Origin of the sequence: Cyanobium gracile UHCC 0139 (assembly GCF_034931325.1) — a bacterium.
In the GTDB taxonomy this organism is placed as follows: Bacteria; Cyanobacteriota; Cyanobacteriia; order PCC-6307; family Cyanobiaceae; genus Cyanobium; species Cyanobium gracile_B.
Genome location: NZ_JAYGHX010000005.1, coordinates 162,892 through 219,648, shown reverse-complemented (window position 1 = coordinate 219,648; position 56,757 = coordinate 162,892). Strand labels below are relative to the sequence as shown.

The following is a 56,757-nucleotide window of genomic DNA, read 5'->3' as shown; positions in this document are numbered from 1 at the left end:
GTCCAGGACTGGCTGGCCAACCTCGTGCCGGGCCTGCGGGGCGGCGGGCTGGAGGTGACCGTGGCGGTGCCCGACGGGGATCACCACCGCCATGGCCCCTATGCCCGGGCCTACCCGGCCCTGGCGGCCGAGGCGATCGCCAACCCGAGCGGCAGCGCCGAAGGCCGGATCCGTGCCATCGCCGCCCTGCTGGAGCGGTTGGACCCGGAGATCGTGCTCGGTGTGAATCTCGTCGATCTGTACCCGGCGGCCCGGCGGGCCCGGCGCCGGGGTCGCTTCCATGGACGGGTGGCGATGACGCTGCATGCGCTGCAGGCGGAGTACTTCGACGATCTGCGGCTGCACGGCGCCGGCATCGACGCGGTCATCGCCACCAATCGCCTGGCCTGCCGGCTGGCGAGCGGGCGGGCCCGGATCGATCCGGGCCGGGTGCTCTACGCCCCCTACGGCGTGCCGGTGCCGCCCTGGCAACTCCCCGGCGGCGATCCGGCCGCCACCCTGAACCTGGCCTGGGTGGGCCGGCTGGAGCAGGAGCAGAAACGGGTGCACGATCTGCCGCCGCTGCTGGAGGCGCTGGAGGCCCGGGGCATCGCGGTCCGGCTCAGCATCGCCGGCGACGGCGAGGAGCGTCCGGCCCTGGAGCGGTCCCTGGCCCCCTGGATCGGGCGGGGCCACGTGCGGATGCTCGGCCATGTCGACCAGGACCGGCTGGCGGCGGAGATCTACGGCCATCACCATGCCCTGGTGATCACCTCCTCCTGGGAGACCGGCCCGATCGTGGCCTGGCAGGCCATGGCCAGCGGCATGGCGGTGGTCAGCAGCCGCTACGTGGGAGCGGGCCTGGAGGGGGCCCTGGAGCACGGCGCCACGGCCCTGCTGTTCCCCTGCGGCGATACGGAGGCCGCGGCCGGCGAACTGGCGCGGCTGCGGGATCCGGCCCTGCTGGAGCGGCTGTCCAGGGCCGGCCACGCCCTGGTGGCCGGGCGCTACAGCGGGGCAGCCTCCCTGGCTGCCTGGCGGCAGGCGCTCGAGCGGGTGGCGGCCCTGCCCCCCTTGCCGCCGGTTCCGGAGGAGCCAGCGCCGGCCCCGGCCGGACGGCTGGACCGCTGGCTGGGCCGCCGGCGAGGCGAAGACCTGCGCCGGCTGCTGGGGCTTCGCTTCCGCCACGGGAGCGCCGGCAGCGAATGGCCCCATTCCGGCGGCGACGGGGCAGGCCATGCCGCAGGCACCGGGGCGAACGCCGAGGACCTGCTGGCGGCGGCGGCCCGCCTCGACGCCCCCGGTGCCTCCCATGGCTGAGGCGGTGGGGCCCACCCGGCGGGAGCGGCTGGGGGTGTGGCTGAAGGACCGGCTCCGCTACGAGTGGCTGCTGCGCCGTCCGGCACCGGCCCAGCTCGGCATCGCCAATCGCCGCGAGCGGCTGGAGGCCGCCCCCGATGGCCTTGGCCAGGCCTGTCTTTGGCGCTATACCTCCCGCCTGCACGCACCGGCGGTCCAGCCGGAGCTCGGCCGGCGCCTGCTGCGCCGCTGCCTGGCGGCGGCACCGATCCGGCGCCGGCCCACCCCTTGCTGGCCCGATGGGCCGCCGGAGCTGAGCGTGCTGATCGGCCACCGGGGCACCGAGCGGCTGCCCCTGCTGCTGGCCACCCTCGAGTCCCTCGCCGCCCAGGAGGGCGTCCGGCTCGAATGCCTGGTGATCGAGCAGGACAGCGAGCCCCGCATCGGCGACCGGCTGCCGGCCTGGGTGCGCCACATCCACGGGCCCCTGCCGGACTCCACCGCCCCCTACAACCGCTCCCACACCTTCAACCTCGGCGCCCGCGAGGCCCGCGCCCCGGTGCTGCTCCTGCACGACAACGACATGCTCGTGCCCACCGGCTATGCCCGTCGCCTGCTGGAGCGGATCGCCCGCGGCTACGCGGTGGTGAACCCGAAGCGGTTCGTCTTCTACCTCGATGAGACCCACAGCGCGGCGGTGCTGGCCGGCTCGGGTGCCTATGACGCCAGGCCGGCGGAGGCGATCGTGCAGAACCTGGAGGCCGGCGGCTCGATGGCGATCACCGCCGAGGCCTACGCCGCCATCGGTGGGATGGATGAGGGCTTCGTCGGCTGGGGCGGGGAGGACAACGAGTTCTGGGACCGCTGTCTCACCCGGCCCACCTGGATCTGGGGCTACGAGCCGATCGTGCACCTCTGGCACCGGGGCCAGCCCCTCAAGCACCAGAAGGACAACCCCAACCTGGAACGGGCCCGGGCCGTGATGCGGCGCCCCGCCCTCGAACGCATCGCCGCCCTGCGGCCCGCCCCGGTGAGCGGCCTGGTCAGCACGATCATCCCGGTGCACAACCGCGCCGCCCTGCTGCGCGAAGCGGTGGCCAGCGTGCTCGAGCAGGACCACCGGCCGATCGAGATCGTCATCGTCGACGACGGCTCCAGCGACGACACCGCCGCGGTGGCCGACGGGCTGGCCGCCGCCCATCCGCAGAGCATCCGGGTGATCCACCAGCCCAACGGCGGGCCCGGCGCCGCCCGCCAGCGGGGTCTGGACCACAGCCGCGGCGAGTTCGTGCAGTTTCTCGACAGCGACGACCTGCTGCTGCCCGGCAAGTTCAGCGCCCAGGTGGGGGCCCTGCAGCGCTCTCCCGGGGCCGGAATCGCCTACGGCCCCAGCCTGGAAGAGGACCATTCCCGGCGGCCCGTCGAACGGCGCGGCCCGATGCGGGCCACCGGGATCCCCCTGGAGCGGCTGTTCCCCCGCCTGTTGCTGGAGCGCTGGTGGACCACCAGCTGTCCCCTCTACCGGCGCGAGCTGCTCGATCGCATCGGCCCCTGGCAGCCCTGGATCAACGAGGAGGACTGGGAGTACGACGGCCGGGCCGGCGCAACCGGGACGCCCCTGGTGTGGGTGCCTGGCGAGGTGTCGGTGCGGCGGATCCACATGGGCGACGACCACCTCAGCGACCGGGGCCATCTGGACCCCCGCAAGCTGGCGGACCGTGCCCGCGCCCAGGAATCGCTGCTGCGCAGCGCCCTGGCCGCCGGCGTCGACCGCCGCAGCCCAGAGATGGCGCGCTTTTCCCGCTCCGCCTTCCTGCTCAGCCGCCAGTGCGGCGCCGCCGGCGCCGAGCACGCCGCCCGCCGACTGTTCCGGCTCGCCCGCCGCCACGGAGCCCGGCAGCCGCGACGGCAGCTGGAGTTCCTGCTCTACCGCCTGCTGGCCACGGCCCTGGGCTGGGGCCAGGCCGCCCGGCTGAGCATGGGAGTCCGGACACGGCTGCGGCCAGGACCCCGGCGAGGGGGGAACATGACCTGAGGTGATGCAGGAGCCTGTGGCGCACGAATCCGGCACGGCCCCGCTGGTGTCAGTGGTGATGGGGGTTCGCAACGGCGGGGCCAGCCTCGCCGCGACCCTCGATTCCCTGACCGGCCAGGAGGGGGTGGACCTGGAGATCGTGGTCATCAACGACGGCTCCAGCGACAACACCGGCGCCCTGCTCGCGGCCCGGGCCGCCGCCGAGCCGCGTCTGCGGGTGCTGGAGCGGCCGGGACGGGGGCTCACCCGCTCGCTGATCGAGGGCTGCCAGGTGGCCCGTGGCTCCTTCATCGCCCGCCAGGACGTCGGCGACATCTCCCTGCTGGGGCGGCTGCGGCGGCAGGTGCGCTGCCTCCAGGAGCACCCGGAAGCCAGCCTCTGCTCCACCCACGTGCGGTTGGTGGTGCCGGAAGGGGCGACCGTGCGGGTGAATGCGCCGGAGCCCGGGGAGCTGGCCGATGGCCTCACCGGTCCGGCCATCCACGGCTCGGTGATGATGCGGCGCAGCGCCTACGAGCGCGCCGGAGGCTATCGGCCGATGTTCTACTTCGCCCAGGACATCGATCTCTGGAGCCGCCTGGTGGAGCTCGGCAGCCACCTGGTGGTGCCGGAAGTGCTCTACGAGGCCACCCTCTCCCCCGGATCGATCAGCGGCTCCCGGCGCCGGGAACAGGAGGCCTTCCATGCCCTGATCGTGGCCGCCACCCGGGCCCGCCGCGGCGGGCAGCCGGAAGCGCCCGTCCTGGGAGAGGCCGAGGCCCTGAGCGAGCGCTGCCGCGGCCTGCCGGCCCAACCACGCCGGCAGGCCGATGGGGCCTATTTCATCGGTGCCTGCCTCAGCCAGGAGCGTCCGGACCTGGCTCGTCAGTACCTGCGCCAGGCCCTCACCCTCAACCCCTGGCACCTCAAGGCCCGGCTCAAGCTGGCCACCCTGCCATGACCCTCAGCGTCGCCATTCCCACCTTCGGCCGCGATCAGGTATTGATCGACAGCGTCGCCGCCCTGCTGGCGCTGGATCCACCCCCGTTCGAGCTGCTGGTCGTCGACCAGACGCCCCGCCACGACCCGGACAGTGAGGAACGGCTGGCTGCCTGGCAGGCGGAGGGTCGGATCCGCTGGCTGCGGCTGCCGACCCCCTCGATCACCGGCGCCATGAACGTGGCCCTGCAGGAGGCCCGCGGCGAGCGGGTGCTGTTCCTCGACGACGACATCCTGCCGGACCCGGAGCTGCTCAACGCCCACGAATGGGCCGGCAGGGCCGACCCCGACGCCATGCTCGCCGGCCGGGTGCTGCAGCCCTGGCACGGGGGCCAGAGCGATCCGGAAGACGGGCCATTCCTGTTCAACAGCCTGCGGCCCCGCTCCGTGGAGGAATTCATGGGGGGCAACGTGGCGATCCCGCGGCGGCTGGCCCTGGAGCTGGGGGGTTTCGACCAGAACTTCGTGCGGGTGGCCTATCGCTTCGAGGCGGAATTCGCCTTCCGCTGGCGCCAGGCCGGCCATCCGATCCAGTACGTGCCCGGTGCCCTGATCCACCACCTCCGGGCCGAGCGCGGCGGCACCCGCAGTTACGGCAAGCACCTCACCACCGTCAAGCCCGACCATGCGGTGGGGCGCTACTACTTCCAGCTGCGCACCCAGCCGCTGCCGGCGGCCCTGGCGGGGTGCCTGGGCGGCTGGCTGGGGTCGGTGCGCAGCCGCCACCACCTGCGCCATCCCTGGTGGATCCCCCCCACCCTCATCGCCGAAGGCCGCGGCCTGCTCTGGGCCCTGCGCCTGCAGAGGCGCGGGCCGGCCCTGCTGCCCAGCCGCCGGCGGCGGCTGCTGATCGCCGGCAGCCACCCGGTGCAGTACCAGACGCCCCTGTTCCAGGCCCTCGCCGCCGCCCCCGACGTGGCCACGGACGTGCTCTACCTCACCCTTCCGGATGCCCGCACCCAGGGCCTGGGGTTCGGGGTCTCCTTCGAATGGGACGTGCCGCTGCTGGAGGGCTACCCCTGGCACCGGGCCGCCAGTGGCCGGGGTCGCGGCATCACCTCCGGCTACCGGGGCGTCTGGCTGACCCGGCCCCTGGGGGAACTGGGGTTCGGTCCGGCCCGGCAGCGGCCCGATGCCCTGCTGCTCACCGGCTGGCACTTCCTGGGCATGGTGCAGCTGTTCATTGCCGCCCGGCTGCAGGGTCTGCCGGTGCTGCTGCGGATGGACTCCAACGCCTTCCGTCCCAGGCCCTGGCTCCTGAATCTCACCTATTGGATCCTGTTCCGGGGGGTGTCGGTGGGCCTTCCGGTGGGCACGGCCAATGCCCGCTGGTACCGCCAGTTCGGGGTCCCCCAGGAGCGGCTGGTGCCCTCGCCCCACTTCGTCGACAACGCCTACTTCGGCGAGCGGGCCGCGGCCCAGCGCCCCCATAGGACCGAGCTGCGCCAGGGCTGGGCCATCCCCGCGGAGGCCTTCTGCTTCCTGTTCGCCGGCAAGCTCCAGCCCAAGAAACGTCCCCTCGACCTGCTCGAAGCTCTGCGGCTGCTGCTGCTTGAACCCGTGCCCCCCCCGGTGCATCTGCTGATGGTGGGCAGCGGCCCCCTGGAGGAGGCCTGCAGGGCCCTGGTCCACCAGCACGCCCTGCCGGTGAGTTTCGCCGGCTTCGTCAATCAGTCGGGCATGCCTTCGGCCTATGCGGTGGCCGACGCGCTGGTGCTGCCCTCCGACCACGGCGAGACCTGGGGGCTGGTGGTCAACGAGGCCATGGCCTGCGGGCTGCCGGCGATCGTGAGCGATCAGGTGGGGTGCGCCGAGGATCTGGTGTTCGAGGGCCGCACGGGCCTGGTGAGCCCCGTCGGCCAGCCGGCGGCCCTGGCTGCGGCCATGGGTCGGATGGCCGCCGATCCGACCGCCGCCGCCCGGATGGGGGCAACGGCACGGGAGCTCGTCAACAGCCGTTTCAGCGTGCGGAACGCCGCCGAGGGGATCCTGGCGGGGCTGGCCCTGCTGGAGCGCCGCTGAGATGGCCAGGGCCCTGATCCTTTCCCTCCAGCCGCCGGGGGGCGGCGGCGTCCAGGCCCGCCGCTACGCCAAGCTTCTGCCCCATCTGCCGGCGGCCGGCTGGGAATTCCATGTCGTCGGCCCCGACCCCCGGCTCGATGCCGTCACCCCGGAACCCTTCCCCGACCAGGAGCGCTTCTGCCACTACAGCCGGCGGGTGTCCCGCTCCCAGCGCTGCGCCATCCGCAGGAACCGGCGCCGGCCCGGCAACCCGCTCCACCTCTGGTTCGGCCTGCGCCAGCTGATCCACCGTCGCCTGGAGCGGCTGGGCCGCCACGACCCCCAGGCCCATGCGCTCGAGGGCCTCAGGGTCACCGCCATGGAGACAGCGGCGCGGATCCCCTTCGATGTGGTGGCCGGCATCTGCCCGGACTTCCGCGTGCTCGAGGTGGCCCTGGAGGTGGCCGGCCAGCTCGGCAAGCCCTTCATCGCCATCTACGACGATCCCTTCGGCCACCGGGAGAAGGGCAGCTTCCACCCCGCCCACCCCGGGCGCCAGCGGGCCGTGCTGGCCGCCGCCGCCGGTGCCATGTTCGCCTCGCCCCTCACCCTGGAGCGCTACCGGGCGGCGGGGCTGCTGGGAGACACACCGGCCCGGTTCCTGCCGGACTGCTTCGAGACCTGCGAAGCTCCGCCCGCCGTCCCGACCGCTGCCACGGCCCCCTGCCCGACCCTGACGCTGTTCCACCCCGGCAACCTGGGCCCCTGGCGGCCGATTGAGCCGCTGCTGGAGGCCGTGCGGCGCTGGCGGCCCGAGGAACGGGGTGGGCTGCGGATCCTGCTCTATGGCTATCTCTACGGAGCGGCCCAGGCGGCCATCCGCAGCGACCCCCAGCTGCGCCAGTGCGTGCAGGTCCATGCCGCCGTCAGCAACGAACGCTCCCACCAGCTCGCGGCGGCGGCGGATGGCCTGCTGGTGCTGATCGGCCCCCGCCACACCGACAACCTGCCCTCCAAGTTCTTCGAATACCTGCCCCACGCCACACCGGTGCTGGTGGCCGGACCGACGGGCAACCCCCTGCAGGCGATCGTCGAAGACCTGGAGAAGGGGATCTACTGCGACATCGAGAGCAGCACGGCCATCTTCGAGGCCCTGGTGGAGCTGCAAGGCAGGGCCAGCTGGTTCCGGGAGCGCCATCGCCACAACCATGACGCCATCGCCGCCTACGCCGCCCCCTCCGTGGCCGGGGCCTGGGGGGCGGCCTTCGACGACGTCCTGGCGGCTTGCCCGGCGCCATGAGGGTGCTCCACGTCATCCCCTCGATCAGCCCGCTGCGGGGAGGCCCCAGCCGGGCCGTGATCGAGATGGTGGCAGCCCTGCGGCTCCAGGAGGTGGACGCGGCGATCCTCACCACCAACGACCATGGCCCCGGGCTGCACCCCGATCTGGTCACCGGCCGCTGGCGGGAGCACCAGGGGGTGCCGGTGCTGGCCTTTCGCCGCTGGAGTCCGCCCGTCGCCGCCCTGCGGGAGTTCGCCGTCAGTCCCGGGCTCAGCCTCTGGCTGTCCCGCCACCTGAAGGACTACGACCTGCTCCACATCCATGCCCTGTTCTCCTACCCCTCCACCAGCGCCATGGCCCAGGCCCGCTGGGCCGGCGTTCCCTACATCCTGCGCAGCATCGGCCAGCTGAGCCCGTGGAGCCTGTCCCAGAGCAGCGGCCGCAAACGCCTGATGCTGCGCCTGATCGAACGGCGCAACCTTCAGGGGGCGGCCGCCCTGCACTTCACCACCGGCGCCGAACGGGACGAGGCCACCGCCCTCGAGCTGGCGCCCCCCACCCTGGTGCTCCCCCTGGGGGTGCGCGGCCCTGAACCAGCGGCCGGGGCGGCGGGCGGCCGGGACTCCGCCGCGCCGGTCCGCTTCCTGTTCCTATCGCGGCTGCACCCCAAGAAGCGTCTGGAGAACCTGCTGGACGCCCTCGCTCTCCTGCTGCAGCGCCGGCCCGATGCCCCATGGGAGCTGGCCATCGCCGGCGACGGCGAGCCGCGGTACGTTGCCGGCCTGCAGGAGCGCAGTCGCCGGCTGGGGCTCGAAACCCGCTGCCGCTGGCTCGGATTCGTGGAGGGGGAAGCCAAATGGCAGCTGCTGCAGGTGGCCGACTGGTACGTGCTGCCGTCGGCGGCAGAGAACTTCGGCATCGCCGCCGTGGAGGCGCTCGCCGCCGGCACCCCGGTGATCCTGTCCCCCGAGGTGGCCGTGGCCGCCGATGTGGAGCGCTGCGGCGCGGGCCTGGTCAGTGGCAGCGACCCCGAAGCCCTTGCCCTGGCTCTGGGCCAAGCCCTGGAGCGACCGTCCCTGTCAATGCGGACTTCCGCCCTTAACCTGGCTCAGATGGAATTTTCCTGGAGCACGATCGCCCTCCAGCTGCGTGACGCTTACCGCCAGGTGCTGACCTCTTCCGCCGGCCGATGACCATCCTGTTGCTGATCGTGCTCTTCGGTGCCCTGGCCGCCGTGCTGCTCGACGGTGACTGGCGGGCCGGCCTGATGGTCACGCTCCTGATCGGCTTCGTGCAGGATCCCCTGCGCAAGATCACCCCGGGCCAGCCCGGCTACATGGTCGGCCTGGTGCTGGTCGGCTTTGCCCTCTGCGGCGTGGTGCTGCTCGAGAGGGCCGGCCGCTTCAATCTGCGGGCCATGTTCTGGACCGTGCCGCAGTTCGACGGCTGGGTAACGATCTACTTCAGCCTGATCGCGCTGCAGAGCCTCAACAGCTTCGCCCGCTTCTCCGACATCCGCCTCACCGCCATCGGGGCCGCCTTCTACCTGGCGCCGGCCTTCGGACTCTGGGTGGGCTTCCAGGTGGGCTGCTCGCTGCCGTTCCTCAAGCGCCTGCTGACGCTCTACCTGGTCGGCTCGACGGTGATGGCGTTCACGGTCTATCTCAGTTTCCAGGGGGTCGACCATCCCACCCTCCAGGAAGTGGGCGAGGGCCTGCTGATCACCTTCCGCCATGGCTTCTCCGCCCAGGGGGCCTCAGGTTTCTGGCGCACCAGTGAGATCGCCTCGTGGCAGCTTTCGGCGGCGGCCTGCATCGCCGCGTCGATGGGCATCGCCAGCCAGAAACCCACCAACCAGTTCGGACTGCTGCTGCTGGCGGCCGGCTTCGCCTTCCTGACCATCCTGACCGGCCGGCGCAAGGCCCAGGTGCTGATCCTGGCGTTCGTGGCGATCTACCTGCTCCTTTTCAGCCGCCGGGCCAGCCCCGCCTCCAAGGAACGGGTGATTTCAAGTGTGCTCGGGGTGGCAGGGATTGCCTATCCCCTCTACGCCTTCATCCTCTCGGAGAATCTGGGCGAGAACTTCGGCGAGTACACCAACCGCTCCCTGACCATCCAGCAGGACCTGGTCGAGCGTTTCGATTCCCAGGGCATCGGCGCCACCCTGAGGGCCATCGAGATCTCCGACGGCATCGGCATGGGTGTGGGTGCCGGCGCCAGCACGGGCGGCCTGATCAGGAATGCGGCCCGCGATGCCATCCAGAGCGTGGCCTTCGTCTCCGAAGGCGGCGGCGGCCGCCTCATCCTCGAGCTGGGCATTCCGGGCATCGTGGTGCTCGGAGTGATCCTGGTGCTGCTGGGCCTGGTACTGCTTCGAAACTTCCGACTGCTGAAGCAACTGCCCCAGTCCAGCTCCGCCCTGTTGATGGGGCTCATGTCGTTCGCCCTGGCCAACGTGCCGGCGTTCTTCTCGGCGGCCCAGCTCTACGGCGACCCCTTCGTGCTGATCCTGATGAGCCTGACGCTGGGCTCCTTCCTGGCCATTCCCACCCTGGTGTCCCAGCAGCAGGAGCAGTGGGCGCTGTGGCAGCAGCAGCAGCGCCAGCAGCAGATCCTCCTGGAACAGCACTCCCAGGCCCAGACATGAGTCGGATCGAGCCCCCTGCGCCGCTCCTCACCGCCCTGATCCTGACCTACAACGAAGAGGCCAACATCGGCCGCACCCTCGACCACCTGGGCTGGCTGGATTCCATCCTGGTGATCGACAGCGGCAGCAGCGACGCCACGCTCTCGATCCTCGCCGGCCATGCATCGGTGCGGGTGCTGCATCGGCCGTTCGACAGCTTCGCCGACCAGTGCAACTTCGGCCTCGACCGGATCACCTCCCCCTGGGTGCTGAGCCTGGATGCGGACTATCTGATCCCGCCGCCGCTGGCCGCCGAAATCCAGACGGTGATCAGGGATCCGGCCGCCACCGCGATGGCTGGCTTTGCCATCCCGTTCCGCTACTGCATCGGCGGTCGGCCCCTGCGCAGCGGCATGCTGCCCCCGCGCACCAGCCTCTATCGCCATGGCCGGGGCCGCTACCGCAACGACGGCCATGGCCACCGCATCGTCCTGTCGGGACCCGTCGGACGCCTGCGGCAGCCGATCCACCACGACGACCGCAAGCCCCTGCAGCGCTGGCTGGCCTCCCAGGGCTCGTACCTGGCGATCGAGGCGGCCAAGCTGCGAACCACCCCCTCCAGCCAGCTGACCGTGGCGGATCGGCTGCGCAAGCACACCCCCCTGGCCCCCTTCGCGGCCCTGGTGTTCTGCCTGGTCTGGAAGGGCGGGATGCTGGAGGGCTGGCGCGGCTGGGCCTACGCCCAGCAGCGCATGTATGCCGAACTGCTGCTCCATCTGATGCTCCTGGAGGATCGCTTCAGCCTCTCGACGCCCCCTTGAATGCCCACAGGACCCTGCAGGATCTGGAGGTTGCCCTAAGGTCCGCCCTGACCGCCGGTCTGCCCCCTTCGAGTCACCCGTCGATTCCCCCGTCTCGCTCTTCTCGATGCCCTCGATCCTGATCACCGGCGGCGCCGGTTTCATCGGCGTCAACGCCGCCCAGCACTTCGCTTCCCTGGGGTGGGAGGTGGCGATCCTCGACAACCTCTCCCGCCGGGGCACCGAGGACAACCTTCGCTGGCTGCTCGATCAGCATCCCGCCATCGCCTTCCACCGGGTCGACATCCGCCAGGCCGAGGCCCTTGCTGAGGTGGTGGCCGCCGTGCGTCCTTCGATGCTGCTGCATCTGGCCGCCCAGGTGGCAGTCACCACCTCCTACACCAACCCCCGGGAGGATTTCGAGATCAACGCCCTGGGCACGTTCAACGTGATGGAGGCCGTACGGCTCCATTCCCCCGAGAGCTTCGTGCTCTACGCCTCCACCAACAAGGTCTACGGCGGCATGGAATCGGTGCCGGTGGAGATGACCCCCCACGGCTATCGCTTCCGCGATCTCCCCGCCGGCGTGCCGGAAAGCCAGCCCCTCGATTTCCACTCCCCCTACGGCTGCTCCAAGGGGGTGGCCGACCAGTACACGATCGACTACGCCCGCATCTACGACCTGCACACCTGCGCCTTCCGCCAGTCCTGCATCTACGGCACCCGCCAGTTCGGCATCGAGGACCAGGGCTGGGTGGCCTGGTTCAGCATCGCCGCCCTGCTGGAGCGGCCGATCACCCTTTACGGCGACGGCTGGCAGACCCGCGACGTGCTCGACGTGCGCGACCTGGCCCGCGCCTACGAAGCGGCCTGGCACAGCCGCGACCGCATCAGCGGCCAGGCCTTCAACATCGGTGGCGGCCCCGTCAACACCCTCTGCCTGCGGGATCTGCTGCGCTTCCTGGAGGAGGAGCTGGCCATCACCCTCACGCCCCTCAGCGGCCAGTCAAGGCCGGGCGACCAGCCGGTGTTCATCTGCGATGTCACCAAGGCCGCCGAGCAGCTGGGCTGGGCACCCGAGATCAGCGTCGATGCCGGCGTGCGCCATCTCATCCGCTGGGTCCGTGACAACCGCGATCTGTTCGGCTGGCTCAGGCAATGAGGCGGCCCCGGGCCCTGGTCAGCACCATCGAGCCGGTGGATGGGGGGGTGCCCGCCATGACCACCGCCGTCACCCGGATGCTCGAGGAGCTCGACATCGAGCCCGTCTTCGCCTGGTACGCCCCCTGGAGCACCCATCCGCGTCTGTCGGTGCCGCTCCACGCGGTCCCCAGCGGCCGGCGGCCAGGCCGGATCGAGCGCCGCGTCTACGGCGACCATGAGGGCCATGGCCTGGGGGCCTGGCTGCCGGAGCTGGAGTTCACCCACTACCTGCCGCGGCGGGCCTGGCGGGAGCTCGTGGCCGGCTGCGACCTGCACCTGTCGGTGACGGGGAATCCCCTCTGTGCCACCCCCTTCGCCCGCCTGGGGATTCCCTTCCTGGCCTGGGTGGCCACCCCCTGGGAAGAGGATCGCGTCAACCGCGTCCGGGGCTTCTCCCGGCCGCGGCGGCTGCTCGATCGGATGCTCAACGGTCCGGTGCTGCAGCGGCTGGAGCGCCAGGTGCTGCGGGCCCCCCGGGGTCGGATCCTGGCGTTGAGCGGCTACACGGCCCGGGCCCTGGAGGCGCTGGCCCACCGGCCGATGGACGGGGTGATGCGGATGCCGGTGAATCCCGCCGTCTTCCGCCCCGCCCCTGAGCGGCTGGTGCCCTGGCGCGTCGGCTTCGCCGGGCGCTACGGCGATCCCCGTAAGCACATCACCCTGCTGCTGGAGGCCGTGGCCCGCCTCGTCGCCGCCGGCCACCCCGTCGAGCTCGTGCTGGCGGGCGAGCAGGACGTCGCTCGCCTGCGCGGCCCCCTGGTGGCGATGGGACTGGCCGAGCGGGTGCGCTGCCTCCCCTGTCTGGGCCCCGCCGCCCTGGCGGAGGTGCTGCAGACCCTGGATGTGTTCGTGATCCCCTCCCACCAGGAAGGGCTCTGCATCGCGGCCCTGGAGGCGATGGCCTGCGGCGTTCCGGTCGTGAGCACCCGCTGCGGCGGCCCGGAGGACTACGTGATCGACGGCCGCACCGGCCAGCTGGTGGCCAGCGATCCCGCCGCCATGGCGGCGGCCATCGCGGCGATCAGCGCCGATCGGGACTTGCGCGAACGCCTCTCCGCCGGGGCGCTCACGTGGGTGCGGGAGCAGGCGAGCCCCCAGGCGGCCCGGCGCACCTTCCGGGCCCACCTGGAGGCGATCGCCCCCGCGGCCAGGATTCCCTCCCTTCGGGAGGCCTAGGGCCGATGTGCGGCATCGCGGGCCAGCTGGGGAGGGACCCGGGCGCGTTCGCCGCCAGGGTCGGCCCCCGCCTCGCCCACCGCGGCCCGGATGACGCCGGCGTCTGGCAGGACGCCGGGGCCTGCCTGGTGCACCGGCGCCTGGCGATCCTGGATCTCTCCCCCCTGGGCCACCAGCCGATGGCCTCCGCCTGCGGCCGCTGGCAGCTGGTGTTCAACGGAGAGATCTACAACCATGGCGAGCTGCGTCGCCGGCTCGAGGCGGAGGGGCAGCGCTTTCGGGGCAGCGGCGACACGGAGGTGCTGCTGGCCTGGCTGGTGAGCCGGGGCCTGGACGGCCTGGGGGCGCTGCGGGGCATGTTCGCCTTCTGCCTCTACGACACCCTGGAGCGCAGCGCCCTGCTTGCCCGCGATCCCCACGGCATCAAGCCCCTCTACCTGCGCCGCGGGCCGGGGGGCAGCCTTGCCTTCGCCTCGGAACTGCGGGCGCTGCTGGCCGCCGACGGCGAGGCGCCCAGCCTGAACCGCCAGGCCCTGGGGCGCTACCTGGCCACCGGGTCGGTGCCGGAGCCCGACACCCTGGTGGAAGGGGTGCAGCGCCTTCCCTGCGGGCACGCCGCCAGCTGGCGCCAGGGTCGGCTGACGCTTCAGCCCTGGGGGGCCCTGCCGGAGAGCCTGGTGGGCGCCGCCGGCGTTGGCGCCATGCCTGCGGCCGAGGCGGTGGCCCTGGCCCGCTCGGCCCTTGAGGATTCGGTGGCGGCCCACATGGTCAGCGATGTGCCGGTGGGGCTGTTCCTCAGCGCCGGGCTCGATTCCGCCTCCCTGCTGGCGCTCGCCCCCCGGGGCCTGCACACCTTCACCATCGGCTTCCAGACCCCGGGAGCCGGCGGTTTCGATGAATCCGGGCCGGCGGCCCGCATCGCCGCCCACTTCGGGGCCCATCACACGCCCCTGAACCTCACGGCCGACCAGGCCCGCCAGTGGCTGCCGGCGTTTCTGGCCAGCCAGGACCAGCCCTCCATCGACGGCTACAACACCTGGTGCGTGGCCCGGCTGGCCACGGAACACGGGCTGAAGGTGGCCCTCTCCGGACTCGGCGGCGATGAGCTCTTCGGTGGCTATCCCAGCTTCCGGATGGTGCCGAAGCTGCGGCACTGGCGGCGCCTGATCGGTCCCGCCGGTCCGCCGGCGGCGTGGCTGTTGCAGCGGCTGCCCCAGGGGCGTCGCGCCAGGCTGCAGCGGATCACCGGACTCCTGGAGGCACCCCCCTCCCTGGCTGGGGCCTACGGCTGCTTCCGGGGCCTGTTCTCCCCCGCCGAGACCGGGCGCCTGCTGGCGCACTGGGGGCTCCGGCCCGATCCCGCTGCCGCAGCAACGGCGACGGATCGCGGCGGGGGTGACCATGGCGGCGACGGCGAAGCGCCGGGGGGCCGCGAAGGGGTGGCCTGGCTGGAGGGCACCCGCTACCTGCGCAACCAGCTGCTGCCGGACAGCGACGTGATGGCGATGGCCGCCGGGCTGGAGCTGCGCCTGCCCCTGGTGGATGCCCGGCTGCAGCGCCGGCTGGCCCCGATCCCCGCCGCCCTGCGGCTGGCGGAAGGCAAGCAGCTGCTGGCCCGCAGCGTGCCGGAACTGCCCGACTGGTTCCTGAACCGCCCCAAGCAGGGGTTCCGCTTCCCGTTCCAGCTGTGGCTGGACGACCCGGCCTCGCCCCTGGCCCTGCGGCTGCCCTCCACACCCCGGGGAATCGACCTGACGCCCTGGTACCGGCGCTGGAGCCTGATGGTGCTGCAGCACTGGCTCGAGGTGCACATCGGGCTCAGCCTCTCGCCGGCACCTCGCCCGTGAGCCGGTTCACGGCGTGGCCGACGACGATTGCCGGGGTGGCTCAGGAAAGGTCGCCTAGAATCCCGCCGCCGGCGGACGTCGTCTGCGCGGTGTCATCCGCTGCCCATCTCCATCTCTTGATCCGGTCCATCCCTTGATCCGGCCGTCCGACCGGGGATGTCGAGGCCGTCCGGATGGTGGGGACCATCGGAACAGCCCCAGCGCCTCTGGTCCGGACAGGGTTCCACTGCCCCCCCATCGCGGGACCGCTCCCCTCCAGACCGTCCTCCACCCGCCATCCGGTTCCGCAGCTCCATGACGCTCATCCTGGGGATCAATGCCTTCCACGCCGATGCGGCCGCCGCCCTGGTGCGAGACGGGGTGATCGTCGCCGCCGCCGAGGAGGAGCGGTTCCGCCGCATCAAGCACTGGGCCGGCTTTCCCAGCGAGGCCATCGCCTGGTGCCTGGCCGATGCCGGCGTCGGGCCGGCCGACCTCGACCACATCGCCATCAATTCCCAGCCGGGGGCCCACCGCTGGCGCAAGGTGGCCTACACCCTGGGGCACCGCCCGGATCCCCGTTTCCTGATCGCCCGCTGGCGCAACAAGCGGGAACGGGCCGATCTGGGCCAGCAGCTGGCCCAGGCGTTCCCCGGGGCGCCGATCCGGGCGCAGCTGCATTTCGTGGAGCACCACCGGGCCCACCTGGCCTCGGCCTTCTTCGCCTCGTCGTTCGAGGAAGCGGCGGTGATCTCGGTGGATGGCTTCGGCGACTTCGCCAGCGGTGCCTGGGGCCATGGCCAGGGCAACCGGCTCAGCCTCGATGGCCAGATCTGGTTCCCCCACTCGCTCGGCGCCTTCTACACGGCGATCACCCAGTACCTGGGCTTCCCCAACTACGGCGACGAGTACAAGGTGATGGGGCTGGCGCCCTACGGCCAGCCCACCCGGATGGAGGCGATGCGCCGCATCGTCCGGCTGCAGGATGACGGCACCTACCGCCTCGATCTGCGCTACTTCCTCCACGCCACCCAGAAGCTGCCGCACCAGTGGAGCAACGGCGCTCCTGTGGTGGGGAGCCACTGGAGTGCGGAGCTGGAAGCCCTGCTCGGGCCCGCCCGTCGGGCGGATCAGCCCCTCGAGCAGCAGCACATGGACATCGCCCGCTCGGCCCAGGCGATGTACGAGGAGGCCTTCTTCCACCTGCTGCAGGCCCTGCACCGCAGCCACCCCAGCGACCAGCTCTGCATCGCCGGGGGCTGTGGCGCCAACTCGGTGGCCAACGGCAAGGTGACCCTGGCCACCCCCTTCCGCCGCGTCTACGTCCAGGCGGCCGCGGGCGATGCGGGGGGCGCCCTCGGCGCCGCCCTCGAGGTCTGGCACGGCCTGGGCGGGCCCCGCTCCATGCCGATGCGCCATGCCTACCTGGGCAGCCAGCCGGCCCCCGGCGAGGTGGAGGATCTGCTGGCCAGAGCGGACACCCGCACGGCCCTGGAGCAGGCCGGATGCAGTCTGCAGCGGCCGGAGGAGGGGGACCTGTGCGAGCAGGTGGCGTTGGCGATCGCCGACGGCCTGGTGATCGGCTGGTTCGACGGCCGCATGGAATGGGGCCCCAGGGCCCTGGGCCACCGCTCGATCCTCGGCGACCCCCGACGCGCCGACATGAAGGACATCCTCAACCTCAAGATCAAGCGCCGGGAATCGTTCCGCCCCTTCGCCCCTTCGGTGCTCGCCGAGGCCGTGGGCGAGTGGTTCAGCCTCGACGGGGAGGTCCCCTTCATGATGCAGGTGTACCCGATCCGCGAGGAGCAGCGGTCCCGCATCCCGGCCGTCACCCACGTGGACGGCAGCGGCCGGCTCCAGACCGTCAATGCCGCCGACAACGGCCGCTACTACCGCCTGATCCGCGCCTTCGCCGACCTCACCGGGGTGCCGATGGTGCTGAACACCTCGTTCAACGAGAACGAACCGATCGTCTGCACCCCCGCCCAGGCCCTCGACTGCTTCCTGCGCACCCGCATGGACCTGCTCGTGCTCGGCGACGTGCTGATCCGCCGGCAGGGGTGAACGCCACGCCGCCACCCGGCCCCGCCAGCGGCGTCCCCGGGCTCAGCCTGATCGTTCCCACCCTCGATTCCCACCACCTGCTGCCGCGGCTGGTGAACTCCCTGCAGCGCCAGAGCTGGCCCCACTGGAAGGTGCTGTTCATCGACGGGCCCAGCGGAGCGGAGCACCGGGCCTGGCTGGAAGCCCTCTGTCACCGGGACCATCGCTTCCGCTGGCAACCCCAGGACCCGGCCCTTCCCGGCATCTTCGGGGCGATGAACCATGGCTTCCGCGCCGCACCCCCGGAGGACTGGCTGCTGTTCTGGGGCAGCGACGACTGGGCGCCCTCCCGCACCGTGTTCGAAGAGGCCATGGAGGCGACGCAGCGGGGACTCCGTGGGGGCCCGCCTCCGGATCTGGTGGTCTGCAGCGGTCGCTATGCGGGCAAGGGGCCGGACGGGGCCACGCGGCTGGGACGGCGCACCGCCTTCTCCAGCTGCAGGGCCTTCCGCCTCAGCCTGTTCCTGGGGTCCACCCCCCCTCACCAGGCCACCCTGATCGGCCCCGGGGCCCGGCGGCGACTCGATCAGTACGCCGAACCGTTCCGGCTCTCCGCCGACCTCGACTACTTCCTGCGCCTCAGCACCAGCCGGGACCTGGCGGCCCGGGGCCTGGATCTGGAGCTGGTCCACATGGGGGAAGATGGGGCCAGTGGCCAGCAGACCGGCCGGCGCCTGAAGGAGGTCGTCCTGGCCTATCGCCGGGCCTTCGGGTGGCTCTGGGGCCTCCCCTTCGGCCTTCGCTACGTCCGGCGGCTCTGGAGTCGGCGGCCCTGGGCTGAGCAGGGGCGGAAGCCCGCCAGACGGGACCGATAAGCTTGTCCAGGCCTGCGCAGCGATTCCCTTGCCCGAGGAGGAAAGGCCGCCTGGGGCCGAGCGGGAACCGCGGCGGCAACGGGTCCGAAAGAAAAAAAACCGGCAGCGGGAAGGGAGCCTGCTGCAGCGGCTCTGGTGGAACCGGAAGACCCGGCTGGGGATCCTGGCCCTGGGGGTCGGCGGCGGCCTCGCCTGGTTCTTCGCACCCGCGTGGCAGGGGACGCGGGGCACCTCGCCCCGGCCCTCGCGGCAGGCCGTGACGAACGTCCCGAGGGGCCCCACCACGGGCCCGGACGTCATCTCCGTCTTCATCGAGGATCCCTGGCGCAGCCAGTCCGCCCTGCTGCTCTGGCGCGACCGGCCCGGGGCCTATCTGGTGCTGCAGGGCAACGCCGAGTACCAGGCCATCACCACCAACCATCTCAGGAACCGCCAGCTCTGGCCCCGGGACACCTCCAGGGTCGTGCGGCTGCTGCCGGGCTGCGACACGGTGGGACAGGTCACCCACCTGGCCAGACTGCTGCAGACATGGCCCCAGCAGGGCCGCATCACGATCGTGACCGCCCCGACCCACCTCGATCGAACCCTGGCGATCTCCCGGATCGTCTACGCGGGCACCGGCTGGCAGGTGGATGGCTCCGACGCCGAGACCGGCGATCTGCGGCCCGAATCCCAGCTGCGCCTCTGGCGCGATCAGCTGCGCGCCTCCCTCTGGCGTCTGACCGGATGGGACGGGCGCCTCGACGGCAACGACTGCGTCTGATCCCCTTGGCCATGCCCGCGCCCGCTCCGATCACGCTCTTCGGGGCCACCAGCCCGAGCGGTCAGGCCCTGATCGCTCTCGCCGCAGGGCGGGAGCTGGTCGTGGCGGGCCGACGGGCGCCGCTGCCGTCGGCCGGAAGCGGCGAGGCACCGCCGTTCCTGCGCTGCGACCTGGAGGACACCGGCGCCGGGGCTGAGGTGCCGGCAGGGTTGCTGGTGAGCTTTGCCCCGATCTGGTCGTTCGCCCCCTGGCTGGACCGCTGGGCCCGCCGCGATCCGGCCGGCTTCGCCCGGCTGCAGGGGGTGGTCGCCTGCTCCTCGTCCTCGGTGATCACCAAGCGCTTCGCCACCAATCGCTTCGACCGGGATCTGGTGCAGCGGCTGCGGCAGGCGGAGGAATCGCTGGCCCAGACGTGCGCTGCCCACGCCCGGCCCCTGCGGATCCTGGCCCCCACCCTCATCTACGGCCAGGCCGGCCCCCTGGGCGATCGCAACCTCAGCCGGCTGCGCCAGCTGCTGCGCCGCCTGCCCCTGCTGCCCCTGCCCGGCCAGGGGGGCCTGCGGCAGCCCATCCACTGCCGCCAGCTGGCCGCCGTGGCCCTGCACCTGGCCGACCGCCTGGCCGAGGACGGCTTCCACCCGTCCCAGCCGGTGCACCTCCCCCTCGGCGGCGACGACACCCTGACCTACGCCGCCATGCTCCGGCGCCTGCAGGAGGCGACCGACCCGGGGGATCGGGCCCGCCACTGCCGCCTGCTGGCCCTGCCGCCGCGCCTGTTCCTGGCCCTCGCCTCGCCGCTGCTGCTGCTCTCCCCGAAGCGCTTCGAGGCGGTGCTGCGCATGGGCGCCGACCTGGCCGGCTTCACGCCGGCCCACCGCCTCCTGGGGGCCTCTCCGGAACCCTTCCCCGTGCTCCCCCTGGTGCCATGAACGTCCTGCACGGCCCGGCCTTCCTGCTGCTGGGCGCCGGCCTCGGGGCGCTGCTGCTGCTCCGGCTGCTGCCCCTGCTGCGGCACCGGCTGGTGGATCAGCCCAACGCCCGCAGCTCCCACCAGCGGCCCACCCCCAGGGGCGGGGGGGTGGCCTTCGTGGTCGTCGGCAGCGCACTGGCTCCCCTGGCGGGGGAGGGCTGGCCGGCCTGGGTTCCCCTGATCTGTCTGCCGCTGGCCCTGGTGGGCCTGCTGGACGACCGCTTCAACCTGCCGGCCGCCTGGCGCTACGGCGTGCAGATCGCCACGGCCCTGGCCCTGGTGGCGATCACCCCCCTGGCCCTGCCCTGGTGGCTGGTGCCGCCGGCGGTGTTCGCCGCCACGGCGGTGATCAACTTCGTCAACTTCAGCGACGGGCTCGACGGGCTCGTCGCCGGCTGCGCCGCGGTGCTGCTGGTGGTGGCCGCTCTGGCCATGCCCCCCGATGGTGGTCACGCCCTGCTGCCGCTGATCGGGGCCCTGCTGAGCTTCCTGGCCTGGAACTGGAGCCCGGCACGGGTGTTCATGGGGGATGTGGGCAGCACCTTTCTGGGGGCGGTGATCGCCGGGATGGTGCTGCAGCAGGCCACGCCGGCCCTGGCCCTGGGCCTGTTGCTGGCGGGCTTCCCGCTGCTGGGGGACGCCTGCCTCTGCGTGCTGCGCCGGCTGGCCGCCGGCCAGCCGATCTTCCAGGCCCATCGCCTGCACCTCTACCAGCGCCTGCATCAGGCCGGGTGGCCCCATGCCCGGGTGGCCCTGCTCTACATCGGCGCCACCACCCTGCTGGGGGCGGCCCTGCTCCTTGGGGGCCTGCCCCTGGAGCTCGGCCTGCTGCTGCTGGAGCTGGCCGTTGGCCTGTGGCTCGATCGGCACCAGGCGGTCCCCTTCTCACCTTGAACGGGCAGTAACCTCGAAGGGAGCAGGGATTGCCAGGGCCATGATCCATTCCGCCATCACACTATTGCTGTGTGAGAACGACAATCTCCAGCGGATTGCCTAGTCGCGGTCGGTCCAGCCGGCGGCAATCCCTCCGGCCGTTCCTACCCCGGGCTGTCCTTCCACGGACCCGAAACCGCATCCAGCCCCTTCATTGATGCCTGAGGACTCCGCTCGCCGTCATCCAGACGTCGGTTCCTTCCCCTTTCTCCACCTGACTTTTCGCACGTTCATCTCCTGATTCGTCGATCACCGCCGAACTGAACGATTGATCCCCCAGCTCTCATTTCTTCGTTACGTGCAGAAGCAGCTGCTGGCCCGCAGGCTGCTGCTGGTGGTCTTCGATGGCCTGATGATCATCACGGCCTATCTCGGGGCCTTCATCCTGCGCCTGCCGGACGCCACCTCCCTGAGAGGATTTCTGCCCTCCACGATCCTGCTGCTGCCCCTGGCCGTGATCACTGGCCTGCCGGTGCTGGTGGTCTCGGGCTGGTACCGCGGGCTCACCCGCTACGCCGGCAGCCATTCCCTCTACGGCCTGGTGCCCCGCTCCGGCGCGATGGTGCTGATCCTGCTGCTGATCAGCACCCTCATCGGCGGTGCCCAGCCACCACGCTCCTTCTGGATTCTCTACTGGCTGCTGTTCACTGGCGGGGCCATCGCCAGCCGCATCGTGTTGCGCGACGTCCTGGTCCATCACCTCGACCAACGGGAGAACCACTCTCCCGGGGGCTTCCAGGGTGACGGCACCTTGATCTACGGCGCCGGTGCCTCCGGCATGGGTCTGCTGCTGGCCCTGCGCAACGATCCCCGCTTCCGCATCGTCGGCTTCCTCGATGACGATGAGGCCCTCCAGGGCCGCACCCTCCAGAACATGGCGATCCACTCGCCCCTTCGACTGCCGCGTCTGATCGAGCGCCACGGCGTGCGCAAGGTCCTGCTTGCCATGCCGACCATGTCGCGGCGTCGCAAACGGCTGCTGGTGGATCAGCTCACCCACCGGGGCCTGGAGGTGCTTTCGATCCCTTCCCTGGCCCAGATGGCCACGGGCCAGAGGATCGTCTCCGACCTGCAGCCGGTGGCGATCGAGGATCTCCTCGGCCGTGAACCCTCCAACCCCGACCCGGTGCTTCTCAAGGCCGGCGTCGAGGGAAAGGTGGTGATGGTGACGGGCGCCGGTGGCTCGATCGGCAGCGAGCTGTGCCGGCAGGTCGTGGGCCTGGGCGCCTCCCGGCTGCTGCTCGTCGAGCGCAATGAATTCGCCCTCTACGCCATCGAGCGGGAGCTGGGCTCCCATCCCTGTGGCGTCGAACTCCATGCCGTCCTGGGCGATGCCTGTGACGCGGCCCGCCTCACCCTCATCTGCCGTCAGCATGGGGTCGACACGATCTTCCATGCCGCCGCTTATAAGCACGTTCCCCTCGTTGAGGCCAACCTCTGCGCCGGCATCGCCAACAACATCGGCGCCACCGAGGCCGTGATCGCCGCCACCCGGGCCTCGGGCGTGAGCCGGCTCACCCTGATCTCCACCGACAAAGCCGTTCGCCCCACCAATGTCATGGGGGCCAGCAAGCGCATCTGTGAACTGCTGATCCAGGCCGCAGCCGCCGAGATCGGGTCGGGTGGTCCGATCCTTTCGATGGTCCGGTTCGGCAACGTCCTGGGCTCCTCCGGCTCTGTGATCCCCCTGTTCCACCAGCAGATCTCCAGGGGCGGGCCGGTGACCGTCACCCATCCGGCCATCACCCGCTACTTCATGACCATCCCGGAGGCCGTCCAGCTGGTCCTCCAATCCACGGGGATGGCCATCGGCGGCGATCTCTTCCTGCTCGACATGGGCGAGCCGGTCAGGATCGCCGACCTGGCCCGCCAGATGATCGAGCTCTCCGGCCTGCGGGTGCGCGACGAGCACAACAGCGACGGGGACATCGCCATCCAGTACACCGGTCTGAGGCCGGGTGAAAAGCTCTACGAGGAGCTCCTGATCAGCGCCGCCGACCAGCCCACCCAGCATCCGCTGATCCGCAGGGCCACCGAACCCCATCGGGACAGCGAACAGCTCAGCCCATTGATCCAGCAGCTGCATGAGGCGCTCGCCCACTGGGACGAAGCCACCAGCAGCGAGCTGCTGCGCCGCCTCGTCCCGGAATACGATCCTGAAGAGGGTGCTCCGGTGCCCCCCCTGGTCGACGCCCTGGCCCGATGAGCAACACCATCGAGCGACTGTCCAGCGGCCTCCTTCAGCGGATTCCCCCGGCCTGGCGGGCCGCGATCCCTGCCGTTCCCCCGCCCACGCCCCGCAACCTCTGGCTGGCCCTGGCCGCCGCCGTGGCGATCCAGAACATCGCCGTCTTCCAGAGCAGCCAGAGCGAGCACATCACCGTGTTCTCCGTGCTCGTGTGGGGGGGGGCAGTGATCTGCATGGAGGACCAGTTCGAGGACCTCCGGCCCAGGCCGGCCGCCTGGGGACTGGTCATCGGCAGCCTGCTGCTGATCTGGGTTCTGGCCCGCTCGGCGCTGATCCTCCATTGGGACGGTCTGCTGTTCGCCCTGGCGCCGATCGGCGGCCTCGGCCTTGGTCTGATGGCCGAAAAACCCGCCAGCCTGGGGCGCTTCCGTGATCCCCTGCTCTGCTTGATGCTGCTTCCCGGATTCGCCCTGCTGATGCGCACCCTGCCGGAAGAGCCCATCAGCCTCCTCACCGCGAGCCTGTCGGGGCTCTGGCTGAGCGTGCTGGGACTCGACGTGACCGTGAACGCCCGCAGCGTGCTGCTGCCCGGCGGCGGGGTACGGGTGCTGGGCCCGTGCAACGGGGTGGACCTGATGGCCCAGATCCTCTGCGTGGGCGTCATCTTTCTGCTGGCCTTCCCGATCCGCTCCCGGAGCAGTCGGACCGTGGTGCTGCTGGCAGCGCCGGTGATCGGGCTGGTCTGCAACACCTTCCGCATCGCGCTGCTGGCCGTGTTCGCGGGCAACGGCCACTCCAAGGGCAGCTGGCTGTTCGATTTCTTCCACGAGAGCACCGGCTCCCTCGTCTTTTCCGGGGTGGCGGTCCTGATCTTCGGCATGGTCTACATGCGGCTGCTGGAACGGGAGCTTCCCCCCCTGCCCGCACCACCGCAACCGGGGGAGGGAGCATGATCACTCCTCCCCTTCTGGTGCGTTGGTACGGCACCCTCGCCACCGTCGCCGCCCTTCTGGCGGCCCAGGCCATCGTCCTGCCACGCTGGCCCGCCGCTCCTCGCCCCCTGCCGGCTGAGCAGCTGGAGGAGGCGCTGCGCGGGGCCGAGTTGCTGCCGGAGGCGGGCCGGCCCAGCCTCACATCCCCCTGGCCGGCAAAGCGCAGCTACGAGCTGGCAACCTCGGCACCGGTGGTCCTGCCCCTGCGGGAGGGGTTTGAGCTGACCATGATGGCCGGCGCGGTGCGGCAGCGGTTCAACTTCCAGGCCGGGACCATCGGCCGGAATCACGCCAGCCTGAAACTCCGCCAGCGTCGCCTGATCGGCACGCCGGTTCCGACCGCACGGGGCCTGGCCCAGGATCGTCCCACCCTCCAGACGTGTCTGGTGGCTGTCCCAGGCCTGCATCGGCCTTTCGGTGTCACCCGGGAGCAGCTCAGCACCATCGCCGATCGTCGGGCGGTCGGCAGGCAGGCTGCCGTTGAGCGCGTGATCGGGCTCCAGCCCAATCGCACCTACGCCTGCACCCTGATCAGCCTGCGCGGGCCCAGAGGGGAGCCCCCTTCCGAGCGCCTATGGCAGCAGGTGCTGGCCCTGGTGGAGCCGGTGTTGCGAACCCACACGTGAGCGGAGTCGACGTCCGCCACCCGTGGAGGACACGCTGATGGTGGGCCCCCTGCGGCGGCTGTTCCAGGGCCTGAGGCCGGTCGATCGACCCCTGCCGCCCATGGCGGAGCGCTCCTTGCCCTGCAGCTGGGTGCTGACGGGTCAGCTGGCGATCGGGCCCATGCCCCGCAGCGACAGGCACTGGCAGCAGCTGGAAGACGCCGGGATCCACAGCCGCTTCAGCTGCTGCTATCCGGACGAGGAAAGCGCCCTGGTCCTTCCCCCCGGCTGGACGAGCGACCGTGTCTCCCTGCCCGACCACAGGCAGCAGGAACCGCTGCAGCAGGAGAGACTGGCCCTGGCGCTGGCGAGGGCGGAAACGCTGGTCAACCAGGCCGCTCCCATCTATCTGCACTGCATGGCGGGGTACGAACGCTCCCCCCTTCTGGCCGTTGGCCTGACGGCCCGACTACGGGGAATCGACCCGTTGGCCGCCCTGGCCTGGGTGCGCCGCTGCCACCCGATGGCCATGCCGATCTATGACCACCTGGTGATCCTCGAGACCCTGCTTTCCAGCCAACCAGCGCCAGTCGACGGTCAGGGGGCTGGGCGCGTGGAACCCTTTCTGGGCGGTGGAAAACGCCCCTGAGCCAGGGCCTCAGCCCCTGTTGCCGAAACGCCGGCGCAGCCAGCCCATGGGGCCGCCACCGCCTGCACTGGAGGAGCGGTGGCGGCGGGAGGGAACTTTCTCGGCGGGAGGAAGGGAGCCGGGGGAACCGGCGCTGGGGCCGATGCCGCCATTGTTGGCGACGGGCACGGAAGCATGGCCCTCATCCTCCCGGAAGTAGGTCTTCACATCGGATTCACCCTCGTTGTAACGGGCAGTGATGTAGGAATTGGTGGCGGCACCCTTCATGTAGCTGTCGCGATAACGTTGCACATAACTGCCGAATCCGCCCGTGGAGGGCTCGCTGGCACTCTTGGCGTAACCCGACGCCGAGGCGTAGGCGTAGTGGTAGTAGTAGCCGTATTCATAGCCGTAATCGTTGAGGCGGCTGGGGAAGTTGACCTGGTTGCAGATGATGCCCAGCACGTCCACGCCGGATGCTCTGATCCGACGGCTGGCCTGGGGAGCCAGCTCGCGACTCACCTTGCCGAGACCCACGAGGAAGAGGATGCCGTCAAGCTTTTCTCCCAGAAGAATCGGATCGGCCAGCATCAGGCAGGGAGGCGCATCCACGACGATGATGTCGTAGCCGGGGAGGGCACGGATCTCGTCCATGATTTCCTTGCAACGGCTGGAGTTCAGCAATTTCGCCGGATCGGGAGGCTTTGGACCGGCCGGGAGAACATCCATGTTCTCGGCGATGGAGTGGATGAAATCCGTCGGTTTGCGCGTCGAATCCGACAACAGCGTGGAGAGGCCATCGCCCTGCTCGACACCCAGGTAACGGGCCTGCATCGGCAGACGCATGTCGGAGTCGATGACCAGCACCTTGAGGCCAAGGTCCGCGAGGGTGCGGGAAAACACCGCGACCGCGGTGGATTTGCCCTCCCCCTGGGTGGAGGAGGTGATCCCCACCATGCGGATGTTGCTGTCGGCACGGAGCAGACGGAACGTGGTGAAGAGGCTGCGCAGCGACTCCTTGATGGCGAAGCGCTCGCTGGAGGACATCTTGGAGATGCTGGTGGCGATGTCGACACCCGGCTCCAGGGGCAGGTAGGGGATCAGACCCAGGACCGGGAGCTGAAGGTCCTTCTCCACCTCCATCGGGGTGTGGAAGACGTTGTCGGTCCGCTCGCGAAGAATGGCGGCGCCGAGACCGGCCAGCAGGCCGATCATGATGGCTCTCAGCAGGTTGCGCTGAATGTCGGGCTCCACCGGGCTGCTGCCGAAATCCGGTGGTCCGATCACTTCCCAGGGGGAGATGGAGCGGGCCATCTCAAGCCGGTAGCGCTCCCTGGCCTGGATGTAGGAGGAGTACTGCTCCCTGGCGATCGAGAGACGTTGGTTGATGTTCTCGAACTCCGACATCTTCTGAGGATTGTTCCGGAAGTTCTCGCTCAGCAGAAGGATCTGGCGGTTGATCTCGTCCTGCTGGGCCACGTTGGCGAGCAGACGGGCCTTGACGGCATCGGCGGCCTGCCGCTGCACAACAGGCAGCAGCTGGTTGCGCCGGGCCAGCAGGGACTGAACGATCGGAGAGTTCTCCTTGAAGGTGCCCTTGGCGGTGGCCAGCTCCTGCTCGAACTGGTTGAGAAGGTCGAGGGGCGTTTTGGTGCCGCTGGCGGCCTCGGCTCCGGATGACTCCCTACCGGGCACCAGAACACTGTTACGACCCAGCTGCTCAAGGGCGGTGGGGGCCCCGCTGGGGGTGAACTGCAGCTTGCCGGTCTGGATGGATTTCAGTTGGCTGTCCAGCTGAACCTGCTCGTTCTGGAGGGTGCGGAGTTGGTTGACGAGCCCTTCGCGGGCCCCGAGGATCTGGCCAGCGGCCGTGGCCGGGTCGACGAAATTGTTGCGTTCGCGGAACTTGAGCATCTCCTGGGAGAGCTTGCGAACCCGTTCCTCGATCGCGGGGGCCTGCTCATCCAGGAAGCGGACACCGGAGTTGACGGCGGCCTGGCGCTGGGTGAGGGAGAAGGCGGTGTAGTCCTTGGCAAGCTGGCGCAGGATGGCCTTGCCCTTGGCAGGATCGGGCCAGCGCAGGGACACATTGAGAACGTTGTCGACCCGGGCCGACTCCTGGTTGATCGACAGGTTGCTCTCGAGGGCCCGCAGTGGCACGCCCTGACGCTGGGCGACCGGACCCAGCAAAAGTGGGCTCCTCATCAGAACGATGAGGCTGGGCACATCGGTCTTGATCTCGCTGCGGGCGATTCGTTCCACAGATCCCCCGCCGCCGCCGCCACCCGGGTTGTCGAAGGGGTTGCTGATCTGCATCTGGAACCCCCCCCGGTAGACGGGGGAGAAGATGCGCTGCCGGAGGGTGTTGATCGCCAGCGCACCGGTCACGACAGCGAAGGTGATCAGGAAGATGGACTGGCGTCGCTTGACCGTCCGCACGAGTCCCCCCAGGCCTCCGCCGCCGGACTGGGCCTCACCCATGGGGCTGAGGGGGCTCTGGGGCGACGCATCGAACGCGGTCGGACCGGGACCACCCGCGGCGGGAAGCGACAGGGGGCGCGCCGTTCCACCCGAAAAGGTCTCAGGAGGAGCACCCGTCGTTGTCACGTTATGAACCGCAGGGAGAGATAGGTGGATGATAATGGCACTTGGCAAAGAATGCCCCCTTGACTCGGGCGTCTATGGTGGTAATCCGATTTATGTCCTTCGGTGGCTTCTCCTCCAAGAACATCTGTACGCCAGGGATCTACTCGCCAATTGGCACGCCCGGACTGTGCGGCGGCGGGTCCGGGATCTGCACCATCTGACGAAGCCTCCGGTCGGAACAGCCCTCGGCGCTCGATCCGTCGCCGCCTTTCCGACATGGGCATGCTGGCCCTGGCCGGTGTGATGGTGGCCCCGACGGGTCTGAAGGCCTCGGTGCCCCAGGGGGTCGCCCCCCATTCACCCTGGCGGGGGGCTGCGGCCGTGAGTGCCGCCCCCCTCGCCGGCCCCCCCTCCTCGGCGCCGCTTCCCCTCACCGTCACCGAGGTCTACAACGATCTATACGTTCTCGGCCCCGGGGATGGTCTCCAGCTGACCTTCACCGACCCTTCCGCCTCCGCCATCGGCGGAGCGGTCGTCATCCTTCCCGATGGCACCTCGACCCTGTCGCTCCTGGGATCGGTGCAGCTCACGGGCCTCACGATCGGCCAGGCCACGCGCTGGCTCACCTCCCTCTACGCCAAGCAGCTGGTGCGCCCGGAGCTGATCCTCAGCCTCACCTCGCCCCGCCCTGTCAAGGTGACCCTCATCGGCGAGGTGGGCCGTCCCGGCCTCTATCCCCTGCCCTCCTTTTCCACACCGGTCTCCGCCATCCAGACGGCGGGCGGTGTCACCCTCAACGCCGACATCCGCAAGGTGCTGCTGCGGCGTCTGGCCGGGCCCGACGGCAGCCAGAAGCAGACCGTGCTTGACCTGGCCCAGGTCTTCCAGGTCGGCAACCAACGCCAGAACCCGATCCTGTTCGACGGCGACACGATCGTCGTCGCCCGCACGGAGGATCTGATCCCTGAGGAAATCCTCCAGATCGGAGCCAGCAACCTGGCCCCGGCCACCATCACCGTGTCGGTGATCGGTGAGGTCCGCAGCCCCGGCACCCTCAGCCTGCCCGCCAACACCCCCCTGGCCGAAGCCATCTTCCGGGCCGGCGGGGCGGAGAACTGGCGGGCCAACAAGAACGACATCGAACTCGTCCGCCTCAACCGCAACGGCACCACCACCCGTGAGGTTTACAGCTATCGGGATGGGATCGGCGTCTCCAAGGGTCTGAACCCCCCGCTCCGGGACAGGGACACGATCATCGTCAACCGCACCTTCTACGCCGAGGCCCTCGACGTCATCAATCAGGTCATCGTTCCCCTCAGTCAGGCCGCCAGCTCCTATTATTTCTTCCGAGATACATTCAACGGCAACAGAAACAACAACTTCCGCTGACAACCGCTTCTTCAGGTCTCCCATGTACCGCGAACCCACCATCAGCCCCAAAGCCATCGCCTGGGCCCTGCTGAGCCAGTCCATCTGGCTGCCTCTGCTGGCCATTGATGCCCACGACCGCTGGCAGTCGCGGGTCAAGGACATGACGATCCCCCAGCCGGCCGATCCGAAGGGCACCGACGAAGCGATCGCCTCCGTGCCGGAAGCACCGGCCGCCACCCCGGCCCCCGAGACGTCCTCGCCCCTCAACGACCTGGGCACCACCACCGGCCACGTGCTGAGTTCGGCCTCCGACAAGATCGGTTCGCTGCTGGACGCTCCACTGGCGCGCAGTCTCGATCTCAGCGGCCCTTCCAACTCCTCGCGAGCCCGCCCCGATCCTGGTCGGCGTCCGGCGGTCGCCCTCCGGAGCACCCCCCCGGCCCGGGTGGCCAAGGCCCCTGCGCGCCCGGCGTCCTTCCGCATCGATGGCCCTCCCCTGGGTACCACTGGCCTGGGCAGTGCCCAGACCCTGCTGCAGCGCAACTTCTCCAACTCCGAACTGCTCGGCGGGGTGCTCACCATCCAGGACCTTGGTGCCCCCACCATGCCCACGGTGGCCCGGGCGGAGCGGGCCCGGTGGGCCAGCAGCGGGGACCCGATGGCCCCCCTGCCCCAGAACCTCAGGGAACCGATGCGCCAGGCGATCCGCACCCTGCCGGCCCCCACTGCCACCAAGACCGCCAAGCTCCAACAGGCCCGGGTCATCCACGTCCCCTCGACCAGGGTCAGCAGGCCCACCCAGGTGCCCCTCGCCGTTCAGGCGGACGGCAGCGTCGATGTGCTGAGCCAGCCGGATGATCCCGCTGTGATCGAGGACATCAAGGAGTGGTCCAGCCGCCAGCCGGCCCAAGCCCCCGGCACCGTCACCCCTACGGTCGTCAACCTGCAGCCACTCCCGGATGAGGTCAGGTCGACTCCCGCCCCCGTCCGGGTCTCGCCGGTGGCCAGCAGCGCCCCGGTCGCTCCGCCGCCGGTGCCGGCAGCCGTCACGGTGGCCCCTGTGGCGGAAGCACCTGCCGCCACCCCGGCTCCGGCCGGTTCCACCGGCGCGGCGGTGTCCCCCCAGTGACGCGGACCCGGCTCCACCGCCGCACCATCCCCCTGGTCGGTCTGGCCTGCCTGGCTTTCGCTGCCGATCCGGGCCAGGCCCAGTCGCTTCCGGCACCGCCGGCTCCCTGGGTTCCGGTCGCGCCGGAACCTGCGGCGGCCGGCTGGGAGCCCGTCACTGACGCGGCCACCCTGCCGCCGGACTACCTGCCGCCTCCGGCCAACCGTGATCCCGCCGAGCTGGCGATCGTGCCGCGTCAGGGCAAACCGATCGAGAATGTCGGCATCTACGGCATCGGCGGTGGTGTCAACTTCGGCAGCGATCTTCCCAACAGCGGCGTGTTCACCGGTCGTATCGGGTACAAACTCAACGAAACCCTCGCGGTTTCCCTGCGTCCCAGTGTGATCTTCGGGAACCGGGATGTGCTGGGCCGCTACAACGGCCAGACCTCCTTCCAGCTTCCCCTCACCCTGGATCTGTTCCGCCGCTCCGTGGTCTCCCCCTACCTGGGGGGTGGTATTGCCACGAACACCTATTCCACCGGCCAGACCAACGCCATGCTCACCGGAGGTGTGGATCTGAACATCACCCAGAACGTGACCCTGGGGTTCAACGTCAACTATGTCTTCCTGCCCGATGGCGTCACCTTCGATGCCCTTCAGGCCATGACCCTGCTCTACCTGAAGTTTTGAGGCCTCAGCGGATGTTTTGGGTTGGGTGGGTGGTGGCTCAGTCGGCCACCGACTCAATCGCGGCAGCGATGGCCTGACGCTGTTCGGCGTCGTATCCCCAGCGGTCGAGGAAGGCTCTGTCTTCCGCCCCAGCCCCGTCGGTTCCGCCGTCGGTCCCCGCAGCCCCAGCCGCCACCGCAGCCGCCAGCAGGGTTTCCAGCCGCTTCTTCACGGCCACGGGCTCCAGCTGGCGCAGCAGCTCGGTGCTGCGCAGCTGCACCCGCTCCGAACCCGCCTGGTGCTCAAGATCCCCCGCACGCCGATGGTGCAGCACCATGGCCGTGCTCATGGCCAGGTTGCGGGCGGTGAGATCCACCACCCCCGGACCCGCCTGGCGCAGGGCGGCCACCAGGGGTTCCGGCAGCCGGTCGAGCAGGGGCGCCTCACCGGTGAGGCCGACCACGAAGAACCCGCGGGCCCCGTCCCGGCTCGCCACCAGCTCCCCCACCCGATCGGCCAGCACCTCATCGCTGAGTTCCCCGGCTTCCCAGAGGCCGATCCACTGGGCCGCGATCTCCATGGCCTGGGGGAAGCTCGGCGCCAGCGGGGTCCCGTTCAGGGGGGTCTCGGTCAGCGGGGCGTCATCGGTCATGGCGGCGGACGGGCGGCGGGGCCCACGGACTGGCAGTGTTGAGGCTATGGACCCGAGCGCCCCGACCGCCAGCCCCGGCGATGCCCAACCCGACGAGGGCAGCCCCGAAGCGCCTGTCTTCCGCTCCGGCTTCGTGGCCCTGATCGGACGGCCGAACGTGGGCAAATCCACCCTGCTGAATCAGCTGGTGGGCCAGAAGGTGGCGATCACCTCCCCCGTGGCCCAGACCACCCGCAACCGGCTGCGGGCCATCCTCACCACCCCCGCCGCCCAGCTGATCCTGCTGGACACGCCCGGGATCCACAAACCCCACCACCTGCTGGGGGAACGCCTCGTCCAGAGTGCCCGGGGGGCCATCGGCGAGGTGGATGTGGTGCTGTTGCTGGTGGATGCCAGCCAGCCGGCCGGCCGTGGGGACGGCTTCATCGTCGACCTGCTGCGCCACAGCCGGGTGCCGGTGCATGTGGCCCTCAACAAGAGCGACCGGGTCGGCGCCGACGCCGAGGATCTGGCCGCCACCTACCGGGAGTTGCTGGCGGACGGTGGCGATCCCCCCGTGGCCTGGCCCCTGCACCCCTGCAGCGCCCTCAACGGCGATGGCTGCCAGGAGCTGGTGGAGGCCCTGGCCGCCGACCTGCCGCCGGGTCCCCTGCTCTACCCGGCCGACACGGTCAGCGACCAGCCCGAGCAGCTGCTACTGGCGGAGCTGATCCGGGAGCAGGTGCTGAGCCTCACCCGGGAGGAGGTGCCCCACTCGGTGGCGGTGCGGATCGAGCGGATCGTGGAGGAGGAGGCGAAGGGCAAGGTGCGCACGGCCGTGCTCGCCACCGTGCTGGTGGAGCGCAGCAGCCAGAAGGGCATCCTGATCGGCAAGGGGGGCCAGATGCTCAAGGCGATCGGCCAGGGGGCGCGGCTGCAGATGCAGAAGGTGTTCGACGGTCCGGTGTACCTGGAGCTGTTCGTCAAGGTGGTGCCCAACTGGCGCAGCCATCCTGGCCGGCTGGCTGAGCTGGGCTACCGGGGCGACTGAGACCGCCGGCACCCCGCAGCCCCCACGCCGCTCCCCTGCAGCGGGGGGTTTGCGAGGATCCCAACCGGGGTTCATCCGCCCCGATCTCCCGCCACCCCCGCCGTGACCAGCGCGACCGAGCCGCCCAGCGCCGCCCCCTTCCCGCCCGAGACGATCGCGGCGTTTCTGGCCTTCTGCGCCGGCGACTGGCTCTCCCTGCGCAGCCGCTTCAGCCTCGAGGAGGCGACCGAAGCGGCCCGGGAGGCCGAGGCGGACGGGGTCAGCTGGCACAGCTCCGAGCGGGGGGAGCTGACGGTGACCTACCTGGACCCTGAGCAGAACGGCGAGCCCGGAGGACTGGAGATCACCCCACCCGGCGGCGGGCGCCACCGCCTCCTGTTCGACCCCGAGGGCGGCTTCCAGGGCAGCGGCCCGGACGGGGCCGCCAGCACGGGGCGCTGGCAGCTCTGGCCGGACGGCAGCCTGGAGCTGACCAGCGAGCGGGCCGGGGCGTCGGTGCGCGAAAGGATCTGGTTCACCAAGGCCAACCTGCGCCTGCGCAGCAGCGTGGAGCACCACCCCGACGGCCGCCCGGGCCGGGCCAGCTTCAGCTCCGAGATCCGGCGGGTCAGCCGGCCCTCCGGCTGAGGCCCCCATGCGCTTCGACGTGGTGAGCCTGGTGCCGGATGCCTTCACGCCCCTGCTGGGGCTGGGGGTGATCGGCCGTGCCTTCGCCGCCGGCATCGCCGAGGTTCACACCCACAACCCCCGCGACCACGCCACGGACCGCTACCGCAAGGTGGACGACGTGCCCTACGGGGGCGGTGCCGGCATGGTGCTCAAGCCCGAGCCGGTCTACGCCGCCTTCGAGGCGATCCCGGTGCTGCCGCGGCGCCGCGTGCTGCTGATGAGCCCCCAGGGCCAGCCCCTGCACCAGCGCGACCTGCGCCGCTGGGCGACGGAGCACGACCAGCTGGTGCTGCTCTGCGGCCACTACGAGGGCTTCGATGAACGCATCCGGCCCCTGGCGGACGAGGAGGTGTCCCTGGGGGATTTCGTGCTCACCGGCGGCGAGCTGCCGGCCCTGGTGGTGATCAGCGGCGTGGTGCGGCTGCTGCCCGGCACCGTGGGTTCACCGGACTGCCTCGAGGCCGAAAGCCACAGCGGTCTGCTGCTGGAGCACCCCCACTACACCCGGCCGGCGGAGTTCCGCGGCATGGCGGTGCCGGAGGTGCTGCGCAGCGGCGACCACGGCGCCATCGCCCGCTGGCGGCTGGAACAGCAGGTGGTCCGCACCCGCGAGCGCCGCGCCGACCTGCTGGCCCTGTGGCAGGCGCAGCAGGGGACCTGAAGCGCTCCCCCTGAAGCGCGCCATCGCCCCGCACCGGCGACACTGGAACCGCCCCCAACGCCCCCCATGCAGCTGCGCATCGGCAACGGCTACGACATCCACCGGCTCGTGCCGGGCCGTCCCCTGATCCTGGGCGGTGTGCGCCTGGAGCACCCCGACGGCCTGGGGCTGGACGGCCACAGCGACGCCGACGTGCTCGTCCATGCCCTGATGGATGCCCTGCTGGGGGCCCTCAGCCTCGGGGACATCGGCACCCATTTCCCGCCGGAGGACGAGCGCTGGCGCGGCGCCGACAGCCTGGTGCTGCTGGAGCAGGTGGTGGCGCTGGTGGCGGAGAGGGGCTGGCAGGTGCTCAACATCGACACGGTGGTGGTGGCGGAACGGCCCCGTCTCAAGCCCCACATCGCCGCCATGCGGGACGCGATCGCCAGCCGCATGGGCCTGGCCCCCGAGCAGGTGGGGGTCAAGGCCACCACCAATGAGGGTCTCGGCCCCACGGGCCGCCAGGAGGGCATCGCCTGCCATGCGGTGGCGCTGCTGCATCGCCCGTGAGCCGTCGATCGTCGCGGAGACCGGCTACCTTGCTCGCCGCCCTCTGTCTGATCTGTCTGGTGCTGGTCGGCCTGCCCTCCATGGCCCTGGGCGCCACCGTGCTGCCCCAGGGGCCGGTGGTGGAGCACCTCAGGGTGAAGGTGCCCGCGGACGCCCGGAGGGCCTGGCTGCAGGCGGAAGAGGCGAGCTGGGGGCCCTGGCTGCGGCGCCAGGACGGCTTTCTGGGCCGGGACCTGCTCTGGGATGCGGAGCGGGAGGAGGGCCTGCTGCTGATCCGCTGGCGCAGCCGCCGCCAGTGGCTGGCCATCCCGGCCAGCGAGATCGAGACGGTACAGGGCCGATTCGAGGCCGCGGCCCGGCGGGCCCTAGCCCACGACCCAGAGGCCCGGGGGCCGGCCGGGGCCGCCAACCCCTTTCCCCTGGTCCACGCCGGCGAACTGGAGTGGCTGGCACTGACACCACCGGTGGAGGAGGAGGGGCGTTGAGCGAGGACGCCCGGCTCGACCTGGGCCGCCGCGGGCGGCTCGGCATGGTGGAGGCGGTCTGGGGCGAGCACAAGAGCGTCGAGCAGATCGCCGCCGTGATGCTGGAGATGCGCCGGGCCGGGGAACTGGCCCTGGTGACCCGGGTGTCGGCGGAGAAGGCCGCGGCGGTGGAGCGGCAGCTGGCGGACCCCATCGGCGCCCCCGGGGCCGAGGACGAACCCGTCCACCATCCCCTGGCCCGCTGCCTCACCTGGCCCGCGCCGCCGCCGGCCGACCCGGCCCTCGGGCGGGTGGCGGTGCTCGGCGGCGGCAGCAGCGACCTCACGGTGGCGTCCGAGGCGCGCCTGGCCCTGGCCTGCCACGGGGTGGCCAGCGACCTGGTGCTCGATGTGGGCGTGGCCGGTCTGCACCGGCTCCTGGGGCAGCTGGAGGGTCTGCGCCAGGCCCGGGTGCTGATCGCCTGCGCCGGCATGGAGGGGGCCCTGCCGACCGTGCTGGCCGGCCTGCTGCCCCAGCCGGTGATCGGCGTGCCGGTGGCCGTGGGCTACGGGGTGAGCGCCGGCGGCCAGGCAGCCCTGATGGGCATGCTGGCCAGCTGCGCCCCCGGGCTCACGGTGGTGAACATCGACAACGGCTACGGGGCCGCCATGGCGGCCCTGCGGATCCTGCAGCTGGGAAGGGCCGGCTGATCAGCCGCCGGGCAGCAGGGGACCCGCCGGAGGGGCCTCGATCTCCAGCACGGTCTGGAGCCAGAGGGCCAGGGGACGCGCCAGCCGGCCCTGCTCATAGCGCTCGATGGCCTCGAGCAGGACCGGGGAGTTGATCCAGCTGATCCGATGGGGAGGCATCGGCGCCTGCGGCTTCTGAGGCGCAGTGTGGGGGAGCGCAGGCCAGCCGGCAAGGCCGCCGGCTCAGAGATGCTGGAGGTCGGGGTAGGCCGTGATCACCTGCTCGGTGCTGAGCACCTCGCCGGCCCCTTCCGGCTGCCAGATCACCTCGATGGCCAGCAGATCATCCGCACCGACGGCACCGAGCTTCTGGAGTGAATCGCGCAGGTCGTCGGCAGTGCCGGCCCCCTTGATCGCCAGGTTGCGACGGCTGGCCACCAGCAGGGTGACGACGATGAAGTCACTGGCGGCGTCGCTGGCACCGGGGGCCACGGGGGCGGGCTCGCTGAAGCGGCGGCCGGACACGTTGGCGGTGAGTTCGCGCTCCAGCTTGCTGCGCTCCTGCATGGAGAGCCGATTGAAGGTGGATTCGGCGCTGGCGAAGGGCACCTGGCCCACCTCGCCGTTGGCATACACCCAGAGATCGGGATGGCGCAGCAGGGAGAGGCTGGTTTCCTGCAGCACCCGCTGCAGGCCGCTGCTGCTGGAGGTGTCCGAAGAACCGGCCAGTCGCCGCAGATCGTCCTGGAGATCGCGGGCGGACGCCAGCAGACCCACCTGGACCTGGGCGATCGAGACCGGCCCGTCCGGGCGTGGCCTGTAGGCCAGGTCGGAGCCGGAACCGGCCAGGGCCGGACCGCCGCCGCCGCCGCGCAGAGCGTTGACCACCACGCCGGCCACGGCCATCAGGATCAGGAAACCGAACAGGCCACCGCCCCCGAAACCGAAGATCGGCACGATGAAGGGGAAGCCGATGCCCCCGCCCCGGTAACCGCCGCCGCTGAAGCCACCCCCGTAGCCACCACCACCGCCATAACTGCGGGGCATGGAGGGGGCCGAGCGGAAGCTGCCCCCCCCGATGCGGCCGCCGCTGGCGGCCTGGGCCGGCGGCGGGGACGCGATCAGGAGGCCCGCCACCAGCACGGGCACGACCATCAGACCGGCCAGTCGCCGGAGCAAGCGGGAACCCATGGCGTATGACGTTGCGATGGCAGGAATCTAGGAACCGCCCCCCACGATGGTGACCACTTCCAGCACATCGGATTCCACCACAGGCTGGTCGGGCCAGCGATCCCTGGGCAGGATCTCACCGTTGAACTCCACCACCACCAGGCGCGGCTGGTAGCCGAGTACCACGAGCACGGCATCGAGGCACAGGCCCGCCGGGCAGCGGAGCGCTTCCCCGTTGACCCGCAGCAGCAGGTCTGCCGTCCTGCCACCGGTCATGCCTCCGCCTCCAGCCCCGCCAGCAGGGCGGCAACCGCGGCGCCGGGGTCGGCGGCGGCCGTGATGGCCCGCACCACCGCCACCCGATCGGCGCCGGCGCTGCGCACGGCCGCCAGGTTGCCCGCATCGATGCCACCGATGGCGAAGAAGGGCAGGGGACATTCCGCCGTCGCCTGGGTCACGTAGGCCAGGCCCACCGGCTCGCGGCCGGGCTTGGTGGGGGTGGCGTTGACAGGCCCCACCCCGACATAGTCGCAGCCGTCGGCGACCGCCTGGCGCAGGTCCTCGATCCGGTGGGTGCTGCGGCCGATCAGGCGATCGGGCCCCAGCAGGCGGCGGGCCACGGCCGGCGGCAGGTCGCCCTGGCCGAGGTGGACGCCGTCGGCCCCCACCGCCAGGGCCAGGTCGATGCGGTCATTGACCAGGAACAGGGCGCCATGGCGGTGGCAGAGCTGGCGCAGGGCGCTCGCCTGCTCGAAGCGGTGTCGGTCCTCCAGGTCGGGGTCGGGTTTGGCGCGGTACTGCACCAGCCGTACCCCCGCCGCCAGGGCCGCGGCCACCACCGCCTCCAGGCCGTTCACCGGACTGGTGACCAGGTACAGATGGCAGCGGCGCAGCAGGGCACGGCGCCCGTCGCCGTCGCGGCCGGCCTGGAGCAGGTCCACCTCCAGGTCGTAGAGGGCGTAGCGGATCGTCGCCGCCTCGGCCGCCAGCTCCGGGTCCTCAAGCCGGCCGAACTCCTCCAGCACCCGCAGGGCCTCCTGCACCCGGCCGGCGTTGGCGGCCAGGACGGCGGCGGCGTCGTGGCGTTCGGCCTGGGCCGGATGGGCCAGGCCCGCCGCCGGGTCGCTGGCGGTGTGCCGCGCCAGCTTGTAGGAACTGCGGTGCAGCCGCCCCAGACGCTGGCGCAGGTCCTTGGTGCGGGCCACCAGGTCGGGCCGGTCCAGGGCGAAGCGGGCCCAGTCCTCCAGCACCCGCAGCCCCTCCCGGGCCCGATCGAGGTTGGCATCGAGCAGCCGCTCGATGGCGGCCCGCTCGACGGCACCCTGGCCTGGGCCGGACAGCGACGGGGGCGCAACGGGAGGCTGCGACGGGACGGAAGACAGCGGCGTCACCGGACCGGGGCGGGTGAGCCCTCCAGGGTATGGGAGGGTGACCTCAGGCGGATGGCGGGGCAGCGGCGGGGTCCGGCCCCAGGGCCAGGGCCACCAGGGCCAGCAGCACCTCGACCAGCAGATAGACGACGCGGTGCACGGCCACCACCACCAGGGAGGTGTCAGCCGCGATGAAGGGGTCCAGGGCCAGGGCCAGCACCACCTCCCGCACCCCCAGCCCCGCCGGGGCGAAGGGCACCAGGTAGCCGGCCACCCAGGCAAGGCAGTAGACGCCGATCACCGCCGGCCAGGCCGGGCCCCCAGCCAGGAACGGCCGAAGACACAGCCAGAAGGAGGCCCCGAGCGCGAACCAGCCCAGCAGCAGGCTGAAACTGGCCGCCCCGGGGGGGCGCAGCCGGATCAGCCAGCTCACCAGGCGGGAGGAGCGGCGGCGCAGCCGCGGCAGGGCCACCGTCAGGGCCCCTGCCAGGGCCAGCAGCACCGCCCCCAGCGGCACCGCCAGGGCGGGCGGGACCCGGCGCACGGCCTCCAGGAGCCTCAGGTAGAAGGCGGGCTGGGCCAGCCCCAGCAGAACGACGCCGATCACCAGGGCCGATCCGACCACCCAGGCGTTTTCGGCCAGGATCGAATCGCGGATGGCAACGGCCGGGGCCTGGCGGGCCCGAAGCATGGCGATGCGACTCACGAACTGCCAGATGGACCCCGGCACGTACTTGGCCAGCTGGGCCAGGTTGTACATGTAGAAGCCATCGCGGCGGCTCACCGGGATGGCGCAGTGGCGCGTCGCCAGCAGCATGGCGACGTTCATCCCCAGCTTGCCGAGCAGCAGCAGGACCGCCACGGCGGCCAGCTCCGGGGGGGAGAACCGGGCCAGGTCCTGGACGATCACCTGCCGCCGAGTGATGGCGAAGGCGACCACGGCGACCACGACCAGGCCGATCCAGATCCACTTCACCAGGACACCCAGGGGGCTGGAGGGCCACTTCAAGGGGTGAGCAGCGGCAGCACCGCATCGAACTGACGGGAGGCCAGAGCCTGCACCTCCGGCAGCGCGGCGACGATGCGGTCGCGGCGCGCCGCCCGCTCACTGATCAGCCGTTGGATCAGGGCCACCGAGCGGGGCCGGTCAAGGTCGGCGCCATCGAACACCATGTCGGCCTGTCCGAAGCGCTCCATCACCTCCAGATACTTGTGGCTCCAGCCCATCACCAGCACCGGCACGCCCACCACCAGGGCGCCCACCATGGCGTGGAAGCGGGACACCGCATGGACATCACAGGCCGCAAGGATGCGATGGATCTGGGCGGCGTTCCAGCCGTCCTCGAACCCCACCACGGAGCCGGCCACGGCCGGGTCGAGGTGGGACAGCGTGGCCCGCAGCAGGGGCAGATCGTTGTTGTGGAGACGGGTTTCCTCCGGGCCCCGGGTGGCGTTGGGATAGAGGGCGACCCCATGGCCCAGGCCCACCAGGTCGGTGATCAGACCCGCCAGCCAGCGGGGGTAGTCGTGGCCCGCCGCCTCCGCCCGGCGGGCGATCACGGCGCTGGGGCAGACGCCGACGATCAGGCGGCCCCGTTCCCGCAGCGCCTGCAGGGCCGCCAGCCGCCCGTTGAGGCCGGGGGCGGGGGTGCTCAGGCAGAAGCGGCCCTCGAACAGAAAGGCCACATCGTCGCTGCGGCCATAGCGGCCGCCGGTTCCCAGCAGGCCGGCCACCTGTCGCTGGGTCACCTCACCGCGGGTGTGGAGGCGGTGGCAGCGGGACAGGAACCATTGGGCCAGCGGGCGGTTGGGCCAGGTGCGGAACGGCCCCATCGCCTGGGACAGCTTCACGACGGGGACCCCGAGGATCATCGCCGGCCAGATGGTGGCGATGTTGAAGGGCAGGAACTTGGCCCGGCCATCGATGAAGGACACCCCGGCGAGGCAGAGCAGGGCCCGCGAGCGGGCCAGCGCCCGCACCGACGGCGGCAGCAGCCCCTGGAGGCGATGGAGCCGCAGGCCGCCAAGGAGCCGGTGCAGCGCGGCCCCCGGCAGCAGCACCAGCACCAGATGGGCGGGGGTGGAGGAGAAGATCCGCACCCGGGGGTCGTTGACCAGCTGGCGGTCGACCGTCGGGTAATAGCTGAACACCTCAAAGCGGAGCTGGGGCCCGCCGCGCTCCGAAAGCACCCCGATGGCGGTGCTCAGCATCGCCTCCGCACCGCGGTTGCCGTGGAAGGTGGCCGCGATGATCGCCACGGAGCTCATCGGATCCCCCGCGTCATTTCACCGACTCCAGACCCTTCTTGAGATACAGCAGCCCCCGGATCACGGGTCGGGGCAGGGCGAAGATCAGACGGCGGCCCCAGGCGGACTCACTCAGGCGCACGTTGGCCAGGGTCCAGAAAGCATTGAGCTGGTCGTGCCAGGTGACCTCCGCCTGGACGCGATCGGGAATCCTCAGCCCCAGCCAGCGACCGGCCCGGGCCCGGGCCGTGACGTTGTAGTGGGCCGGACCGATGCGGGCCTGGCCGTCCATGATGTCGCGGATGTCGAGGGCGGAGGCCGCCACGGCACCGGATCGGGTGGCGGCGTCGAAGAGGGCCTGGCCCACCGCGGTGCGGGTGATCACGGCGGTGTGCTTGATCGGGTCGTCCTTGAGCCGGAACAGCCAGATGTCCCCCATCGTGAGATCGGCGGCATAGCCGTAGTGGTCATGGCAGGAGAGACATTTCCGCTCGCAGAAGAAGAACATGTTCTGGTAATCGTTGAATGTCTTCGTGGGCCGGCGCAGCAGGGAACCGTCGGCGAATTCCGCCTCCAGATGGCCGCGCCAGTGGCCGATGCGGAACCGGTAGGCGCGCAACGGCTGGCCGGCCTGCTTCTCCAGCCGGCGTGTGACGGCATCGATGAGGGCGGTGCGGGAGTTGTGGCCGCAGACCAGGGCGATGGTCAGCGCCAGCTTGGCCGCCAGTCCGGGGTCCGTCCCGCACCGCTGCCGCAGGGCGGCGATGTCGCAGGGAAGGCCCACCACCGCCACCCGCCCCTCGAAGCTGCGCAGCAGGGGCAGCACCGACGGCAGGAAGCGGGATTCCACGTACTTGCTGCCCCGGGCCGCCAGGATCTGATCGGGATCGGTGGCGATCCGGAAGCGGGGTCGCACCTTGCCCTCCTCCACCACCGCCTCGCAGACCACGGCGCCCTCGAACAGGCCCTGGCGCAGCCCCTCGATCAGCACGGCGCTGGTGGTGCCCCCCGAGGCGGCCCGCTCCCGGATGGCGCCGTCGGTGGCATGGGTGAGCCACGCCTCCCGGTAGGTGCCCACATAGCGATCGATATCCGCCGGGCTCCAGCGCTTCTTGAGAAAGCGATCGAGAACGCTGCCGAAGGTGCGCTGCTCCGCCATGGTCAGGAGCGGCTGCGGCGGGACTCGAAGCGCAGATCCTCGAGCAGCTTGCGATTGGCCGCGATCACATCGGTGACGAAGGCGATCAGCAGGGACTGGAAGCCACCGACCAGCAGCACGGCCGCCAGGATCAGCGACTGGATGTGGCCGCCACCGCGGCCGATCGACACCATGAAGAGATAGCGGAAGCCGATCACCGTGCCGATGCCGAAGAGCAGGGTTCCCAGCAGCGCAAAGAACCGAAACGGCCGGTAGATCACAAAGATCCGCACGATCGTGACGATGCTGCGCTGGATGTAGGAGGGAATGCTCTTGACCAGGCGGGACGGCCGCTGGTAACCATTCACTCGCACCGGCACCGAAGTGATGCCGATGTTCTTCTGGCCCGCCTGGATGATCGTCTCAAGGGTGTAGGTGTAATCGCTGAACACCATCAGCTGCTGGGCCGCCCGGCGGCTCATGGCACGGAATCCGCTCGGGGCATCGGGAATCTCCGCACCGCTCAGGCTGCGCACCACCCCGCTGCCGAGTTTCTGGAGCAGTTTCTTGGTGGGGGAGAAGTGCTGGATCTGGCTGATGGGACGCTCCCCCACCACGATCTCGGCCTGCTGATCGAGAATCGGGGCCACCAGCCTGGGGATGTCACGGGCGTCGTACTGGTTGTCGGCGTCGGTGTTGACGATCACGTCCGCACCCCTAGCCAGGCAGGCATCCAGGCCGGTCATGAAGCCACGGGCCAGGCCGCGGTTGTGGAAATGACGCACCACATGGTCGACACCATGGGCGAGGGCAACCCCAGCCGTGTCGTCGTGGCTGCCGTCATCGATGACCAGCCATTCCACCTGGTCAAAACCCTCGACGTGTCGAGGCAACGCCGCCAGCGCCACCGGAAGGGTGGCGGCCTCGTTGAAGCAGGGGATCTGGATGATGAGCTTCATGGGCCCACCCCCAGCCATGGGGTACCACCCCAGAACGGTCGCCGGGGGGACGACCTCGCGCCGGTCGTGAACCGATGGCGGCGCCAGGGCATGGCCCTCATGGACGGGAACGCCATGATCACATGCCGGCTCCGGACTCGGGCCCCGTCCGCTCGTGGGGGCCAGCAACCTCGGGAGAAGGACGGCCCACGAGCATCACCAGGGAAAGGATCATCAGGGGGATCGCCGGTGCCGAATAGCGCGGAATGTTGTGGCTGAGCAGCCCGTAGGCCAGCAGCATGCCAACCGGCAGCACGGTGACGGCCAGAAAGGCCCCATTCCTGCGGATCACGCCCAGCAGGAACACCACCACCAGGGCCCCATACGAAAGCAGCGCCAGCAGATCCTTGGCGACGACGTAGAGCGAACTGGCCTTGAAGTTGACACCCTCATTGGGCCAGGACCAGAGGCCCCGCCAGAGGAACAGGGGCGTCATCATCAGATGGCGGCCGGGATCGGCAAGAATCATCCGTTTCGCTTGTTCACCCACCTGTTTCTCGGCCTTTCGATTCGCATCGGGCACCCCCTGCGCCGCCGCCACGAAGATCAACCGGTTCACTTCCGCCCCCACCCTGCGGTGATAGCTGATCACATCCTGCGGGCGACCCGCCATCGCGGCCCGAAGATCGGCCTGCTGGAAGTCGGAGCCATAGCGGTTGATCCGCTGGTACCGGCCGCCGGCCTGGAAATCGGCGGGGGTGGCAGCGAAGCCCAGCAGGCGGGAGCCGTGCTGATAGAAGGACGGACCCCAGAAGTGGAGGGCCCCCTGCACCTCGGAGGCCGTCATCCCATTCTTGATGGCCCGGGCGTACAGCACACGGCCACCCCTCTGGGTGAGCTGAAAGGTGCCCAGCTGCACCTGGTTGCGGATCATCCACGGCAGCACGGCTGCGATGAACCCCAGCAGCAGCGCCGCCCCCGCCGCCAGGGGCCTCCGCCGGGGGCCCCTGGCGGCGGCCCAGAGCGCTTGCAGCAGCAGGCCGATGATGACCAGCAGGCAGACATAGAAGAAGATCGCCTTGGTCAGGCTCAGCAGGCCGAAGCACAGTCCCGCGGCCAGATACCAGCGGCACCGAGAGGTGCGGACGGCCAGCAGCAGGAACAGACTCGACCAGAGCAGCATCACACTGGCCTGCAGCTCCGTGTAGAGCGTGTCGACGAATATCGGCACAGCAAAGAAGAAATACCCCACCAGCACCGTGGCGATCACAACCAGCAGAAGCCGGCCCGTCAGGGCCTGGCAAAGCAGGGCTGTGGCCACCAGACCCAGCAATGCCCAGTAGAGATTGGCCACCTTCACAGCGCGGGCGCCAGGCCCCTCCACCAGCTCCCGATAGGAAGGCACTTGACCGGTGATGGCCATCAGCTTCAGGTGGCCGGCGGTGACCAGATTCGGGACCGGCTCCCTCGCATTGGAGGCGGAAAAGGGTGCCCGTTCGGCCGTGGAAAGCACACCATGGCCGGCAAGATTATGGGCCAGGCGCAGATTCACCAGGGCGTCCTTCTGACTGCCGGCCTCGGTGATCTGCGTGGCGCCGAGGGCCAGCATCGCCAGGATGGTCAGCCCGACGATCAGCACCCTGATGCGGCCGGCACGACATCCAAACCGTCGCGACTGGCTGTCGATCCATCCATCGAATCGAGCCGAGCACGTTGTGACGAAGCTGGAAAAGATTCCGCCCATCACCCGACGCCTGTCCAGCCCAGACAGTATCAGCAGTGAACCGGAACCGCCACGGCGACACTTCAGCCGTCGGCGCGCAACTGGATGTCCCCACCGGCGCTGCGACACGCCTGAAGCGCCAGATCGGCATCCAGCTGGATCTGCCGGCTGAGGGCCTCGAGGCTGGCGAACGTCTGCTGGCGGCGCAGCAGCCGCAGGGGCTGCACGGTCAGCCGGGCCCCCGCCAGCTCCAGCCGGCGCTCCAGCAGGTGCACCTCCACCGCCGACGGGGCCAGGGGATCCACCGTGGGCTGGGGCCCCAGGTTCATGACGGCCGCCATCGGCCCCTCACCACCCTCCCCCTCGCGCCAGGCCAGGGCCGCATAGACCCCTTCCTGCGGCAGGAACTTGCGGCCGTCCACCGCCAGGTTGGCGGTGGGCCAACCCAACTGGCGCCCCAGGCCCCGGCCACTCACCACCTGGCCGCTGAAGCGGTAGGGGCGCTCCAGCAAGCGGGCCGCCTCGTCGATGTCACCGGCCGCCAGGGCCCGCCGGATGCGGCTGCTGCTCACCCGTTCGGCCCCATCCCACAGCATCGGCACCACCTGCACATCGATGCCGAGGCTGGCGCCGATGCGGGCCAGGTCGTCCACGTCCCCGCGGCGGTCGACCCCGAAACGGAAGTTGGTGCCCACCGCGATCCGGCGGGCCTGGAGCCGTTCGGCCAGCACCTGGCGCACGAAGGGCTCCGGGGTCAGCGCCGCCAGCTCGCGGGTGAAGGGCACCAGCACCAGCTGCGCGATGCCGAGGGGTTCGAGCAGCTCCAGCTTCTCCTCCGGCAGATCGAGCCGCAGCCGCGTCTCGCCATGGAGCACCTCGCGGGGATGGGGCCAGAAACTGACCACCGTGGGAACGACCCGCCCCAGGGCGACGGGCATAGGCGCGGTGACGGCGGCGATCACGCGGCGGTGGCCCCGATGCAGACCATCGAAGCTGCCCAGGGCGACGGCGGTGGGGCGCTGGGCGCTGGGGGGGTCGTGAAGCGGGATCAACGGCCTCGGCCCTCGCCGGCTGGATCCTCCCATGCCAAGTTTGGGAGCACCGATCCCGTCTCCATGGCCGACCAGCTGGACCTGCAGCGCATGGCCGACGCCCTACGCCGCACGGGCTGGGTGCGCTTCTGGATCCAGCTGGCCCTCGGGGTGGTGGTGGTGGTGGTCCTGATGTTCAACAACATCGGCGGCCGGCTGGCGGCCAACTCCTCCCGTGCCCTGGGGCTGGGCCCCGGCCTTTCGCTCACCACCCTTTCGTTCCTGGTTCTGCTCTGGAGTCTGTGGCAATCCTGGCTGGTGGTGCGCTGCGGCCGGGCCCTGGCCAGCCCGGTGCGTCCCACTCGTGGGGAGACCTCCAGACTGGTGAAGCGGGGCCTGGTGGCCGATGTGGCCGGTCTGACCCTGGCCTCCGTGGGCTACCAGGCCCTGGCCGGCAGCCTGTTCGTGCAGGCCTCCCAGCAGGTGCCCGGCTTCCTCGGGGCCCAGCTGCAGGCGACGCCGGGAAGCGGCGGCCGGGTGGTGGGGCTGCCGATCACCTCGATCGAGATGCTCTCGGTGCTCAGCAACACCCAGGTGCTGTTCGCCCACGTTCTCGCCCTGATCCTCAGCCTCTGGCTGCTGCAGCGGATCTACCGCAGGAGCTGATCCAGGCGCCCCAGCGCCTCCACCGACGGCAGCGACGCCACCGGACCGCGCCAGAACAGCTCGGGCTGCAGGGGCGTCAGGGACGATCCGCCCTGCTGCACCCAGGCCACATCGGTGGGCCAATCGGCCGGGCCGGCGCCGGTGCCCTCCAGATCGTCGACCACCTCGCCGGCCAGCCAGTAGTAGGTGCGACCGCGGGGGTCGGTGCGTTTCTCGAACTGATCGATGTAACGCCGCACGGCCGTGCGGCACCAGCGCAGTGGCGCGAGCGACTCGGCGGGCCGCGGCGGCACGTTGAGATTGAGCAACAGCCCCTCGGGCCAGCCGGCGGCGTGCATGCGCTCGGCCACATCGAGGGCGAGGACCGCCGCCACCTCGAAGCGACGCCAGTGGAAGTCGGCGCTGCTCACCGCCAGGGCCGGCAGGCCCTCGATCGTGCCCTCCATCGCCGCCGAGACGGTGCCCGAATAGAGCACGTCAGTGCCGAGGTTGGGGCCGTGGTTGATGCCGGAGAGCACCAGGTCCGGCGCCTGCTCCAGCAGTCGGAACAGGGCCAGCTTGACGCAGTCGGAGGGGGTACCGCTGCAGGCCCAGGCGGTGACCCCGTCGGCGAAGAGTTCGTCGGCCCGCTCCGCCCGCAGCGGGGTCTGGAGGGTGAGTCCGTGGCCGGTGGCGGAGCGCTCCCGGTCCGGGCAGACCACGGTGACCGCGTGACCGCGGCCGGCCGCCTCGGCCGCCAGGGCCTGGATGCCGTCGGCGAAGACCCCGTCGTCGTTGCTGATCAGGATCCGGAGCGGTGCCATCGACCCTGAACAGGGGACTGCCGGCAAGCTAGACGCTGCTGCCTACAGTCGCTTCCTCCCCCCGATCCGTGCCGTGAGCGCCACCGTCAGCCTGCAGCAGCTCACCGACCAGCTGGAGAGCCTGGAGGCGGAGGCCGCCGCCGCCATCGCCGCCGCCGAGGACGCCGCGGCCCTCGAGGACCTGCGGGTGGGCCTGCTGGGCAAGAAAGGGCGCCTCTCCGGGGTGCTCGGCGCCATGGGCCGGCTCCCCGGCGACGAGCGCCCCCTGGTGGGCCAGCGGGCCAACCGCCTCAAGGACCAGGTGCAGCAGCTGCTGGGCGCCCGGCTCGAGGCCGTGCGCAGCGCCGCCATGGCGGAGCGGCTGGAGCGGGAGCGGATCGACGTGACGGCGGCCTGCAGCTACGTGCCGCCGGGCCACCGCCATCCGCTGCAGAGCACGATCGAGGAGATCGTCGACATCTTCGCCGGCCTCGGCTACCGGGTCTCGGAGGGGCCGGAGATCGAGACCGACCACTACAACTTCAGCGCCCTCAACATCCCGGAACACCATCCGGCCCGGGACATGCAGGACACCTTCTACCTGGGGGGGGATCGGCTGCTGCGCACCCACACCTCGCCGGTGCAGATCCGCCACCTCGAGGCCAACCCGCCGCCGGTGCGGGTGATCGCCCCCGGCCGGGTGTATCGCCGCGATGCGGTGGATGCCACCCACTCGCCGGTGTTCCACCAGGTGGAGGTGCTCGCCCTCGACGAGGGGCTGGATTTCAGTCACCTGCGCGGCACGGTCACCACCTTCCTGCAGCAGTTCTTCGGCGACCTGCCGGTGCGCTTCCGGGCCAGCTACTTCCCCTTCACCGAGCCCTCCGCCGAGGTGGACGTGCAGTGGCGGGGCCGCTGGCTGGAGGTGATGGGCTGCGGCATGGTGGATCCGGCGGTGCTCGAGGGGCTGGGCATCGATCCGGAGCGCTGGAGCGGTTTCGCCGCCGGTCTGGGGGTGGAGCGCTTCTGCATGGTGCGCCACGGCATCGACGACATCCGCCGGCTGTTCCACAGCGATCTGCGCTTCCTGGAGCAGTTCTGATCTCCCCCCATAAACTCGATGGACCCCCACGAGAGCGATCGGTGCCCCGGGTCGGACTGATCGTCAACGACGGAAAGGATCTGGCGATCAGCACCGCCGACCTGATCGAGCACCGGCTGACCGCCGCCGGACTGGAGGTGATGCGGGTGAGCAGCTCCGGTGGCGTGGTGGGCTTCGCCAATCCCGACCAGCACCTGCGCTCCCGCGGTTACGCCGCCTGCGTGCCCGCCAGCTTCGACGAGGAGATGGCCCTGGCACTGGTGCTGGGGGGGGACGGCACCGTCCTCTCCGCCGCCCGCCAGACCGCCCCGATCGGGGTGCCGATCCTGACGATCAACACCGGGCACCTGGGCTTCCTGGCCGAGGCCTACCTCAAGGACCTGGACCAGGCCCTGGCCCAGGTGGTGGCCGGGGAATGGACCGTGGAGGAGCGCTCCATGCTCGTGGTGAGCGTGATGCGGGGGGAGCAGCGCCGCTGGGAGGTGCTCTGTCTCAACGAGATGGCCCTGCACCGGGAGCCGCTCACCAGCATGTGCCACTTCGAGATCGCCATCGGCCGCCACGCCCCCGTCGATATCGCCGCCGATGGAGTGATCCTCTCCTCTCCCACCGGCTCCACCGCCTACGCCCTCAGCGCCGGCGGGCCGGTGATCACCCCCGACTGTCCGGTGCTGCAGCTGACGCCGATCGCCGCCCATTCCCTCGCGTCCCGGGCCCTGGTGTTCAGCGACCAGGAGCCGGTGACCGTGTTCCCCGCCACCCCGGAACGGCTGATGATGGTGGTGGACGGAAGCGCCGGCTGCTACGTCTGGCCCGAGGACCGGGTGCTGGTGCGGCGCAGCGAGCATCCGGTGCGCTTCGTGCGGCTGGCCGACCACGAATTCTTCCAGGTGCTGCGCAACAAGCTGGGCTGGGGCCTGCCCCACGTGGCCAAGCCCTCCAGCAGTCACGCCGACGCCCCCCTGTGACCAGGCCCTTGCCGACCTCGCCCCTGCCCCCGACCGTGGTGCTGCTGGTGGGCCCGGAGGCCGCCGGCCTCGCCCCGCGGCTGGAGGTCTCCGGCTACCGGACCGTGCTGGAGGAGTCCGGGGAGGACCTGCCGGCGGCGGTGGTCCTCTCGCCCGGCAGCGAAGAGCGGATTCCGGAGCTGCGCCGCCGGCTGGGGGCCCGCCCGCTGCTGCTCGGCATCACCAGCGACAGCGTCGAGAGCCGCAGCCGCTGCCTGGAGTGGGGCGCGGATGACTTCTGGCTGCCCAGCCAGGGCACGAGCGATCTGCTCACCCGGCTGCGGCTGCACCTGGGCTTCGCCCGGCGCCAGGCCCCCACGCCGGTGTCCACGCTGCTGAAGGTGGCGGATCTGCGCGTCGACCCGGTGGCCTGCCAGGGGTGGCGAGGCCAGCGCCAGCTCAGCCTGACCGCCCGGGAATACCAGCTGCTGCTGCTGCTGCTGCACCACAGGGGCACGGTGGTGAGCCGGGAGCTGATCCTCGAGCAGATCTGGGCCGACCAGGGCGGGGGCGCCAGCAACGTGATCGAGGTGTACGTGCGCTACCTGCGCCAGAAACTGGAGCAGGGCGGGGAACCGCGGCTGATCCACACCGTGCGGGGGCGGGGCTATTGCCTCAGCGATGGCCGGCCGCCGGCGGGGACGGGGCCATGAACCGTTCGATGCTGCCGCGCTGGGCTCCCGCCCTTGCGGTCGGGCTGCTGGGCTGCGGACCTGGCCTGAGTCAGGGCCCACCGCAGTTCCTGCCGATCACGGCCCAATGGTGCCTGGAGGGCTCGCCGCCGGAGCGCTGCATCCAGCTGGAGGTGCCCCGGGGCGAGCGCCAGTACGCCTTGGGGCTGCAGCTGCGGCCGCCCCTGCCCCACCTTCGCGGCATGTGGTTCCCCTACGCCCCCCCCGCGGTGGCCCGGTTCTGGATGCATCGCACGCCCGAACCCCTGGACATGCTGTTCATCCGCGACGGTCGCGTGGCCGCCCTGGAGACGGACGTGCCCCCCTGCATGAACCTGCCCTGCCGCAGCTACGGCCCCGACACGCCGGTGGATGGGGTGCTGGAACTGGCCGCCGGCCAGGCCGCCGTCCTCGGCATCACCGTGGGCACCCCGGTGCGGATCACCCCGCTGCCGGGCGCGCCCCCTTCAGGACCAGCACCGGATTGAGGGGCGCCAGGCGGGTGCCCTCCGCCAGGGGGGCACCGCGCCAGGCCTGGATCTGGCTGACCGTCACCCCCAGACCGGCCTGCTCCAGCTGGGGCCTGAGCTGGGCCAGGGCTTCGACCGTAGCCAGGGGCAGAACCACCACCCCGCCGGGCCGCAGCCGGCCCAGCACCGCCTCCAGCACCTCGCGCCGGTCCCGGCCGCCGCCGCCGATCAGCACCCGGTCGGGATCGGGCAGCGACCCCAGGGCCGCCGGGGCCTGCCCCTCGAGCACCGCCGCCGGCCGCACCCCCAGCCGGTCCGCATTGGCACCGATCAGGGCGGTCGCCCCGGGCCGACGCTCCACGGCCCACAGCTCCAGGGCGGGCCGCAGCCGCAGGGCCTCCAGCCCCACCGATCCCACGCCGGCGCCGATGTCCCACAACACCCCGTGCTCGGGGAGCTCCAGATCGGCCAGCAGCTGGATCCGCACCTCCCGTTTGGTCATCAGCCCGGGCTGATCGGGGTGCTGCAGCCAGAGCCCGTCAGGCAGGCCGAACAGGGGCAGGGCCTGGGGCGAGACAGCGGCCGGCTCGGCGGCGATCAGCAGCACGATGTGCAAGGGATCGAGATCCGGCGGCAGGGGGTCGGCGGGGGCCAGCCGCTGCAGCCGCTCCGCCGGATGGCCCAGGCGCTCCCCCAGCCAGAGCTCGTAGGCGGCCTCCAGCCCCGACGCCCGCAGGATCCGGCGCACGGCGTCGGCGCCGCCGCGGGCCGGATCGGTGAGCACCGCCAGGGCGGCGGGGCGCTGCTGCAGCCGCGCCGCCAGCGGCTCGGGATCGCGCCCGTGCAGGCTGATCCAGGAGGCGTCCTGCCAGGGCCGGCCCAGACGGGCGAAGGCCAGCTGCAGGGAGGTGGGGGCCGGATGAAAACGGAGCCGTTCGGCGGGAAGGTGCTGGAGCAGCAGGCGGCCGATGCCGAACCAGAGGGGGTCGCCGCTGGCCAGCAGCACCACCCGCTGACCGGCGGCGAGGGCCCGCTCCAGCCGCGGCAGCAGGTCGGCGGGCTTGTCGCTGGCGATCAGATCCGGTGCGGGGGCGTCGCCGCGCCAGGCCTCGAGGTCGGCCAGGAGCCGCCGCGGGGCCGCCACCAGATCGGCCTGCCGGATCCGGTCCTGCCAGGGGCGGGAGAGACCCGCCAGGCCGGCGGCATCGGTGCCGAGCACCTCCAGCAGCGAACCCTCCAGCCGTGCCCCTGAACCACTTCTGGCCATGATGCTCCCGACTGTGCCGGTCCCACCCCTGACCATGAGCGATCGACGCCAGAGGATCCACACCCTGGTGCTGGCCCTGCTGGCCCACCAGAGTGACCTTGAGCTGCTCGATGACGACCGCTCCGGTCCCGGCGGCCATCCCCTGGGGGGCGGCGGGGACGCCGGCAGCTGGCTGGAGCGCAACCGTCGTGTGGTGCAGCGCTACCAGTCGCTGGTGCGCAGCGCGGTGACCCTCGATGCCCTGATCGAGCAGGAACTGGGCAGTGATCAGCTGGGTGGCGGCGACACCCCCGGCTGAGTCTCGAGAAAAGCCATCAGACGCGGATAGAGCAGCAGGGCGCCCGCGTTGGTGAGGTGGGTCTCGTCGCTGTAGAGCAGGGTGCCGGCGCGGACGCTGGAGCAGACCGCCTGCGACGGCGGGCAGATGCTGTCGAAGGGGCTGAACAGGCGCGCGCCGGCCAGATCGCGGATGGTGCGCTCCTGCAGCCGCTGGGCCGGGGCGATGGCGGCCAGCTCCTGCCGGCGGGACCGCAGCACCGGCTGGCACTGGGGACCCAGGGACCAGGCGGGACGGAACCATTCCGCCTGGCAGAGGGTGAGCGGGCCGCCGATCTTCTCCTGGGGGAAGGTGGGCAGGGGGCCGAACACCACCAGTTCCCCGCCGCGGCGGCTCACCTCGGCATCGAAGCGGCGCAGGGCGGCGGCATAGGAGGCCTCGGCGCTGGGAAGGGCCGCCCCCCGGGCGCCCTGGAGGTAGCCGGCCAGATTCGACACCAGCACGATTCGGTCCCCGGGCCGCAGGCGGGCCAGCACCCGGCGCTCCTCGTTGTCGGCGTAGGGCCGGCAGCGGCGGTAGCGGGCCGGCACCGGGGCACCCGCCCCCCAGCGGGAGAAGAAGGGCACCGGGCAGCCTCCGCGGGCCATGAAGGCCACGTTGAAACGGCCGCTGGCGAGCAGCTTCTCCCCCAGGGGAATCAGCACATGGGTGTGGCTGTCCCCCAGGAAGAAGAGGGTGGGGAGGTCCTCCCTCGCGAGGGCCAGGCAGGGGTCGGGCCCATCGCCCCCGGCGACCGGATCGTTGGGCTCCTGGAAGCAGTGGACCGTGTCGACGGTCGTGCCGCCGATGCGCTTCATGTTGGCCGTGGTGCCGACGGTGTGGCGGCGCTCACCGAGGAAGAGCCGTCCCAGCAGGGGCCCCTGCAGGCCCGCACTGAAGGCGGCGACCAGCACAGTCATGGCCGGGTAGGCGAGGCCGGGGCGAGTCAGGCCGGCGAAGGAGGGATGGCCGTAGCGGAACAGACACTCCAGCCGGTAGGAGAGGGCCGTGCACAGGGTGATGAGCACGAGCACCGGAGCCAGGGTGACGGCGTTGAACCCCACCGTCCAGCGGGCCAGCACGATCACGGGCCAGTGCCACAGATAGAGCGAGTAGGACACCATGCCGATGGCCAGGCCAACGGGATGGCACAGCCAGCGGCCGACGCCCCCGGAGGGCCGGAGCAGAAGCAGCAGCAGCGCCGTCAGTGCCGTGATGCCCAGGGTGGTGCCCAGTCGCCAGGCCTCCGGCAGCAGCAGCAGGGCCAGCAACGCCACCAGGGCCACGGTGGCCAGGGGCTGGCGCCAGCGGGGCAGCGCCAGCCGCTGGCCCAGATCGCGGGCACTGCCGCTGCCGCGATGGAGCAGGTAGGCCGCGCAGCCCGCCGTCAGTTCCCAGAACCGGGCGGTGGTGAGGAAGAAGGCCCGCTCGGCGTTACCGCCGAGGCTCAGGCCCAGATAGAGCGCCAGGGACAGGGCCAGCAGCAGCAGGCTGCCGACCTTGAGCCGCCGCAGGGCGCCGCCACCGGCGCCCACCACCCCCAGACCGCAGAGCAGCAGCACCGCCGGCCAGACCAGATAGAACTGCTCCTCCACCCCCAGCGACCAGGTGTGCATGAAGGCGTTGAAATGGTTGTCGGTGGCGAAGTAGTTCGAGCCCTGCCGGAGCAGGTAGAGATTGGAGACCCCGAACAGGGCGGCCAGGCCGGTCCGCATCACCGGCGCGAAGAAATCATCGAGCGGCGAAACCAGCATCGAGAACAGGGCCGAGACGACGGCGATGTTCACCACCAGCGCCGGCATCAGGCGCCGGATGCGGCGTCCGTAGAAACGGCGCAGGAACTGCCAGCGGCTGCCGTCCCGCCGCGCCAGCAGCGAGGACGTCACCACGTAGCCCGAGATCACGAAGAAGATGTCCACCCCGAGGAAGCCCCCCGGCAGCCAGCGGGGATCGAGGTGGTTGACCAGCACCGCGATCACGGCCACGGCCCGCAGGCCGTCGATCTCAGGCCGGTAGGCCCTTGAGCGCTGCGGCGGCAGAATGCCCGCACCGAAAAGCCCCACCAGCGCTTTCACGCCATCCCGACGATTGCAGGCAGGGTAATGGCGTTCTGGCCGGGCCCTCGCCAAGCGGCCAGCTCTGACAAGCTGGGCCCACCTCGTCAGGCCCCATGGCGCCCTTCGGCCTCTCCGCTCTCCACAACCTGCGGCGCGGCAGGAGTCCCTGGCAGCCCCCCGAGGCCAGCTGGTCGCGGCCCTTCGGCCAGGGCTGGGACAAGCCCTACACGGTGCGCTACGCCAGCAACCTCGACGACGGCCCCAACCACGGCATGCCCCTGGGGGGCTTCGGCGCCGGCTGCCTGGGGCGGGGCACCGATGGCGCCTTCAACCTCTGGCACCTCGACGGAGGGGAGCACTGGTTCGGCGTGCTGCCCGACTGCCAGTTCGCCCTCTTCGAGCGGGACGGCGAGGGGCGGCGGGCCCATGCCCTGGCGACCACACCTGAGGCCGACGCTTCCCGTCCAGACTCAGGCACACCGCTGGCCGCCTGGAGCTGGTATCCCGCCGCCACGCCGGAGCAGCCGAGCGGCACCGTGGCGGTGCGCTACCCGATCAGCTCCCACCACTACGCCGCGGTGTACAGCGCCGACGTGCGCTGCGAAGCCTTCAGTCCGATCCTCCCGGGCGACTACCGGCGCACCAGCTACCCCGTCGCCGTGTTCGCCTGGACGTTCACCAATCCAACGAATCAGCCGCTGGAGCTGTCGCTGCTGCTGAGCTGGCGCAACACCGTCGGCTGGTTCACCAACACCGACCCGGCGGCGGAGGTCCACTTCCGCGACGACGGCAGCCCCGAGCACAACTACGTGCCGGCGATCGGCCGCGGCAAGGGGCAGCGCAACCGCTGGGTCGATGCCGCCGGCCTCAAGGGCCTGCTGCTGGAGGGGGAGCGCTCCCAGCCCCTGGCCGAAGGGGAGGGCCAGTGGTGTCTGGCGGTGCCCGACGAGGCGGCGCTGAACCACCCCGGGGCGCAGGTGTTCCGCTGCAGCCGCTGGGATTCCAGCGGCGACGGGGCGGAACTCTGGGAGCCCTTCAGCCGCGACGGCACGATCCCCGACAGTGACAACGACCGCCGCAGCACCGGCGACGATGCCCTCAGTGCCGCCCTGGCGGTGCGCTTCCGCCTGGAGCCCGGGGCCTCGCTCGAGATCCCTGTGGTGATCAGCTGGGACCTGCCGGTGACGGCCTTCGCCACCGGCACCCGAGCCCTGCGCCGCTACACCGACTTCTTCGGCACCGATGGCGAGAGCGCCGCCGCCATCGCCGGCGAAGCCCTGGCCGAATGGCGCGACTGGCACGCCGCGATCGAGGCCTGGCAGGCGCCGGTGGTGCAACGGCACGATCTGGCGGAGCCCCTGCGCATGGCGCTGCTCAACGAGCTCTACGACCTGGCCAGCGGCGGCAGCCTCTGGACGGCCGCCAGCCCCGGCGATCCGGTGGGCCGCTTCGGGGTGCTCGAGTGCCTCGACTACGCCTGGTACGAAAGCCTCGACGTACGGCTGTACGGCTCCTTCGCCCTGCTGCAGCTCTGGCCCGAACTGGACAAGGCCGTGCTGCGCAGCTTCGCCCGCGCCATCCCCGCCGCCGATGCGACCCCGCGGCCGATCGGCTGGTACTTCACCCAGGGGCGGGGCCGGGTGGAGGCCCCCCGCAAGGTGGCCGGCGCCACCCCCCACGACCTCGGGGCCCCCAACGAACGCCCCTTCGACGCCACCAACTACACCGCTTACCAGGACTGCAACCTCTGGAAGGACCTGGCCAGCGATTTCGTGCTGCAGGTCTGGCGCACCTACCGCATGGCCCCCAGCGGCCCCGACATCGGCTTCCTGGCGGACTGCTGGCCGGCGGCGGTGATCGCCCTTGACTACCTCAAGCAGTTCGACGTCAACGACGACGGGCTGCCCGACAACGGCGGCGCCCCGGACCAGACCTTCGACGACTGGCCCCTGCAGGGGGTGAGCGCCTACTGCGGTGCCCTCTGGATCGCCGCCCTGGAGGCGGCCCTGGCCATCGGCCAGCGGCTGCAGCTGGAGCTGGGGCTCGACACCGCCGAGGAGCAGCGGCGCTTCGGCGGCTGGCTGGAGCAGTCCCGAAGCCACTTCGATGCCCTGCTCTGGAATGGCGAGTACTACGCCATCGATGCCGGTAGCGGCACCCCGGTGGTGATGGCCGACCAGCTCTGCGGCGACTTCTACGCCCGCCTGCTGGGGCTGCCGCCGGTGGTGACCGACGAACGGGCCCGCTCGGCCCTGAACGCGATCCGCCAGGCCTGCTTCGAGTCCTTTGAGGGGGGACGCCTCGGGGTGGCCAACGGCCTGCGCCGCGACGGCACCCCCCTCGACCCAAACGGCACCCACCCGCTGGAGGTGTGGACCGGCATCAACTTCGGTCTGGCCGCCTATTACCGGCTGATGGGCCAGAGCGGCACCGCCTTCGCCATCACCGGCGCCGTCGTGCGCCAGGTGTACGAGGGGGGTCTGCAGTTCCGCACCCCGGAGGCGATCACCGCCGCCGGCACCTTCCGCGCCTGCCACTACCTGCGGGCCATGGCGATCTGGGCCCTGTGGGCCACCCACACGGGCTGGCAGACGATCCCCGGCGCGGACAGCCAGCCATGAGCCTGCAGATCTGCGGGCGGATCGGGGTTCTGCTGCTCGCGCCCCTGCTGGCCCTGATCCTGGCCATCGCCCCGGCACCGGCCCTGGCCCAGGTCCATGCCCACCCGGATGCCGAAGGCACCCCGGTGGTGCGCAGCCTCGAGAGCCTGCGCGACCTCGACGATCAGAGCTGGCAGGTGGTGGCCTACCGGGAGGGACCGCCGGGGGGGCCGCTGCGGCTGCGGATCGTGGGCTACCCCGGCAAGGTGCGCCTCGACCATCCCACCGCCCTGGAGGTGCGCAGCGGCCGTCAGCGCTGGGCCCTCGAGGATGTGACCCTCAGCAGCGCCGCCCTGGCCGGCGACACGCGTTCGGCCGCGGCCGAGTTCGATCTGGCACCGCTGCTGGCCGATCTGGAGCAGAACCGCCCCCTGCGGCTGCGGCTGCCGCAGGTGTTCAGTGAACTGGCGGTGCCCCCCTACGTGGTGGCGGAATGGCGCAGCCTGCCGGACGCGCCCGCCCCATGAGCCCCGGCTGCCCCTGG

At 71.1% G+C, this 56,757-nt stretch carries 53 protein-coding genes (2 of these 53 cut by a window edge); 38 read left to right on the top strand and 15 right to left on the bottom strand.

Annotated elements, in window-relative coordinates; translation table 11 throughout:
* From VB738_RS10220 to VB738_RS10125, 20 genes are all read left to right on the top strand, one after another.
* A protein-coding gene (locus VB738_RS10220) for a glycosyltransferase family 4 protein (RefSeq protein WP_323305647.1) crosses the window boundary here: on the top strand, positions 1-1,299 show its 3' portion. Its footprint begins 45 nt before the window's first position; only the last 1,299 of its 1,344 coding nucleotides appear in the window; its start codon lies off the left edge, out of view; the stop codon is at positions 1,297-1,299.
* Complete coding sequence (locus tag VB738_RS10215; RefSeq protein WP_323305646.1) at positions 1,292-3,313, top strand: glycosyltransferase; 2,022 nt, start codon at positions 1,292-1,294, stop codon at positions 3,311-3,313. Before VB738_RS10220 ends, VB738_RS10215 begins: the two co-directional genes overlap by 8 nt.
* A 4-nt stretch (positions 3,314-3,317) precedes the next feature.
* Positions 3,318-4,253: a glycosyltransferase family 2 protein gene (locus tag VB738_RS10210; RefSeq protein ID WP_323305645.1), complete on the top strand. Its 936-nt coding sequence runs from the start codon at positions 3,318-3,320 to the stop codon at positions 4,251-4,253.
* The gene (locus VB738_RS10205) at positions 4,250-6,313 is read left to right on the top strand and encodes a glycosyltransferase (RefSeq protein ID WP_323305644.1); all 2,064 of its coding nucleotides are present in this window, start codon (positions 4,250-4,252) and stop codon (positions 6,311-6,313) included. The genes VB738_RS10210 and VB738_RS10205 overlap by 4 nt, the downstream gene beginning before the upstream one ends.
* 1 nt (position 6,314) lies before the next feature.
* A complete protein-coding gene (locus VB738_RS10200) occupies positions 6,315-7,592 on the top strand; it encodes a hypothetical protein (RefSeq protein ID WP_323305643.1) in 1,278 nt (425 codons plus the stop codon).
* The gene (locus VB738_RS10195) at positions 7,589-8,767 is read left to right on the top strand and encodes a glycosyltransferase (RefSeq protein ID WP_323305642.1); all 1,179 of its coding nucleotides are present in this window, start codon (positions 7,589-7,591) and stop codon (positions 8,765-8,767) included. The genes VB738_RS10200 and VB738_RS10195 overlap by 4 nt, the downstream gene beginning before the upstream one ends.
* On the top strand, positions 8,764-10,221 hold the full coding sequence (locus VB738_RS10190; RefSeq protein ID WP_323305641.1) for a hypothetical protein: 1,458 nt from the start codon (positions 8,764-8,766) through the stop codon (positions 10,219-10,221). The genes VB738_RS10195 and VB738_RS10190 overlap by 4 nt, the downstream gene beginning before the upstream one ends.
* Positions 10,218-11,021 carry a glycosyltransferase family 2 protein gene (locus VB738_RS10185; protein ID WP_323305640.1) on the top strand — a complete coding sequence of 268 codons (804 nt, stop codon included), beginning with the start codon at positions 10,218-10,220 and terminating at the stop codon, positions 11,019-11,021. Before VB738_RS10190 ends, VB738_RS10185 begins: the two co-directional genes overlap by 4 nt.
* 106 nt (positions 11,022-11,127) lie before the next feature.
* The gene (locus VB738_RS10180) at positions 11,128-12,162 is read left to right on the top strand and encodes a GDP-mannose 4,6-dehydratase (protein WP_323305639.1); all 1,035 of its coding nucleotides are present in this window, start codon (positions 11,128-11,130) and stop codon (positions 12,160-12,162) included.
* Positions 12,159-13,379, top strand: coding sequence for a glycosyltransferase family 4 protein (locus VB738_RS10175; RefSeq protein ID WP_323305638.1), 1,221 nt, complete (start codon positions 12,159-12,161; stop codon positions 13,377-13,379). Before VB738_RS10180 ends, VB738_RS10175 begins: the two co-directional genes overlap by 4 nt.
* Before the next feature lie 5 nt (positions 13,380-13,384).
* On the top strand, positions 13,385-15,226 hold the full coding sequence (asnB, locus tag VB738_RS10170; RefSeq protein WP_323305637.1) for an asparagine synthase (glutamine-hydrolyzing): 1,842 nt from the start codon (positions 13,385-13,387) through the stop codon (positions 15,224-15,226).
* 294 nt (positions 15,227-15,520) lie between these two features.
* On the top strand, positions 15,521-17,272 hold the full coding sequence (locus VB738_RS10165) for a carbamoyltransferase (RefSeq protein WP_323305636.1): 1,752 nt from the start codon (positions 15,521-15,523) through the stop codon (positions 17,270-17,272).
* Positions 17,269-18,126, top strand: a complete 858-nt coding sequence (locus VB738_RS10160) for a glycosyltransferase (RefSeq protein WP_323305635.1) — start codon at positions 17,269-17,271, stop codon at positions 18,124-18,126. The genes VB738_RS10165 and VB738_RS10160 overlap by 4 nt, the downstream gene beginning before the upstream one ends.
* A 28-nt stretch (positions 18,127-18,154) precedes the next feature.
* Complete coding sequence (locus tag VB738_RS10155) at positions 18,155-18,889, top strand: hypothetical protein (RefSeq protein ID WP_323305634.1); 735 nt, start codon at positions 18,155-18,157, stop codon at positions 18,887-18,889.
* 11 nt (positions 18,890-18,900) lie between these two features.
* Positions 18,901-19,818, top strand: a complete 918-nt coding sequence (locus tag VB738_RS10150) for a hypothetical protein (RefSeq protein WP_323305633.1) — start codon at positions 18,901-18,903, stop codon at positions 19,816-19,818.
* On the top strand, positions 19,815-20,753 hold the full coding sequence (locus VB738_RS10145) for a glycosyltransferase family 4 protein (protein ID WP_323305632.1): 939 nt from the start codon (positions 19,815-19,817) through the stop codon (positions 20,751-20,753). The genes VB738_RS10150 and VB738_RS10145 overlap by 4 nt, the downstream gene beginning before the upstream one ends.
* A 307-nt stretch (positions 20,754-21,060) precedes the next feature.
* Complete coding sequence (locus VB738_RS10140; protein WP_323305631.1) at positions 21,061-22,998, top strand: nucleoside-diphosphate sugar epimerase/dehydratase; 1,938 nt, start codon at positions 21,061-21,063, stop codon at positions 22,996-22,998.
* On the top strand, positions 22,995-23,933 hold the full coding sequence (locus VB738_RS10135; RefSeq protein WP_323305630.1) for an exosortase/archaeosortase family protein: 939 nt from the start codon (positions 22,995-22,997) through the stop codon (positions 23,931-23,933). The genes VB738_RS10140 and VB738_RS10135 overlap by 4 nt, the downstream gene beginning before the upstream one ends.
* On the top strand, positions 23,930-24,598 hold the full coding sequence (locus VB738_RS10130; RefSeq protein WP_323305629.1) for a hypothetical protein: 669 nt from the start codon (positions 23,930-23,932) through the stop codon (positions 24,596-24,598). Before VB738_RS10135 ends, VB738_RS10130 begins: the two co-directional genes overlap by 4 nt.
* Positions 24,599-24,620: 22 nt before the next feature.
* Entirely contained in the window at positions 24,621-25,226 is a 606-nt protein-coding gene (locus VB738_RS10125; RefSeq protein ID WP_323305628.1) for a hypothetical protein, read from the top strand.
* Between the two features lie 9 nt (positions 25,227-25,235).
* Here VB738_RS10125 and VB738_RS10120 read toward each other — a convergent pair whose 3' ends face one another.
* Positions 25,236-27,686 carry a GumC family protein gene (locus VB738_RS10120; protein WP_323305627.1) on the bottom strand — a complete coding sequence of 817 codons (2,451 nt, stop codon included), beginning with the start codon at positions 27,684-27,686 and terminating at the stop codon, positions 25,236-25,238.
* Positions 27,687-28,067: 381 nt separating this feature from the next.
* On the opposite strand from VB738_RS10120, the gene VB738_RS10115 reads away from it, so the two are divergent.
* The 3 genes from VB738_RS10115 to VB738_RS10105 are packed head-to-tail and all read left to right on the top strand — an operon-like array spanning position 28,068 to position 30,962.
* The gene (locus tag VB738_RS10115) at positions 28,068-29,180 is read left to right on the top strand and encodes a polysaccharide biosynthesis/export family protein (RefSeq protein WP_323305626.1); all 1,113 of its coding nucleotides are present in this window, start codon (positions 28,068-28,070) and stop codon (positions 29,178-29,180) included.
* Between the two features lie 22 nt (positions 29,181-29,202).
* The gene (locus tag VB738_RS10110; RefSeq protein ID WP_323305625.1) at positions 29,203-30,291 is read left to right on the top strand and encodes a hypothetical protein; all 1,089 of its coding nucleotides are present in this window, start codon (positions 29,203-29,205) and stop codon (positions 30,289-30,291) included.
* Positions 30,288-30,962 (top strand): hypothetical protein, encoded by a 675-nt coding sequence (locus VB738_RS10105; RefSeq protein WP_323305624.1) that lies wholly within the window; start codon positions 30,288-30,290, stop codon positions 30,960-30,962. The genes VB738_RS10110 and VB738_RS10105 overlap by 4 nt, the downstream gene beginning before the upstream one ends.
* Positions 30,963-30,999: 37 nt before the next feature.
* On the opposite strand, the gene VB738_RS10100 is transcribed toward VB738_RS10105, so the two are convergent.
* On the bottom strand, positions 31,000-31,593 hold the full coding sequence (locus VB738_RS10100) for a hypothetical protein (RefSeq protein ID WP_323305623.1): 594 nt from the start codon (positions 31,591-31,593) through the stop codon (positions 31,000-31,002).
* 46 nt (positions 31,594-31,639) lie between these two features.
* On the opposite strand from VB738_RS10100, the gene era reads away from it, so the two are divergent.
* The 6 genes from era to larB all read left to right on the top strand — a co-directional run bounded on the left by era (position 31,640) and on the right by larB (position 35,679).
* Positions 31,640-32,623, top strand: coding sequence for a GTPase Era (gene era / locus VB738_RS10095; RefSeq protein ID WP_323305622.1), 984 nt, complete (start codon positions 31,640-31,642; stop codon positions 32,621-32,623).
* 102 nt (positions 32,624-32,725) lie between these two features.
* Positions 32,726-33,250 carry a phycobiliprotein lyase gene (locus tag VB738_RS10090; RefSeq protein WP_323305621.1) on the top strand — a complete coding sequence of 175 codons (525 nt, stop codon included), beginning with the start codon at positions 32,726-32,728 and terminating at the stop codon, positions 33,248-33,250.
* 7 nt (positions 33,251-33,257) lie between these two features.
* Positions 33,258-33,953, top strand: coding sequence for a tRNA (guanosine(37)-N1)-methyltransferase TrmD (gene trmD / locus VB738_RS10085; RefSeq protein WP_323305620.1), 696 nt, complete (start codon positions 33,258-33,260; stop codon positions 33,951-33,953).
* A 66-nt stretch (positions 33,954-34,019) separates the two neighbouring features.
* Positions 34,020-34,505, top strand: a complete 486-nt coding sequence (ispF, locus tag VB738_RS10080; RefSeq protein ID WP_323305619.1) for a 2-C-methyl-D-erythritol 2,4-cyclodiphosphate synthase — start codon at positions 34,020-34,022, stop codon at positions 34,503-34,505.
* 29 nt (positions 34,506-34,534) lie between these two features.
* A complete protein-coding gene (locus VB738_RS10075) occupies positions 34,535-34,990 on the top strand; it encodes a TIGR03792 family protein (RefSeq protein ID WP_416233170.1) in 456 nt (151 codons plus the stop codon).
* Positions 34,987-35,679 (top strand): nickel pincer cofactor biosynthesis protein LarB, encoded by a 693-nt coding sequence (gene larB, locus VB738_RS10070; RefSeq protein WP_323305618.1) that lies wholly within the window; start codon positions 34,987-34,989, stop codon positions 35,677-35,679. The genes VB738_RS10075 and larB overlap by 4 nt, the downstream gene beginning before the upstream one ends.
* On the opposite strand, the gene VB738_RS10065 is transcribed toward larB, so the two are convergent.
* From VB738_RS10065 to VB738_RS10020, 10 genes are all read right to left on the bottom strand, one after another.
* Positions 35,680-35,838, bottom strand: a complete 159-nt coding sequence (locus VB738_RS10065; protein WP_323305617.1) for a hypothetical protein — start codon at positions 35,836-35,838, stop codon at positions 35,680-35,682.
* Positions 35,839-35,901: 63 nt separating this feature from the next.
* Positions 35,902-36,849: a DUF1517 domain-containing protein gene (locus tag VB738_RS10060; protein WP_323305616.1), complete on the bottom strand. Its 948-nt coding sequence runs from the start codon at positions 36,847-36,849 to the stop codon at positions 35,902-35,904.
* 27 nt (positions 36,850-36,876) lie between these two features.
* On the bottom strand, positions 36,877-37,104 hold the full coding sequence (gene thiS / locus VB738_RS10055) for a sulfur carrier protein ThiS (protein ID WP_323305615.1): 228 nt from the start codon (positions 37,102-37,104) through the stop codon (positions 36,877-36,879).
* Positions 37,101-38,168, bottom strand: coding sequence for a thiamine phosphate synthase (locus tag VB738_RS10050; protein ID WP_323305685.1), 1,068 nt, complete (start codon positions 38,166-38,168; stop codon positions 37,101-37,103). The genes thiS and VB738_RS10050 overlap by 4 nt, the downstream gene beginning before the upstream one ends.
* A gap of 94 nt (positions 38,169-38,262) precedes the next feature.
* A complete protein-coding gene (locus VB738_RS10045; protein ID WP_323305614.1) occupies positions 38,263-39,207 on the bottom strand; it encodes a lysylphosphatidylglycerol synthase domain-containing protein in 945 nt (314 codons plus the stop codon).
* Positions 39,204-40,466, bottom strand: coding sequence for a polysaccharide pyruvyl transferase family protein (locus VB738_RS10040; protein WP_323305613.1), 1,263 nt, complete (start codon positions 40,464-40,466; stop codon positions 39,204-39,206). The genes VB738_RS10045 and VB738_RS10040 overlap by 4 nt, the downstream gene beginning before the upstream one ends.
* Before the next feature lie 13 nt (positions 40,467-40,479).
* Positions 40,480-41,604 carry a Coenzyme F420 hydrogenase/dehydrogenase, beta subunit C-terminal domain gene (locus tag VB738_RS10035; protein ID WP_323305612.1) on the bottom strand — a complete coding sequence of 375 codons (1,125 nt, stop codon included), beginning with the start codon at positions 41,602-41,604 and terminating at the stop codon, positions 40,480-40,482.
* Positions 41,605-41,606: 2 nt separating this feature from the next.
* On the bottom strand, positions 41,607-42,542 hold the full coding sequence (locus VB738_RS10030; RefSeq protein WP_323305611.1) for a glycosyltransferase family 2 protein: 936 nt from the start codon (positions 42,540-42,542) through the stop codon (positions 41,607-41,609).
* Between the two features lie 118 nt (positions 42,543-42,660).
* Positions 42,661-44,160 (bottom strand): hypothetical protein, encoded by a 1,500-nt coding sequence (locus VB738_RS10025; protein WP_323305610.1) that lies wholly within the window; start codon positions 44,158-44,160, stop codon positions 42,661-42,663.
* Positions 44,161-44,327: 167 nt separating this feature from the next.
* Positions 44,328-45,296: a bifunctional riboflavin kinase/FAD synthetase gene (locus tag VB738_RS10020; RefSeq protein ID WP_323305609.1), complete on the bottom strand. Its 969-nt coding sequence runs from the start codon at positions 45,294-45,296 to the stop codon at positions 44,328-44,330.
* A 63-nt stretch (positions 45,297-45,359) separates the two neighbouring features.
* Between VB738_RS10020 and VB738_RS10015 the strand changes: the two genes are divergently transcribed.
* Positions 45,360-45,941 carry a DUF3611 family protein gene (locus VB738_RS10015; protein ID WP_323305608.1) on the top strand — a complete coding sequence of 194 codons (582 nt, stop codon included), beginning with the start codon at positions 45,360-45,362 and terminating at the stop codon, positions 45,939-45,941.
* Here VB738_RS10015 and surE read toward each other — a convergent pair.
* Positions 45,926-46,744: a 5'/3'-nucleotidase SurE gene (gene surE, locus VB738_RS10010; RefSeq protein WP_323305607.1), complete on the bottom strand. Its 819-nt coding sequence runs from the start codon at positions 46,742-46,744 to the stop codon at positions 45,926-45,928. The genes VB738_RS10015 and surE overlap by 16 nt on opposite strands.
* A 73-nt stretch (positions 46,745-46,817) precedes the next feature.
* Here surE and pheS point away from each other — a divergent pair, with 73 nt between their 5' ends.
* The 4 genes from pheS to VB738_RS09990 are packed head-to-tail and all read left to right on the top strand — an operon-like array spanning position 46,818 to position 49,991.
* Positions 46,818-47,825 carry a phenylalanine--tRNA ligase subunit alpha gene (pheS, locus tag VB738_RS10005; RefSeq protein ID WP_323305606.1) on the top strand — a complete coding sequence of 336 codons (1,008 nt, stop codon included), beginning with the start codon at positions 46,818-46,820 and terminating at the stop codon, positions 47,823-47,825.
* Positions 47,826-47,866: 41 nt separating this feature from the next.
* Positions 47,867-48,793: an NAD(+) kinase gene (locus VB738_RS10000; protein WP_323305605.1), complete on the top strand. Its 927-nt coding sequence runs from the start codon at positions 47,867-47,869 to the stop codon at positions 48,791-48,793.
* Between the two features lie 8 nt (positions 48,794-48,801).
* The gene (locus VB738_RS09995; RefSeq protein WP_323305604.1) at positions 48,802-49,485 is read left to right on the top strand and encodes a response regulator transcription factor; all 684 of its coding nucleotides are present in this window, start codon (positions 48,802-48,804) and stop codon (positions 49,483-49,485) included.
* A gap of 8 nt (positions 49,486-49,493) precedes the next feature.
* Entirely contained in the window at positions 49,494-49,991 is a 498-nt protein-coding gene (locus VB738_RS09990; RefSeq protein ID WP_323305603.1) for a DUF192 domain-containing protein, read from the top strand.
* On the opposite strand, the gene cbiE is transcribed toward VB738_RS09990, so the two are convergent.
* Positions 49,945-51,240: a precorrin-6y C5,15-methyltransferase (decarboxylating) subunit CbiE gene (cbiE, locus tag VB738_RS09985; protein ID WP_323305602.1), complete on the bottom strand. Its 1,296-nt coding sequence runs from the start codon at positions 51,238-51,240 to the stop codon at positions 49,945-49,947. The two genes, VB738_RS09990 and cbiE, sit on opposite strands and share 47 nt — an antisense overlap.
* A 34-nt stretch (positions 51,241-51,274) precedes the next feature.
* On the opposite strand from cbiE, the gene VB738_RS09980 reads away from it, so the two are divergent.
* Entirely contained in the window at positions 51,275-51,538 is a 264-nt protein-coding gene (locus tag VB738_RS09980) for a hypothetical protein (protein ID WP_323305601.1), read from the top strand.
* Here the strand turns inward: VB738_RS09980 and VB738_RS09975 are convergent.
* Positions 51,508-53,631, bottom strand: a complete 2,124-nt coding sequence (locus tag VB738_RS09975; RefSeq protein ID WP_323305600.1) for an acyltransferase family protein — start codon at positions 53,629-53,631, stop codon at positions 51,508-51,510. The genes VB738_RS09980 and VB738_RS09975 overlap by 31 nt on opposite strands.
* A 95-nt stretch (positions 53,632-53,726) precedes the next feature.
* Between VB738_RS09975 and VB738_RS09970 the strand changes: the two genes are divergently transcribed.
* The 3 genes in view from VB738_RS09970 to ribD are tightly spaced (each overlapping or abutting the next) and all read left to right on the top strand, a layout consistent with a single transcriptional unit that may run on beyond the window.
* Positions 53,727-56,234, top strand: a complete 2,508-nt coding sequence (locus tag VB738_RS09970) for a GH116 family glycosyl hydrolase (protein WP_323305599.1) — start codon at positions 53,727-53,729, stop codon at positions 56,232-56,234.
* Positions 56,231-56,740: a DUF3122 domain-containing protein gene (locus VB738_RS09965; RefSeq protein WP_323305598.1), complete on the top strand. Its 510-nt coding sequence runs from the start codon at positions 56,231-56,233 to the stop codon at positions 56,738-56,740. The genes VB738_RS09970 and VB738_RS09965 overlap by 4 nt, the downstream gene beginning before the upstream one ends.
* Positions 56,737-56,757 carry the 5' end (the start) of a bifunctional diaminohydroxyphosphoribosylaminopyrimidine deaminase/5-amino-6-(5-phosphoribosylamino)uracil reductase RibD gene (gene ribD, locus VB738_RS09960; RefSeq protein ID WP_323305597.1) on the top strand. It continues 1,113 nt past the right edge of the window, so 21 of the gene's 1,134 nt are visible here — the first part of the coding sequence; the start codon lies at positions 56,737-56,739; its stop codon lies off the right edge, out of view. The genes VB738_RS09965 and ribD overlap by 4 nt, the downstream gene beginning before the upstream one ends.

Coding starts and splice junctions, on each gene's coding strand:
- VB738_RS10215 (WP_323305646.1), top strand. CDS start 1,292: ATGGCTGAGGCGGTGGGGCCCACCCGGCGGGAGCGGCTGGGGGTGTGG.
- VB738_RS10210 (WP_323305645.1), top strand. CDS start 3,318: ATGCAGGAGCCTGTGGCGCACGAATCCGGCACGGCCCCGCTGGTGTCA.
- VB738_RS10205 (WP_323305644.1), top strand. CDS start 4,250: ATGACCCTCAGCGTCGCCATTCCCACCTTCGGCCGCGATCAGGTATTG.
- VB738_RS10200 (WP_323305643.1), top strand. CDS start 6,315: ATGGCCAGGGCCCTGATCCTTTCCCTCCAGCCGCCGGGGGGCGGCGGC.
- VB738_RS10195 (WP_323305642.1), top strand. CDS start 7,589: ATGAGGGTGCTCCACGTCATCCCCTCGATCAGCCCGCTGCGGGGAGGC.
- VB738_RS10190 (WP_323305641.1), top strand. CDS start 8,764: ATGACCATCCTGTTGCTGATCGTGCTCTTCGGTGCCCTGGCCGCCGTG.
- VB738_RS10185 (WP_323305640.1), top strand. CDS start 10,218: ATGAGTCGGATCGAGCCCCCTGCGCCGCTCCTCACCGCCCTGATCCTG.
- VB738_RS10180 (WP_323305639.1), top strand. CDS start 11,128: ATGCCCTCGATCCTGATCACCGGCGGCGCCGGTTTCATCGGCGTCAAC.
- VB738_RS10175 (WP_323305638.1), top strand. CDS start 12,159: ATGAGGCGGCCCCGGGCCCTGGTCAGCACCATCGAGCCGGTGGATGGG.
- asnB (WP_323305637.1), top strand. CDS start 13,385: ATGTGCGGCATCGCGGGCCAGCTGGGGAGGGACCCGGGCGCGTTCGCC.
- VB738_RS10165 (WP_323305636.1), top strand. CDS start 15,521: ATGACGCTCATCCTGGGGATCAATGCCTTCCACGCCGATGCGGCCGCC.
- VB738_RS10150 (WP_323305633.1), top strand. CDS start 18,901: ATGCCCGCGCCCGCTCCGATCACGCTCTTCGGGGCCACCAGCCCGAGC.
- VB738_RS10145 (WP_323305632.1), top strand. CDS start 19,815: ATGAACGTCCTGCACGGCCCGGCCTTCCTGCTGCTGGGCGCCGGCCTC.
- VB738_RS10135 (WP_323305630.1), top strand. CDS start 22,995: ATGAGCAACACCATCGAGCGACTGTCCAGCGGCCTCCTTCAGCGGATT.
- VB738_RS10130 (WP_323305629.1), top strand. CDS start 23,930: ATGATCACTCCTCCCCTTCTGGTGCGTTGGTACGGCACCCTCGCCACC.
- VB738_RS10120 (WP_323305627.1), bottom strand. CDS start 27,686: ATGGGTGAGGCCCAGTCCGGCGGCGGAGGCCTGGGGGGACTCGTGCGG.
- VB738_RS10115 (WP_323305626.1), top strand. CDS start 28,068: ATGGGCATGCTGGCCCTGGCCGGTGTGATGGTGGCCCCGACGGGTCTG.
- VB738_RS10110 (WP_323305625.1), top strand. CDS start 29,203: ATGTACCGCGAACCCACCATCAGCCCCAAAGCCATCGCCTGGGCCCTG.
- VB738_RS10100 (WP_323305623.1), bottom strand. CDS start 31,593: ATGACCGATGACGCCCCGCTGACCGAGACCCCCCTGAACGGGACCCCG.
- era (WP_323305622.1), top strand. CDS start 31,640: ATGGACCCGAGCGCCCCGACCGCCAGCCCCGGCGATGCCCAACCCGAC.
- trmD (WP_323305620.1), top strand. CDS start 33,258: ATGCGCTTCGACGTGGTGAGCCTGGTGCCGGATGCCTTCACGCCCCTG.
- ispF (WP_323305619.1), top strand. CDS start 34,020: ATGCAGCTGCGCATCGGCAACGGCTACGACATCCACCGGCTCGTGCCG.
- VB738_RS10065 (WP_323305617.1), bottom strand. CDS start 35,838: ATGCCTCCCCATCGGATCAGCTGGATCAACTCCCCGGTCCTGCTCGAG.
- VB738_RS10060 (WP_323305616.1), bottom strand. CDS start 36,849: ATGGGTTCCCGCTTGCTCCGGCGACTGGCCGGTCTGATGGTCGTGCCC.
- thiS (WP_323305615.1), bottom strand. CDS start 37,104: ATGACCGGTGGCAGGACGGCAGACCTGCTGCTGCGGGTCAACGGGGAA.
- VB738_RS10040 (WP_323305613.1), bottom strand. CDS start 40,466: ATGAGCTCCGTGGCGATCATCGCGGCCACCTTCCACGGCAACCGCGGT.
- VB738_RS10035 (WP_323305612.1), bottom strand. CDS start 41,604: ATGGCGGAGCAGCGCACCTTCGGCAGCGTTCTCGATCGCTTTCTCAAG.
- VB738_RS10030 (WP_323305611.1), bottom strand. CDS start 42,542: ATGAAGCTCATCATCCAGATCCCCTGCTTCAACGAGGCCGCCACCCTT.
- VB738_RS10015 (WP_323305608.1), top strand. CDS start 45,360: ATGGCCGACCAGCTGGACCTGCAGCGCATGGCCGACGCCCTACGCCGC.
- surE (WP_323305607.1), bottom strand. CDS start 46,744: ATGGCACCGCTCCGGATCCTGATCAGCAACGACGACGGGGTCTTCGCC.
- VB738_RS09990 (WP_323305603.1), top strand. CDS start 49,494: ATGCTGCCGCGCTGGGCTCCCGCCCTTGCGGTCGGGCTGCTGGGCTGC.
- cbiE (WP_323305602.1), bottom strand. CDS start 51,240: ATGGCCAGAAGTGGTTCAGGGGCACGGCTGGAGGGTTCGCTGCTGGAG.
- VB738_RS09980 (WP_323305601.1), top strand. CDS start 51,275: ATGAGCGATCGACGCCAGAGGATCCACACCCTGGTGCTGGCCCTGCTG.
- VB738_RS09970 (WP_323305599.1), top strand. CDS start 53,727: ATGGCGCCCTTCGGCCTCTCCGCTCTCCACAACCTGCGGCGCGGCAGG.
- VB738_RS09965 (WP_323305598.1), top strand. CDS start 56,231: ATGAGCCTGCAGATCTGCGGGCGGATCGGGGTTCTGCTGCTCGCGCCC.